General features: G+C 58.9%; 68 protein-coding genes (2 of these 68 only partly in view). 47 read left to right on the top strand and 21 right to left on the bottom strand.

What is annotated here, in order from left to right; genetic code table 11:
• The 6 genes from I6F35_RS02830 to I6F35_RS02805 all read left to right on the top strand — a co-directional run.
• On the top strand, positions 1 to 2417 hold the 3' portion of the coding sequence (locus tag I6F35_RS02830) for a hypothetical protein (protein ID WP_225116128.1). 1009 nt of this gene lie to the left of the window's left edge; only the last 2417 of its 3426 coding nucleotides appear in the window; its start codon lies off the left edge, out of view; the stop codon is at positions 2415 to 2417.
• Positions 2418 to 2419: 2 nt separating this feature from the next.
• Positions 2420 to 2641: a hypothetical protein gene (locus I6F35_RS02825; RefSeq protein WP_225116127.1), complete on the top strand. Its 222-nt coding sequence runs from the start codon at positions 2420 to 2422 to the stop codon at positions 2639 to 2641.
• 64 nt (positions 2642 to 2705) lie between these two features.
• Entirely contained in the window at positions 2706 to 4955 is a 2250-nt protein-coding gene (locus I6F35_RS02820) for a phage major capsid protein (protein WP_225116126.1), read from the top strand.
• Between the two features lie 55 nt (positions 4956 to 5010).
• Positions 5011 to 5511, top strand: coding sequence for an IPT/TIG domain-containing protein (locus tag I6F35_RS02815; RefSeq protein ID WP_225116125.1), 501 nt, complete (start codon positions 5011 to 5013; stop codon positions 5509 to 5511).
• Positions 5508 to 5813, top strand: a complete 306-nt coding sequence (locus tag I6F35_RS02810; protein ID WP_225116124.1) for a hypothetical protein — start codon at positions 5508 to 5510, stop codon at positions 5811 to 5813. Before I6F35_RS02815 ends, I6F35_RS02810 begins: the two co-directional genes overlap by 4 nt.
• Positions 5810 to 7225 (top strand): phage portal protein, encoded by a 1416-nt coding sequence (locus tag I6F35_RS02805; RefSeq protein ID WP_225116123.1) that lies wholly within the window; start codon positions 5810 to 5812, stop codon positions 7223 to 7225. The genes I6F35_RS02810 and I6F35_RS02805 overlap by 4 nt, the downstream gene beginning before the upstream one ends.
• Before the next feature lie 337 nt (positions 7226 to 7562).
• On the opposite strand, the gene I6F35_RS02800 is transcribed toward I6F35_RS02805, so the two are convergent.
• Positions 7563 to 8171, bottom strand: a complete 609-nt coding sequence (locus I6F35_RS02800) for a hypothetical protein (protein WP_225116122.1) — start codon at positions 8169 to 8171, stop codon at positions 7563 to 7565.
• Positions 8172 to 8336: 165 nt separating this feature from the next.
• Between I6F35_RS02800 and I6F35_RS02795 the strand changes: the two genes are divergently transcribed.
• From I6F35_RS02795 to I6F35_RS02685, 24 genes are all read left to right on the top strand, one after another.
• Positions 8337 to 8837, top strand: coding sequence for a collagen-like protein (locus I6F35_RS02795; RefSeq protein ID WP_225116121.1), 501 nt, complete (start codon positions 8337 to 8339; stop codon positions 8835 to 8837).
• On the top strand, positions 8837 to 9490 hold the full coding sequence (locus I6F35_RS02790) for a hypothetical protein (RefSeq protein WP_225116120.1): 654 nt from the start codon (positions 8837 to 8839) through the stop codon (positions 9488 to 9490). Before I6F35_RS02795 ends, I6F35_RS02790 begins: the two co-directional genes overlap by 1 nt.
• Positions 9483 to 9863: a hypothetical protein gene (locus tag I6F35_RS02785; RefSeq protein WP_225116119.1), complete on the top strand. Its 381-nt coding sequence runs from the start codon at positions 9483 to 9485 to the stop codon at positions 9861 to 9863. The genes I6F35_RS02790 and I6F35_RS02785 overlap by 8 nt, the downstream gene beginning before the upstream one ends.
• A complete protein-coding gene (locus I6F35_RS02780) occupies positions 9854 to 10213 on the top strand; it encodes a hypothetical protein (RefSeq protein WP_225116118.1) in 360 nt (119 codons plus the stop codon). Before I6F35_RS02785 ends, I6F35_RS02780 begins: the two co-directional genes overlap by 10 nt.
• A 2-nt stretch (positions 10214 to 10215) precedes the next feature.
• Complete coding sequence (locus tag I6F35_RS02775; protein WP_225116117.1) at positions 10216 to 10878, top strand: hypothetical protein; 663 nt, start codon at positions 10216 to 10218, stop codon at positions 10876 to 10878.
• On the top strand, positions 10875 to 11177 hold the full coding sequence (locus I6F35_RS02770) for a hypothetical protein (RefSeq protein ID WP_225116116.1): 303 nt from the start codon (positions 10875 to 10877) through the stop codon (positions 11175 to 11177). The genes I6F35_RS02775 and I6F35_RS02770 overlap by 4 nt, the downstream gene beginning before the upstream one ends.
• A 33-nt stretch (positions 11178 to 11210) precedes the next feature.
• Complete coding sequence (locus tag I6F35_RS02765; RefSeq protein WP_225116115.1) at positions 11211 to 12776, top strand: phage tail sheath C-terminal domain-containing protein; 1566 nt, start codon at positions 11211 to 11213, stop codon at positions 12774 to 12776.
• A gap of 15 nt (positions 12777 to 12791) precedes the next feature.
• Positions 12792 to 13157: a phage tail tube protein gene (locus I6F35_RS02760; protein ID WP_225116114.1), complete on the top strand. Its 366-nt coding sequence runs from the start codon at positions 12792 to 12794 to the stop codon at positions 13155 to 13157.
• The gene (locus tag I6F35_RS02755) at positions 13154 to 13621 is read left to right on the top strand and encodes a phage tail assembly protein (protein ID WP_225116113.1); all 468 of its coding nucleotides are present in this window, start codon (positions 13154 to 13156) and stop codon (positions 13619 to 13621) included. Before I6F35_RS02760 ends, I6F35_RS02755 begins: the two co-directional genes overlap by 4 nt.
• 35 nt (positions 13622 to 13656) lie before the next feature.
• A complete protein-coding gene (locus tag I6F35_RS40100; RefSeq protein WP_275945430.1) occupies positions 13657 to 13785 on the top strand; it encodes a hypothetical protein in 129 nt (42 codons plus the stop codon).
• Positions 13785 to 16547 carry a hypothetical protein gene (locus tag I6F35_RS02750; RefSeq protein ID WP_225116112.1) on the top strand — a complete coding sequence of 921 codons (2763 nt, stop codon included), beginning with the start codon at positions 13785 to 13787 and terminating at the stop codon, positions 16545 to 16547. Before I6F35_RS40100 ends, I6F35_RS02750 begins: the two co-directional genes overlap by 1 nt.
• Positions 16548 to 16557: 10 nt before the next feature.
• Complete coding sequence (locus I6F35_RS02745; RefSeq protein ID WP_225116111.1) at positions 16558 to 17103, top strand: DNA circularization N-terminal domain-containing protein; 546 nt, start codon at positions 16558 to 16560, stop codon at positions 17101 to 17103.
• Positions 17100 to 17768, top strand: a complete 669-nt coding sequence (locus I6F35_RS02740) for a hypothetical protein (protein ID WP_225116110.1) — start codon at positions 17100 to 17102, stop codon at positions 17766 to 17768. The genes I6F35_RS02745 and I6F35_RS02740 overlap by 4 nt, the downstream gene beginning before the upstream one ends.
• A 20-nt stretch (positions 17769 to 17788) precedes the next feature.
• Complete coding sequence (locus I6F35_RS02735) at positions 17789 to 18928, top strand: phage baseplate assembly protein (protein WP_225116109.1); 1140 nt, start codon at positions 17789 to 17791, stop codon at positions 18926 to 18928.
• A 10-nt stretch (positions 18929 to 18938) separates the two neighbouring features.
• Complete coding sequence (locus I6F35_RS02730) at positions 18939 to 19748, top strand: phage baseplate assembly protein (RefSeq protein ID WP_225116108.1); 810 nt, start codon at positions 18939 to 18941, stop codon at positions 19746 to 19748.
• Between the two features lie 3 nt (positions 19749 to 19751).
• Positions 19752 to 20273: a phage GP46 family protein gene (locus I6F35_RS02725; protein WP_225116107.1), complete on the top strand. Its 522-nt coding sequence runs from the start codon at positions 19752 to 19754 to the stop codon at positions 20271 to 20273.
• Positions 20274 to 21386 (top strand): baseplate J/gp47 family protein, encoded by a 1113-nt coding sequence (locus I6F35_RS02720; protein ID WP_225116106.1) that lies wholly within the window; start codon positions 20274 to 20276, stop codon positions 21384 to 21386. It begins immediately after the preceding gene.
• A gap of 10 nt (positions 21387 to 21396) precedes the next feature.
• Positions 21397 to 22179, top strand: coding sequence for a putative phage tail protein (locus tag I6F35_RS02715; RefSeq protein ID WP_225116105.1), 783 nt, complete (start codon positions 21397 to 21399; stop codon positions 22177 to 22179).
• A gap of 66 nt (positions 22180 to 22245) precedes the next feature.
• On the top strand, positions 22246 to 23283 hold the full coding sequence (locus I6F35_RS02710; RefSeq protein WP_225116104.1) for a hypothetical protein: 1038 nt from the start codon (positions 22246 to 22248) through the stop codon (positions 23281 to 23283).
• Positions 23280 to 23873 carry a DUF4376 domain-containing protein gene (locus I6F35_RS02705; RefSeq protein ID WP_225116103.1) on the top strand — a complete coding sequence of 198 codons (594 nt, stop codon included), beginning with the start codon at positions 23280 to 23282 and terminating at the stop codon, positions 23871 to 23873. The genes I6F35_RS02710 and I6F35_RS02705 overlap by 4 nt, the downstream gene beginning before the upstream one ends.
• Positions 23874 to 23875: 2 nt before the next feature.
• Positions 23876 to 24229: a hypothetical protein gene (locus I6F35_RS02700; protein ID WP_225116102.1), complete on the top strand. Its 354-nt coding sequence runs from the start codon at positions 23876 to 23878 to the stop codon at positions 24227 to 24229.
• A 72-nt stretch (positions 24230 to 24301) separates the two neighbouring features.
• Positions 24302 to 26365: a hypothetical protein gene (locus I6F35_RS02695; protein ID WP_225116101.1), complete on the top strand. Its 2064-nt coding sequence runs from the start codon at positions 24302 to 24304 to the stop codon at positions 26363 to 26365.
• Between the two features lie 10 nt (positions 26366 to 26375).
• A complete protein-coding gene (locus I6F35_RS02690) occupies positions 26376 to 26585 on the top strand; it encodes a hypothetical protein (RefSeq protein ID WP_225116100.1) in 210 nt (69 codons plus the stop codon).
• On the top strand, positions 26585 to 26914 hold the full coding sequence (locus I6F35_RS02685; protein WP_225116099.1) for a hypothetical protein: 330 nt from the start codon (positions 26585 to 26587) through the stop codon (positions 26912 to 26914). Before I6F35_RS02690 ends, I6F35_RS02685 begins: the two co-directional genes overlap by 1 nt.
• Before the next feature lie 504 nt (positions 26915 to 27418).
• On the opposite strand, the gene I6F35_RS02675 is transcribed toward I6F35_RS02685, so the two are convergent.
• From I6F35_RS02675 to I6F35_RS02625, 11 genes are all read right to left on the bottom strand, one after another.
• Positions 27419 to 27616, bottom strand: a complete 198-nt coding sequence (locus I6F35_RS02675; protein ID WP_225116097.1) for a hypothetical protein — start codon at positions 27614 to 27616, stop codon at positions 27419 to 27421.
• A 181-nt stretch (positions 27617 to 27797) separates the two neighbouring features.
• Positions 27798 to 28034, bottom strand: coding sequence for a hypothetical protein (locus I6F35_RS02670; protein WP_225116096.1), 237 nt, complete (start codon positions 28032 to 28034; stop codon positions 27798 to 27800).
• A gap of 57 nt (positions 28035 to 28091) precedes the next feature.
• Positions 28092 to 28313 (bottom strand): hypothetical protein, encoded by a 222-nt coding sequence (locus I6F35_RS02665; RefSeq protein ID WP_225116095.1) that lies wholly within the window; start codon positions 28311 to 28313, stop codon positions 28092 to 28094.
• Between the two features lie 29 nt (positions 28314 to 28342).
• Complete coding sequence (locus I6F35_RS02660) at positions 28343 to 28564, bottom strand: hypothetical protein (RefSeq protein ID WP_225116094.1); 222 nt, start codon at positions 28562 to 28564, stop codon at positions 28343 to 28345.
• Positions 28561 to 28734, bottom strand: a complete 174-nt coding sequence (locus I6F35_RS02655) for a hypothetical protein (RefSeq protein ID WP_225116093.1) — start codon at positions 28732 to 28734, stop codon at positions 28561 to 28563. The genes I6F35_RS02660 and I6F35_RS02655 overlap by 4 nt, the downstream gene beginning before the upstream one ends.
• 2 nt (positions 28735 to 28736) lie before the next feature.
• Entirely contained in the window at positions 28737 to 28955 is a 219-nt protein-coding gene (locus tag I6F35_RS02650) for a hypothetical protein (protein WP_225116092.1), read from the bottom strand.
• Positions 28955 to 29170 carry a hypothetical protein gene (locus I6F35_RS02645; RefSeq protein WP_225116091.1) on the bottom strand — a complete coding sequence of 72 codons (216 nt, stop codon included), beginning with the start codon at positions 29168 to 29170 and terminating at the stop codon, positions 28955 to 28957. The genes I6F35_RS02650 and I6F35_RS02645 overlap by 1 nt, the downstream gene beginning before the upstream one ends.
• Positions 29171 to 29185: 15 nt before the next feature.
• Positions 29186 to 29665, bottom strand: a complete 480-nt coding sequence (locus I6F35_RS02640; RefSeq protein ID WP_225116090.1) for a hypothetical protein — start codon at positions 29663 to 29665, stop codon at positions 29186 to 29188.
• 21 nt (positions 29666 to 29686) lie between these two features.
• Entirely contained in the window at positions 29687 to 29971 is a 285-nt protein-coding gene (locus I6F35_RS02635) for a hypothetical protein (protein ID WP_225116089.1), read from the bottom strand.
• Positions 29968 to 30330, bottom strand: a complete 363-nt coding sequence (locus tag I6F35_RS02630) for a hypothetical protein (protein ID WP_225116088.1) — start codon at positions 30328 to 30330, stop codon at positions 29968 to 29970. Before I6F35_RS02630 ends, I6F35_RS02635 begins: the two co-directional genes overlap by 4 nt.
• A 3-nt stretch (positions 30331 to 30333) precedes the next feature.
• The gene (locus tag I6F35_RS02625; RefSeq protein ID WP_225116087.1) at positions 30334 to 31173 is read right to left on the bottom strand and encodes a hypothetical protein; all 840 of its coding nucleotides are present in this window, start codon (positions 31171 to 31173) and stop codon (positions 30334 to 30336) included.
• A 197-nt stretch (positions 31174 to 31370) separates the two neighbouring features.
• On the opposite strand from I6F35_RS02625, the gene I6F35_RS39895 reads away from it, so the two are divergent.
• The 7 genes from I6F35_RS39895 (at position 31371) to I6F35_RS02590 (ending at position 34776) form a co-directional block, all read left to right on the top strand.
• The gene (locus I6F35_RS39895; RefSeq protein WP_249792361.1) at positions 31371 to 31616 is read left to right on the top strand and encodes a hypothetical protein; all 246 of its coding nucleotides are present in this window, start codon (positions 31371 to 31373) and stop codon (positions 31614 to 31616) included.
• 463 nt (positions 31617 to 32079) lie between these two features.
• Positions 32080 to 32547: a hypothetical protein gene (locus I6F35_RS02615; RefSeq protein ID WP_225116085.1), complete on the top strand. Its 468-nt coding sequence runs from the start codon at positions 32080 to 32082 to the stop codon at positions 32545 to 32547.
• A 158-nt stretch (positions 32548 to 32705) separates the two neighbouring features.
• Positions 32706 to 33242, top strand: a complete 537-nt coding sequence (locus I6F35_RS02610; protein ID WP_225116084.1) for a hypothetical protein — start codon at positions 32706 to 32708, stop codon at positions 33240 to 33242.
• Between the two features lie 67 nt (positions 33243 to 33309).
• A complete protein-coding gene (locus I6F35_RS02605; RefSeq protein ID WP_225116083.1) occupies positions 33310 to 33549 on the top strand; it encodes a hypothetical protein in 240 nt (79 codons plus the stop codon).
• The gene (locus I6F35_RS02600) at positions 33549 to 34175 is read left to right on the top strand and encodes a response regulator transcription factor (RefSeq protein ID WP_225116082.1); all 627 of its coding nucleotides are present in this window, start codon (positions 33549 to 33551) and stop codon (positions 34173 to 34175) included. Before I6F35_RS02605 ends, I6F35_RS02600 begins: the two co-directional genes overlap by 1 nt.
• 75 nt (positions 34176 to 34250) lie before the next feature.
• Complete coding sequence (locus tag I6F35_RS02595) at positions 34251 to 34493, top strand: hypothetical protein (protein ID WP_225116081.1); 243 nt, start codon at positions 34251 to 34253, stop codon at positions 34491 to 34493.
• Between the two features lie 19 nt (positions 34494 to 34512).
• Complete coding sequence (locus tag I6F35_RS02590) at positions 34513 to 34776, top strand: hypothetical protein (protein ID WP_225116080.1); 264 nt, start codon at positions 34513 to 34515, stop codon at positions 34774 to 34776.
• An 85-nt stretch (positions 34777 to 34861) separates the two neighbouring features.
• Here the strand turns inward: I6F35_RS02590 and I6F35_RS02585 are convergent, their stop codons facing one another.
• A complete protein-coding gene (locus I6F35_RS02585) occupies positions 34862 to 35209 on the bottom strand; it encodes a hypothetical protein (protein ID WP_225116079.1) in 348 nt (115 codons plus the stop codon).
• 324 nt (positions 35210 to 35533) lie between these two features.
• Here I6F35_RS02585 and I6F35_RS02580 point away from each other — a divergent pair, with 324 nt between their 5' ends.
• The 4 genes from I6F35_RS02580 (at position 35534) to I6F35_RS02570 (ending at position 36749) form a co-directional block, all read left to right on the top strand.
• Positions 35534 to 35719, top strand: coding sequence for a hypothetical protein (locus I6F35_RS02580; RefSeq protein WP_225116078.1), 186 nt, complete (start codon positions 35534 to 35536; stop codon positions 35717 to 35719).
• Positions 35720 to 35891: 172 nt separating this feature from the next.
• The gene (locus I6F35_RS40425) at positions 35892 to 36074 is read left to right on the top strand and encodes a hypothetical protein (protein ID WP_346283134.1); all 183 of its coding nucleotides are present in this window, start codon (positions 35892 to 35894) and stop codon (positions 36072 to 36074) included.
• A gap of 12 nt (positions 36075 to 36086) precedes the next feature.
• A complete protein-coding gene (locus I6F35_RS02575; RefSeq protein WP_346283137.1) occupies positions 36087 to 36491 on the top strand; it encodes a hypothetical protein in 405 nt (134 codons plus the stop codon).
• A gap of 21 nt (positions 36492 to 36512) precedes the next feature.
• Positions 36513 to 36749: a hypothetical protein gene (locus tag I6F35_RS02570; RefSeq protein ID WP_346283133.1), complete on the top strand. Its 237-nt coding sequence runs from the start codon at positions 36513 to 36515 to the stop codon at positions 36747 to 36749.
• A 745-nt stretch (positions 36750 to 37494) separates the two neighbouring features.
• Here I6F35_RS02570 and I6F35_RS02560 read toward each other — a convergent pair.
• The 7 genes from I6F35_RS02560 to I6F35_RS02530 all read right to left on the bottom strand — a co-directional run bounded on the left by I6F35_RS02560 (position 37495) and on the right by I6F35_RS02530 (position 46417).
• Positions 37495 to 37800: a hypothetical protein gene (locus I6F35_RS02560; protein ID WP_225116076.1), complete on the bottom strand. Its 306-nt coding sequence runs from the start codon at positions 37798 to 37800 to the stop codon at positions 37495 to 37497.
• A gap of 4 nt (positions 37801 to 37804) precedes the next feature.
• Positions 37805 to 37996, bottom strand: coding sequence for a hypothetical protein (locus I6F35_RS02555; RefSeq protein WP_225116075.1), 192 nt, complete (start codon positions 37994 to 37996; stop codon positions 37805 to 37807).
• Between the two features lie 397 nt (positions 37997 to 38393).
• The gene (locus I6F35_RS02550; protein ID WP_225116074.1) at positions 38394 to 39329 is read right to left on the bottom strand and encodes a glycosyltransferase; all 936 of its coding nucleotides are present in this window, start codon (positions 39327 to 39329) and stop codon (positions 38394 to 38396) included.
• Positions 39330 to 39942: 613 nt separating this feature from the next.
• The gene (locus tag I6F35_RS02545) at positions 39943 to 41361 is read right to left on the bottom strand and encodes an ABC transporter ATP-binding protein (protein ID WP_225116073.1); all 1419 of its coding nucleotides are present in this window, start codon (positions 41359 to 41361) and stop codon (positions 39943 to 39945) included.
• Positions 41351 to 42169 carry an ABC transporter permease gene (locus tag I6F35_RS02540; RefSeq protein WP_225116072.1) on the bottom strand — a complete coding sequence of 273 codons (819 nt, stop codon included), beginning with the start codon at positions 42167 to 42169 and terminating at the stop codon, positions 41351 to 41353. The genes I6F35_RS02545 and I6F35_RS02540 overlap by 11 nt, the downstream gene beginning before the upstream one ends.
• On the bottom strand, positions 42162 to 45518 hold the full coding sequence (locus tag I6F35_RS02535) for a TylF/MycF/NovP-related O-methyltransferase (RefSeq protein WP_225116071.1): 3357 nt from the start codon (positions 45516 to 45518) through the stop codon (positions 42162 to 42164). Before I6F35_RS02535 ends, I6F35_RS02540 begins: the two co-directional genes overlap by 8 nt.
• The gene (locus tag I6F35_RS02530) at positions 45515 to 46417 is read right to left on the bottom strand and encodes a hypothetical protein (protein WP_225116070.1); all 903 of its coding nucleotides are present in this window, start codon (positions 46415 to 46417) and stop codon (positions 45515 to 45517) included. Before I6F35_RS02530 ends, I6F35_RS02535 begins: the two co-directional genes overlap by 4 nt.
• Before the next feature lie 581 nt (positions 46418 to 46998).
• Here I6F35_RS02530 and I6F35_RS02525 point away from each other — a divergent pair.
• From I6F35_RS02525 to wecB, 5 genes are read left to right on the top strand one after another with little or no spacing between them, the layout of a single operon-like run.
• On the top strand, positions 46999 to 48057 hold the full coding sequence (locus tag I6F35_RS02525; RefSeq protein WP_225116069.1) for a glycosyltransferase: 1059 nt from the start codon (positions 46999 to 47001) through the stop codon (positions 48055 to 48057).
• A complete protein-coding gene (locus I6F35_RS02520) occupies positions 48057 to 49280 on the top strand; it encodes a glycosyltransferase family 4 protein (RefSeq protein WP_225116068.1) in 1224 nt (407 codons plus the stop codon). The genes I6F35_RS02525 and I6F35_RS02520 overlap by 1 nt, the downstream gene beginning before the upstream one ends.
• A complete protein-coding gene (locus I6F35_RS02515; RefSeq protein WP_225116067.1) occupies positions 49273 to 50160 on the top strand; it encodes an SDR family oxidoreductase in 888 nt (295 codons plus the stop codon). Before I6F35_RS02520 ends, I6F35_RS02515 begins: the two co-directional genes overlap by 8 nt.
• On the top strand, positions 50153 to 51157 hold the full coding sequence (locus tag I6F35_RS02510) for a polysaccharide biosynthesis protein (RefSeq protein WP_225116066.1): 1005 nt from the start codon (positions 50153 to 50155) through the stop codon (positions 51155 to 51157). The genes I6F35_RS02515 and I6F35_RS02510 overlap by 8 nt, the downstream gene beginning before the upstream one ends.
• A 28-nt stretch (positions 51158 to 51185) precedes the next feature.
• Positions 51186 to 52316 (top strand): UDP-N-acetylglucosamine 2-epimerase (non-hydrolyzing), encoded by a 1131-nt coding sequence (wecB, locus tag I6F35_RS02505; protein ID WP_225116065.1) that lies wholly within the window; start codon positions 51186 to 51188, stop codon positions 52314 to 52316.
• A gap of 165 nt (positions 52317 to 52481) precedes the next feature.
• Here the strand turns inward: wecB and I6F35_RS02500 are convergent, their stop codons facing one another.
• Entirely contained in the window at positions 52482 to 53459 is a 978-nt protein-coding gene (locus tag I6F35_RS02500; protein WP_225116064.1) for a class I SAM-dependent methyltransferase, read from the bottom strand.
• A gap of 515 nt (positions 53460 to 53974) precedes the next feature.
• Here I6F35_RS02500 and I6F35_RS02495 point away from each other — a divergent pair.
• Positions 53975 to 54694, top strand: partial view of an O-antigen ligase family protein gene (locus tag I6F35_RS02495; protein WP_225116063.1) — the 5' portion only. It continues 540 nt past the right edge of the window; only the first 720 of its 1260 coding nucleotides appear in the window; it begins with the start codon at positions 53975 to 53977; the stop codon falls past the right edge of the window.

Here is a 54694-nt window from a genome sequence, read left to right as displayed (position 1 = left end):
CGGCGGCGATGGGGACTGCGCACAAGGTGCGGTCGTTCTACAACAACATTCTGGATCCGCATTCCGCCAACGGTGACGTCACCATCGACACCCACGCGGTCGGCGCCGCACTGCTGCGCTCGCTCAGCAACAAGACGGTGCCGGTGCTGCACAATTTCGGCCTCGCGCCCGACAAGGCCGACAAACCGGACGGCTGGGAAGCCGCCGGTGCCTCGGTCAAGACCGGTTTAAGCGGGCTCTATCCGGTCTATGCGGAGGCCTACCGCGAGGCTGCCAAGGAGCTTGGGATTCAGCCGCGTCAATTGCAATCGGCGGTGTGGGTGGTAAAACGCGAGGCCTTCGGCAATCTTTCCAAGAAGCAGATTGGTGCCATCGAGGACGCCTGGCGGACCTATCACGGCAACCCGAAGCAGACTCTCGAGGCGACGCAGCAAACCATTGCAGAGCTAGCTGGACTTAAGAAGCATGAACGACATTATCGACATGATGAAGAAGGCCGGCGTCTCGGTGACGCGGGAGAGCTACATCGAGATGGCCTGGGGCAAGCCGCTGCCGGAATGGACGGCGGAGCTGGAAATGGAATTGCCGAAAGAATTGCAAGACTGGACGCTGTTCGAGATGCGCGACGGCGAGCTGCAGCTGAAGAAGTAGCGCGGGCCGAGCGCGCCAGCCGCTGGCAACAGCTGCGGCAGAAGTGGGACGAAAGCCAGCACCCGCGCGATCCCGCCGGCACTCCGACCGGCGGTCAGTTCACCTCAAGCGGTGGTGGCGGTAGCAGCGGCAGTGGCGGTGAAGCCGCCGCGGTCCAGGCCGACCCCGAAGTCGTCAACGTCGGCGGCGACAAATGGAATCAGGAGATCGCCAAGGAGCTGGAGCGCGAATACCAGGCGGCACGGCCCGAGCTGGAAGCGCTGGCGACCGACGCGGTTGGCGAATCCACCGTCACCGAGCCGGATGAAGACGAGGAAGAAGCGCCCTACGTCCCGGAAGAATGGGACTCGCTTTCCGGTGACGACCAAACGGAAGCCGAGAGCGAATACAAGAACAAAAATCATGACGACTATCTGCAGAGCGAAACCGACAATTGGTACAGCGAAAGCGCGCCCGACGATGCCAGGGTGATGGTCGCGGCCGATTTCAACGACGGCACCACCACCGACTGGGTCAGCGAAACGCTCGACGATCTGCGCAACGACCGCAAGGCCGATGGCTTGCCGGATTTTCCGTTCACCGATCAGCAGATCATGGACGCGCTGACGATCGATTACGAAGCCTATGGCGGTGGCGGTACCAACGATCCGGAATTTTCCTGGGACGACGACAAGCTGACGGCGCCGGCCGGCTACGATCCGAACCAGCCGACCCTGCCTGGCATCGAGCCACAGGAGCCAGCCGACTATTTGACCGCAGGTATGCGCGAGGAGATCGAGAAGGCGCTCGAGGACGCCTTCAACAAGCAGGGCGACGATCAGGCTGGCAAGATGGATCCGCCGGATTACCTCGGCGAGAGCGTTGACGAGTACCTCGGCGAATCCTGGAGCATGATGAGCGATTCGGAAAAGTTCGCCTGGCTCGAGAGCAACACCAACATCCTCGAAAAATACCAGGAAGCGGCCGACACCGCAGCGGCGCCGCAGGAGCTGGTGGTCGAGGCGCTGCCGAGCAAGTTCGATCCGCTGCAGCAGAACGCCAGCGCCGAGCAATATCAGCGCACCCAGGCCCTGGCGCGTTATCTCTCCGCCGAGCGTGCCGTGCAGGTGCTGGAGGATCGCAAGCTGCCGGTGCCGAGCCGCCAGGCGCTCGCCAATATCGACAGTCAACTGTGGGGCGCCTGGAAGAGCAGCTCCACCTCCAAAAACGGCATGCTGCTGCAGGTCGCGACCGCCGAAGAATTGGAGGGCCGGCTCAATGCCAAGACCGCGACCGAGATCAACCCCGATGCGATGAAGCGCTACGCCGATCAGTACTATCCGAACATCGGCGGCTATGCCGGCGTCAAGGCCTATGTGCGCGCGAAATGGGAAGTGACGCAATACTTGCTTGATAAGGGCGGCATCAAAACCCTGCAGCTCTATCGTGGCATCAGGTTGCCACCCGAGGTGATCGCGAAGCGGTTCAAGCATCTGCCGGCCGGCCGCAAGATCGAGGGCCACACCTTGATGCCGACGCTGGAGGTGGTGCGCAACGGGGCCGCCTCGACCTCGCTCAATGCCGGCGTCTCCAACGGTTGGGGCGCCGACGCCAACCGGATCGTGCTGCGGATTGAAGTGCCGCGTACCGCGGCGCTGTCGGTGCCGGCCTATGGCATCAACGTCCATAGCGAGCGCGAGGTGGTGGTTGCCGGCACCGCCTGGAAGGGCTGGGATGCCTGGCGAGGCACGGCACCAGACTTCCACAAAGTACCGCTGGCAGCATAGCGATGGCCAACAAGCCCGAGTCCTACAAGATCGACATCGTGCTGATGGAGCTGCAGCAGCACCTGCCGCATTGGCTCGATCCCAAGGAACGCTACCCGGAACGGTTCGACAAAATCCGCGACAAGCACCACGCGCGCTGGGCCGCGGAGCATCAGGCTAGGGGCAAGAAGGCGAAGCGCGCCAAGCGCTTCAAAGACCTCAAGCGAAAATTTCTCGCGCGCTGACTGTCTGAAATTTTAGCGGAATTTCCAACGTCCGGAGTCTCTGGCTCCGGCGGGAGGCGGAGCTATGCCGATTTCACCGCACCAGGGCGAAAGCCAGAGCGAGTTCATGTCCAGGTGCGTTCCCGAGATGATCGGCGAGGGCGCCGACAAGCGACCGCAGGAGCAGGCCGTCGCCGCCTGCCTGAACATTTGGCGCGAGAACAAGACCGCCAAGCAGGTCGACCCCGAGGACTACGACAATCGGAGCGAGTTCATGTCCGATTGTCTCGAAGAAATTGGCGATCAAGAAGAATGCCAGCTCCTCTGGGAGAACCGCGCGGCGAAAGGCGTCGTGCACAAGACCCACGCCGAGACCGTCAACGGCATGGACTTCGTGCTGTCTGATGAAACGCCGGACCGCATGGACGACATCATCCTGTCGGACGGCTGGGATCTTGAGAACTTCAAGCGCAATCCGATCGCGCTGTTCAACCACAAAAGCGATTTTCCGATCGGCAAATGGAAGAACCTGCGCGTCGAGGGCAAGGCGCTGCGCGGCCACCTTGAGCTGGCGCCGGAAGGTACCTCGCCCAGGATCGATGAAATCATCAGGTTGGTCCGTGCGGGCATCCTCTGCGCGGTCAGCGTCGGCTTCCGGCCGATGCAGCGTCGATCGCGCAACGAAAAAGACGAACAAGGATTCGGCGGCAGCATCTTCACCAAGAGCGAACTGGTGGAGACCTCGCTGGTCGCCGTGCCGGCCAACCCCAACGCATTGGCGGTGGCCAAGTCACTGAAAATTTCTCCCGCAACCATCGATCTCGTTTTCGCCGGGCAAGGCACCAGAGACGGCATCGAGCGGCGCGGGCTCAACGGCGGGCAAGCCAATCGGTCATACGGGAGTGATGGAAAGGGCACGACGATGTCCCTTGCTCAACAGTTTAGCCAACGCATTACCGCTGCGGAAAGTCGCCTGGTCGATCTCCGCGACAAGCTGACGGAGCATTTCGCCAGCGTCGACGATGAAAACGTCAGCGACGAGCAGCTCGAGATCGCCAGGGATCTCAACGCCAGGATCACGCAGGAAGAGCGCAGCCTTGAACAGCTGCGGGCGTCCGAACGGAATCTGGCCCTGACCAGCAATGATGGTGGCCGCACCGTCATCCATAATAACGTGACGCGCAGCAATGGCGAAGATCGGTCGCAGCAGCGGCCGTTCAACATGCCGAAAAAGAAACTGGATCCGCTCGATCTGTTGGTTCGTGCGGGTACCGTGCAGTTGTTCTCGCATTTGCGCCATGAACCGCTCGAGCAAGTTCGCCGCTCGATCTATGGCGAAGACGAGATGACCAGGGCGGTGCTGGAATGGGCGACCAGGGCTGCCACCGCGCCGGCCAAGACCACGGTCACCGGCTGGGCGGCGGAGCTGGTGGGGCAGATCAACGCCGACTTCATGGAGCTGCTGCAGGCCAAGGCGATCTATCCGCGGTTGGCGGGCATGGGGCTCGGCCTGACGTTCGGTCGTAATGGCCGGATCATCATTCCGACCCGGAGCCGGACGCCGACGGTTGCCGGCTCCTTCGTCGGTGAAGGCCTGCCGATTCCGGTGCGCCAGGCGGCGTTCACGGCGGCGACCCTGACGCCGAAGAAGATGGCGGTGATCACCACCTGGACCCGGGAGATCGATGAGCACAGCGTGCCTGCGATCGAAGGGCTGCTGCGCAACGCGATCCAGGAAGACACCGCGGTCTCGCTCGACAGCGTGTTGCTCGACACCAACCCGGCGACCACGATCCGGCCGGCGGGAATCCTCAACGGTGTGGCGGCTTTGCCGGCGACCGCTGGCGGCGGCTTCAATGCGCTGGTTGGCGACATCAAGCAGGTCAGCGGCGCCTTGCTCAGTGCGACGATGGGCAATGTGCGTAAGCCGGCCTGGTTGATGAACCCGCAGCAGGTGATGAGCGCCGGTCTTACTGCGGCTCCGGGCGTCGGCGCCTTCCCGTTCCAGGCCCAGATCGCGGCCGGCAACCTACAGGGTTGGCCGATCATCGATTCCGGCACGGTGCCGCTTGGCACGGTGATCGCGGTCGATGCGGCGGACTTCTGCTCGGTCGGCGGTGAAGGCCCGCGGTTCGAGATCTCGGATCAGGCGACCTTGCACATGGAGGACACCACGCCGGCCGATATCGGCACGGCTGGCACGCCTCCAGTGGTGGCCGCTCCAGTCAAGTCGATGTGGCAGACCGACAGCCTCGCACTGCGGCTGATCCTGCCGATCAACTGGACGCTGCGCCGGAGCGGTGTTGTGGCCTGGGTGCAGGGCGTGACCTGGTAGACGACACAAGGGGCCGCAACGTGTGCGGCCCTTTTGTTTTTGAGGGATGTGAACAATGGACCGCATTGAAGAAGAAGCGCGGCAGCAACTGGCCGAGGACCGAAAGCTGAGGCGCCTGATGCTCGAAGCTGCCCTTGATGCATCGGACGTTCAACCGACTCCGACGCAGTTCGAAAACGACATGGCTGTCGTGATCCGTATCCCTTTGGAAAAAACTTATGACGGCAGCCCGATCGACCCCAGCTCTCCGGATCCGACCGAGCCGAGTCCGCCTGAGCTTCCACCGCCGACGTTGGCAAGCATCAATCCAACCACAGCCGTGGCGCCGGCAACGCTAACCTTGACGGCGACCGGCGCGAATTTTGGGCCGGACTGCAAGATCGTCTTCAACGGCAGCGAGTGCGCGACGACGGTGGTGTCCTCGAGCGAAGCGACGTGCTCGGTTACTGGCGATGTTGCCGCGACTTACGATGTGCTGGTGCGCGGCCTGAAAGGCGACAGCACCACTCAGAAATTCACGTTTACGGCCGTGCAACCAGAGGAGACCAAACGATGACCGATCAAGCCAACGAGCAGAGGGAAGCGGCCAAGAAGAAACTCGCCGAAGCGCGCGAGGCCCGCGACAAGGAGAGTGAGCGCAAGGCCAAAGCCAAGCCGACACCGACCCAGGAGGAGAACGACCTGGTGCGGCTCGGCGTCTATGTCGGCGAGCACGAGGATGATGGAAGCGGCCCTGATCCACATCAGCCTGGTGCGGCGCGCAAATCCGCGGACCATCAGAAGCGTCAGGTGGAGGCGGACAGATCGGCGCAGCGCAGCAGCTATAGCACCAGGGCCTCCTCGCCAAGTCACGAATGACGGTGCGTGGTTGGCTGTCACGGGCAGCTGGTCGCCTGATTGGCAAGGCCGAGGGCGAGTATCGCCCCGGACCCTGGTATTTGCCGGTGACCGGCGGGTGGTTGCCTGCCGGCGTCGGCGATAGCATCAACTGGTGGCAGAATGGCTACAATGTCGTCGGGCCATCGACCCAATCAGCGATGGTCGAGGCGTGCGTCTCGGCCTACTCGCAAACGGTGGCGATGTGCCCCGGCGATCACTGGCGGCTGAATAGCAAGGGCGGACGGGAGCGGGTGAAAAACTCGGCTGTCTCCCGCCTGTTGCGCCATCCCAACGAATACCAATCGATTTCCGACTTCCTGCTGAACGCGACCCGTTCGCTGTATCTCGACGGCAATACCTATGCGCTCGGATTGCGCAACGACCGTTACGAGATCGACGAGCTGCATTTGATGAATTCGACGCTGTCGCATCCGCGATTGGCGGACAACGGCGAAATCTTTTATCAGCTCTACGGCAACGACGTGATCCAGCAAAAGCTCGGCGAGACCGCGCTGCTGGTGCCGGCGCGCGACGTGCTGCACATCCGGCTGCACACGGTGCACCATCGGTTTCCGGTGCCGCTGGTCGGCGAATCACCGGTCGTCGCCGCCTATGACGACATCGGTGTCGGTGCCGCCATCGCCAAGCAACAGATGGCGTTCTACTTGAACGAAGCGCGGCCAAGCGCAGTGTTGTCGACGGATCTGAAGCTCGACAAGGACCAGGTGCAGGCGCTGCGCGACCGCTGGAACGACCAGGCCAGGCAGCTGCATCAGGGCGGCACGCCAATCCTCACCGCAGGCCTCAAGGTGCAGCCGTGGTCGGTCGGCGGCAAAGACGCCGCCACCGCCGAGATCCTCAAGCTGTCGAATGAGCACATCGCGCTGGCGTTCCGGATCCCGTTGCAGATCCTCGGCCTCGGCGGCACCAATTACTCGTCGACCGAGCTTTTGATGCAGAGCTGGATCGCCTCCGGTCTCGGCTTCGCGCTCAATCACATCGAGGAAGCCTTCGGCGTGCTGTTCGCGCTGAAGGGCCAGCCGGACGAATACATCGAATTCGATACTCAAGCGCTGCTCCGGTCGGCGCTGAAGGATCGGATCGAGGCGCTCGCGCGCGGCGTACAGGGCGGCATCTATGCACCCAACGAGGCCCGTCAGAGCGAGGGCCTCGATGCCGTTCCTTACGGCGATGAGCCACGCGTCCAGCAACAAGTCGTGCCGCTGTCGGCGGCGGCTGCGATCCCCGCGGCGCCGTCGCCAAACGCGCCGCCGTCGGCTGAACCAATGCCGCCGCCGTCTCCCGAGAAGGGCAATCGCGATGCAATCCAACGGGAAGTCCGAAACCTATTTAGAGCCGCCGACCGCGCCGGCCGCCGAGTGTCTTCTTGATGCATGGCGCGAGGTGCTCGGTGATGCGCTCGACATCGAGCGGCGGCAATGGCAGCGCGAGCGCGCGCTGATTGAAGCGCAGGCGCAGACCGCGATCTCGAAAGCCGAGACTGTCATCGCGGAGCTGCGCGCCGAGTTCACCGCCTTCCGCACTGAGATGGCTGAGCTGGTCAGGACACGACTGGCCGAACTGAAGGACGGCGCGCCGGGCGAGCGTGGGCCGATCGGGCCCGTCGGCGAAAAAGGCGATCCTGGTCCCGCAGGAATCCCAGGGGAGCAGGGTTTGCCCGGACCGGCAGGCCCGCCAGGCGCGGTTGGGGAATCCGGGGAGCAGGGTTTACCGGGGCCGGCGGGTGAGACCGGGCCGGAGGGAAAATCCGGCCCAGCGGGCCCCCGCGGCGAGCCGGGGCCGGCAGGACAACAGGGTGAGCCCGGCGAGCCAGGCGAAGCTGGCGAGCGCGGAGAACAGGGCCCGCAGGGTGAACGCGGAGAACGGGGCGAACAAGGAGAGCGAGGCGAAGATGGCGAAAAAGGCGAACAAGGTGAAAGCGGCGAGCAAGGGCCGCAAGGTGAGCCGGGCGAGCAGGGCGCTCGCGGCGCCCAAGGTGTCCCCGGTGAAAAAGGCGAGCGCGGCGAAAAGGGCGAACCCGGTGCGGCGGGCCAGCCGGGGCCGGTAGGTCCGCGAGGTGAACCAGGTCTCCAAGGCGAGCGCGGCGAAAAGGGCGAACCCGGTGCGGCGGGCCAGTCGGGGCCGGTAGGTCCGCGAGGTGAACCAGGTCCCCAAGGCGAGCGCGGCGAAAAGGGCGAACCCGGTGCGGCGGGCCAGCCGGGGCCGGTAGGTCCGCGAGGCGAACCAGGTCCCCAAGGCGAGCGCGGCGAAAAGGGCGAACCCGGTGCGGCGGGCGAGCCGGGGCCGGTAGGTCCGCGAGGCGAACCAGGTCCCCAAGGCGAGCGCGGCGAAAAGGGCGAACCCGGTGCGGCGGGCGAGCCGGGGCCGATAGGTCCGCGAGGCGAACTAGGTCCCCAAGGCGAGCGCGGTGAAGACGGGCGCGACGGCGTCCAAGGCGAGCGCGGCGAGAAGGGTGACAAGGGCGAGACCGGTGAATTGCCGATGGTCCGTGCCTGGGCCGAAGATGGCGTCTCCTATGCAGGCGACGTCGTTTTCTGCGATGGCGGCACCTGGCAAGCGAAGAAAGACACGGCGCAGAAGCCGCCGCACAAGGATTGGATCTGTCTGGCTGCCGCCGGCCGCGATGGCCGCGATGCCGTGATGCCGACAATCGTCGGCACTTACCGCGATGGCGGGATTTATTGCGCCTTCAACATCGTCGCGTTGAACGGCTCCAGCTTCATCGCCCGCAAAGACAATCCCGGGCCATGCCCCGGCGATGGCTGGCAGCTGATCGCCTCCGCCGGCAAGCCTGGCAAGCCGGGACAGAAGGGCGATCAGGGGGCGCCAGGTCCGCGTGGCGAGCGCGGGCCGTCCGTCAGCGTGCTGGGCTGGAAGGTCGATCCCGCAGATTACTCGGTCACGCTGGTGTTGTCCGACGGCGAGATCGAGCCGCTGCGGCTGCGCAGCCTGTTCGAGCAATTTCACATCGAGACACGCTGATGGCCGACATCACGATCAAGGTGCTGGCGCCGGCCGATAGCTACGATCTGGTGACGCTCGACGAACTCAAGACCATGCTCGGCATCAGCCTGACTAACACGGCTGACGACCCGCAGCTTTCGATGTGGATCACGCAGTATTCCGACGTAATCGCCACGATGTGCAATCGGGTGTTTGCTAAGGAGAAGGTCGAGGAGACCTGGCGCGGTGACCTGCCGCCTTATGACACGCAAAATGGTCGGGTCTTTCTGACGCATTATCCGGTCGCGGACGAGGACATCGAGTCGGTCACCGGGTTGGATGGCGCATTGCTCGATCCGCTGAGCTATGAACTCGAGAACCGCTCCGGCAAATTGCAGTTCTTCGGCGGCTGGTCGGAGCCGCTCCGGATCACCTATTCCGGCGGTTACAATTTGCCCGAGGAAACGCCGCCGGGCCTGAAGCAGGCTTTGGCGATCATGGTCGGCTCGGCGCGCACACAAGCCGCGCAACAGCTCACTAGCGGTATCCGCTCGATCTCGCACCGGGAAAGTCGCGTGCAATTCTTCGACGTGAACGCCGCGATGGCCAAGATGGGCGGCAGCGGTCCGATCGGCATGGCCGGCGATACCGTCAACGCGCTGCTCTACAAGTATATGAGGATCTATGTTTAGCGTCGTGCTCGACGACGTCATCAACCTGGTGACGAAGTTCGGCACGCTCGCCGAACAAGTCAGCAATCTGCATCAGGCCGTGCCGCAAGAGCTGACCGGCTGGCAGCGCGAGGACATGCGCCGCAAATATCCGAACATGACCGTCACGGCGACGGGCAACCAGACCGCGGCGACAACCCTGATCTGGCCGCGCGGCCGATACGAGCGACCGCAGCCGGGCCACCAGGCGCCGGGACCGAAGGTCTATCGGCCGCGGACGCCGCAGCCCGGCCGGCAGCCGGTGTCGAACCGTCCGATCCTGCGCGAGGTGCTGAAGGATCAGCTCGACCAGCGCATGCTCAACCTGACGCAAGAGGCAATGAAGTGGCCGTAAACCTCGACGTGCTGCTGCAGTCGCCGATCTTCGATGTCTGGGCAGTGCCGGTGACGTTCGTGCCATTCGCCTCGCAGCCCGGCGCCGGCAGCTATCAAGGGCGCGGCATCCTCAACACCTACGGCGCTGACGTGATGGGGATGGACAGCCACATCTATTCCGATCAGCGCACGATCCTCGACATCCGCGAGAGCGAGTTCAGTGTGCTGCCGCAGCAGAACGATCACGTCATCATCCCGCTCGACTGCAACGGCGTGCCGAAGGGCGAATACCAGATCACGGACACCACCAGCGACGGTGGCGGCCAGACCATGCTGGAGATTCGCAAGGTGGAGACGAGGACGGGCTAACGATGGGCATTACGGACACGCAGAGCTATTCGCTCGTGATCCGTGACGTATTTTTTGATGCGCTGGCGGCCGATCCTTATTTCGCCAACTACACCAAGCGCAAAAACAAGATGCTGCAGGTGCAGAGCGAGCTGATCCCCTATCTCGGCGTCTACATCATCGACGAGACCATGCTGCCCGATGGCGACGCCAATGCCGGCTGCATCCGCTTCAATCATACCCTCCGCATCGGCTTCTCGGCGATCATCGCGCACAACGATCCGGTGATCGCGGAGCAGACCATCGACGCTGCGTTCTGGCACATCATGCAGCGGCTGTGGCGCGACCAGTACATCATGAACATGCTCGACACCTACAATCCGCATACCGGTGCCATGAATGCCGACAATACGCGGATCGAAAGCATCACCCGCGGCACCCGCCGCCATGTGTTCGGCACCGCGCAGTTCAACAACGAAATCCCGGTCGCCGAGCTGCAGTACGACGTGAGCTGCTTTTATCGCACCGACTGGTGGCCTGAGATCACCGACACGCTCGACGAGATCGACGTCAGGACCGGAATCAAGATCGGCGACACCGAAGAAGAGATGGCGCAGCGGCAACAGCTGCACGCCAAGTACGTCTTCGCCCCTGCACCCGAAAAAGGAAAAGGAGAAAGCAGATGACTGAGAAAGAAATTTCGCTGCGCAAGCAGCGTCAGAATGAACGCCTCGCCAAGCTGCGGGCCTTCAAGCCGAAGGGCGTGCGGGTGGTGCCAGCCAGCGATGAGCTGCGCAAGGTCTTGAAGCATCCGAACGGCATGGGCTTCCGGCCCGAGGGCTCGAGCGAATGGCCGAACGATCGTTTCACCAAGCGGCGGATCGCCGACGGCTCCGTCACGCTCGAGCAGAGCGGAATGAAGAGCGAAGAGAAGCCACCCCCGAGACGTTACAGCCAACGATCCGAACCCAACAGCGCCGCCTAACCAGCGGCGCTTTTCATTTGAGAGGAGGCGTCAATGCCGATTAGCTTTGCCAACATCCCGGCCAACATCAAGGTGCCCCTCTACTGGGTCGAGGTCGACCCGTCGATGGCGGGCCTGCCCTCGATAAATCTGCGTGCGCTGATGGTCGGCATCATGACCGCCGATGGCGACGCTGAGCCTGACGTGCCGATTCCGATCGGCAGCCAGGCGCAGGCCGATATGCGGTTCGGCCAGGGCAGCGAACTGTCGCGGATGTTTCAGGCCTATTATGCCAACAACTTCGCCAACGAGGTCTGGGGTCTTCCGCTGGCAGAGCCGGTGGGCGCGGCGGCGGCGACCGGGAACATCACCGTGGTCAGTGCGCCGGACGAAGCCGGCACCATTCATCTCTACATCGCCGGCACCCACGTTCCGGTCAACATCACACCGACCGATACGATCGACGTCATCGGCGGTGCGATTGCAGCCGCGATCAACGCAGACGATACTTTGCCGGTGACGGCCGCGGCGGTGACCGGCACGGTCACCTTGACCGCGATGTGGAAGGGCGTTCTCACCAACGACATCACGGTGTCGTTGAACTATTACGGCGCCCGCGGTGGCGAGAAGCTGCCGCCTGGTCTTGCGCTGACTTTGCCGGCAACCGGTCTGTTGACCGGCGGCTCCGGCACGCCCGTTTTCGACCAAGCCATCAACAACATGTCCGAGGAGCCGTTCGAATACGTGGCGATGCCCTACACCGACAGCACCTCGCTGTTCGATTGGGACCAGGAGTTCGGTTTTACCGACGACGGTCGCTGGGGCTGGCAGCGTCAGCTGTTCGGTCATGTGTTCTCGGCCATGCGCGGCACCTATGCCGACCTGTTGTTGTTCGGACAGCTGCACAACTCCGGCGTCGAATCGATCATGGCTTTCGAAGTCGCGTCGCCATCGCCGTGCTTTGAATGGGCTGCCGCCTACGCCGCCAAGGCCCAGCGCGCCCTGGTCAACGATCCGGCCCGCCCGCTGCAAGCGCTGTCGTTCAACAAGGTCAAGGCCGCCGGCATCCATGAGCGGTTCAATTTTGCCGAGCTGAATTCGTTGGCCTCGAACGGTCTCGCCATCCAGAAGATCGGCGCCGACAAGCAGCCGATGATCGCCCGAGAGCAGACCACCTATCAGTGGAATCTCTACGGCCAGACCGACGATGCCTACGAGCTGGTGACCACCTTGGCCACCTTGGCCAAGCTGCTGCGCAATCAGCGCCACGCCATCACCTCGAAATTCCCAAGGCACAAGCTCGCCAACGATGGCACCAAGTTCGGACCCGGTCAGGCGGTCGTCACGCCAGGCATCATCAAAGGCGAGCTGATCGCGCAGTATCAGCAGGACATGTGGAGCGGCCTTGTCGAAGACCTGCGCAACTTCAAGCGTTACCTGATCGTCGAGCGCGATCCGGACAATCCCAATCGCGTCAACGTCCTGTACCCGCCGGACCTCATCAACCAGCTGCGCGTCTTTGCGGTGCTGGCGCAATTCCGGCTGCAGTACGACCGCGGCATCGACAACGTCATCATCGGGCAGAACCAGCCGCCCTACAACGTCGCGTCCAACGCATAACCATTAGGAGGGAACATGGCACAGAGAATTGCGGGCATCGCCTTCCTGACGGTGGATGGCGTGCAAATGGCGCTGCGCGGCAACTTCACGGTATCGCCGTCGCCGGTCGAGCGCACCATGCTGGCCGGCCAGGACGGCGTGCACGGCTACCAGGAATTGCCGCGCGTGCCCTACATCGAAGCCGATCTCTCGACCATGCCGGGCTTCTATTTGGAAGACCTGATGGACGAGACCGATGTCACCGTGGTGGCGCAGCTTGCCAACCACATGCAGTACACGCTGATCGCGGCCACCTGCAAAGGCGGGTTCGAGAACAACACCCGCGATGGCCAGGTGCGCGTGCGCTGGGAGGGCGTCACCTGTGAGGAGGTCAGCATATGAACGTCAGCCCGAAGCGCGAAGGCTTTATCAGCGACGAGGTCGACGGTCGGATCGCGCGCCCGATGGTCGACGTCACGCCGGAGAAGCCGGCGCCCGAAAGGAAGTCGCGGCCAACCCCGGAGCCGGCGATCGAGCCGTCACCGGCCGAGCAGTCGGAAAGGCTGGAGCAGGAATGGCCGATCACCGTCAAGCTGCTGCACAAGCCGATCCGCAACAACAAGGGTGAGAAGATCAGCGAGATCACTCTGCGGGAGCCGCGGGCCAGCGACATCAACCGCTATGGCAATCCGGTGCGGATCGACCAGGAGGGCGAGGTGCGGATTGAGGAGCGCAAGATGACCTTCATCATTGCCGCACTGTCCGACATCCTGCCGCCGTTCATCGAGGACATGCATCCGCGGGACTGGAATAGCGTGGCGTTTCGCCTGCAACGTTTTTTTCTTCCCGATCCAGCGGCCTGGTAGGCAGCGAGAACGACATCATTCTCGACTGCTACCGATTGGCGCGCTGGTACCACGTCAACCCCGACATTTTCCTGTCCATGCCCCTGACTGAGGTCGCGATGCATCTGCATCGCACGGCGCAGCTTGATCGCGAACAGCAGCAGGCCAAGGGTGAAGACGACTAATGCCCACGGAAGAGGAAGAGCTACGCTTAACCGTTAGCCTCGTCGACAATGCGTCGGCAGGAATCGCGAAGCTGCGCGAGGAAATGCAGAGCCTCGGCAGTGGCTCGACCGCGCAGGGTCTGGAGAAGTTTAAGCGTGAACAGGCCAGCCTGAAGGAGTCGGCCAAGGGACTTGAAGGCACCATCACTGAGCTGGTCGGCGGTTTCGGCACGCTCGGCAAGACCATGGTCGGCGCGGTCGGCTACACCGCGGCCTTTGGTCTCGAGGTTGCGCGGCAGATTAGCGGGCTGAAGGAGTGGGCCGCCGGATTGCGCGAGATCAGCCTGGTCAGTCAAGCTCTCGGCGTCGGTGGCGGCCACCTCAGGAACGTCATCGAGCAATTCAAGATCGCCGGGATCAGCGCCGAGACCACGGTAGCCAACGTTGGCAAGATGTCGGCGGCGATTGCTGATCTGCAGCGGGAAGGCAGCAAGCTCAAATTCGATATTCTCAAGGATGCCGGTGCCGCTGGTGGCGGCGCGGCGCGGGCCATGGAGAGCTTACTCGACAAGCTGTCGAAAGCCAAGGACATCGAGGAGCAATACAACATCGTTCGCCAGGCCGGCGACCAGATCTATAGAAATCGTATCGCATTGGGCGACAGCGAACAGAAAGCGGCGGCGGTCAGAAACGAGTTTTACAAGAATTTCTGGGATCACAGCATCAACGCCGTCGATCAGCTGACAACGAAATCCAAGGAATGGTACGAAGCCGAGGAGCGGCGCCTTCGGCTTGGCAAGGAATTTGACAAGCAGCTCAACACATTTGAGGGCACGTGGAGTCGCATCGGCGACATCATCAGCACGTTGAAGGTGGGGCCGCTCACCAACGTGATGGAGAACATCAATAGTATTTCGACGTCCATTCTCAGGACTTTTGAATCGCTCGAGCAGCTGCTGATCCGGATCGGCAATACCGAGGTCTGGAAGCGGCTCGGTGTGCCCGGCACGCTGGAAGGCAAGATGGAGCCGCTGCCGCGGAAGCCGAGCGACACGGAGAGCTGGCTGGACAAGTGGAATGAATACTGGGCACCGCGCAAGCAACAGATGTCGTTTAGCGGCGGTGGTGTCGGTGCCGACAACCCGCTGGTGCAGCAGGCGGCGTTCCAGAGCATCGTGCAGCAGGCGGCATTCACGCCGGGCGGTGGCTTGGGGAGAACGCCAGGCGGTGCGCCGATGTTCGGCGGCGGTGGTGACGCCTGGGGCGGCGGTGCAGTTCCTGGCGGTGGTGCCGCCGACTACAGCGGCGCTGGCGGCGTCGTCGGTGGCGGCGCCTTCGGCTATAGCGGCGGCGCGCAGGGTGGCGCTGGTGCGTTTCCGTCCGTGGCCAGCCGTCCGGATGCTAGCGGCGCCACGCCGAACGGCAGCACTGTCGGCCCCGGCCAATCTGCCGCGGGCAATGTAGCCTCGGGCAATGGTGAGGTCGGTCCGGCGGCGGCGCTGGCTTTCGCGCGGCAGCATCTCAACGAAGACGAGATTCGCGACCAGACCAAGCTGAGCGGGTTCTTCCGCGAGCAGGGTATCAAGATCAATCCGGCGACGACAGCCTGGTGCGCCGCCTTCGTCAACGCCAACTTGGCCAAGGCCGGTATCAAGGGCACCAGCTCGCTAGCCGCGGGATCGTTCACCAACTACGGCAAGGGGATCACCGCCGACGAGGTGCAGGCCGGAGACATCGGCGTGGTGCGCGGCAGGTCGCCGCGAACCGGCGTCGAGGGCTCGCATGTTGGTTTCCTGACCGGCAACCGGCGCGTCAATCCGAAGACCGGTGCCGTCGAATTGGAGATGCTTGGCGGCAATCAGGGTGGCACCGCTTCGGGCAAGGGCGGGGTCTCGACCCACTGGCGGAGTGCGTCCTCGCTGCATCTGCGCCGCGCTCCGATGCCGAACGGCCAGACCGCCGGTCCCGGCAGTGGCAAGGGCGCGGGCGACACGCCGGCCCATGCAGACGGCGCACAGGCGGGAGGCGGCGGCGGATTGACGCCGAACCCCTATGATCCGAGCAACAAGAGCATCCCGGCTTCGATTCGTAATGCCAACGTTGGTGCATCATGGCCACGTGCTGCCGATCTGAAGTATGGCGGTAGCGTCGGCGTGCTCGGCGATCCCAGTAACAAAATCGGAAAGTTTACGACGGTCGAAGGCGGCATGGCCGCCAATATGGAATTGCTCTCGCAAAAATATCAGGGAATGACGGTCTCCTCGGCGATCTCTAAATGGAGCGGAAGCCATCGGTCTAGCGTACCCGGATTTGCATCGGGAGAGATAGTCACAGCCGATATTCTCAACAATCCGGAAAAACGTCGCGCATGGTTTCATGTGCTGGCGAAGGCGGAAGCTGGCAAAGATTGGGTCACCGACGAGCAGATCGATCGGGCCTACGAGATGTATCAAGCCGGCGGGATGAAGCAATATTTGGCTCAAAGGGGCGGTGTAGCCCCGACCGCCGCCGACGCCGGGGTTGCCGGCGCGAAGACCGCATTCCGCAGCGGCGGTGGCTATAGCGTTCTCGCTGAAGACCGCCAGCAGATCGACAAATCGCAGGCCGCGACAACCACGGTCAATGGCACCGGCAAGATCACGGTCGACGTCAACGCCCCGAAGGGCACCAAGGTCGGCGCCGAAGGCGGCGGCTTGTTCAAGGACGTCGAGGTCAATCGGCAGACCCAGATGGAGCCGGCAAGACGTTCGGCGCAAGTCGCCGACGAGCCGATGAACATTTAGGAGAAGCGGCATGGCAACGGTGTTCGACCTGCCAACGGCGTGGCGGGATCGATTGATGCCGGCCTCGTTCCGGAACGCACGCTTTCACTGCGAGGTCAACAGCCAGGAGAGCGGCCGGCGCATTGTCGAGCACGAATTTCCGAAGAAGGAATTACCGTACGCCGAGGACATGGGCCGCGTGGCGCGCGCGTTCACGCTGCGCGGCTACTGCATCGTCTATCCCTATGACGACGAGGCCAATGACATTCTGTACCGCCGCAACTACCAGCTGGCGCGCAATCGGCTGATCCTCGCGCTCGAGGAGGAGGGCCCCGGCCGGCTGCGGCTGCCGACCCTGGGCGACAAGATCGTGGTCTGTCCGCGCTACCGGGTCACCGAGGAGGAGCGCTTCGGCGGCTTTTGCGTGTTCGACATGACCTTCCAGGAACAGGGGCTCGATCCGCAGACGTGGACGCCGATCATCGACACCGCAGGGGCGTTGATGAAGGAAAGCCGGAATACGCGCAACGAGGCGCAGCGTGTCCTCGCCAATCCGCCAGCCGAGATCAATGCATGAAGCGCCTTGATGCGACCGAGGCCGCCGGCATCGTTGATCGCATGCTGGCCAATTTGATTTCGACCGTGCCGCCGAAGGGCCGCGCTGGCTCGCAGGCCCGCACCACGATCGGCGACACCCGCGCCAATGCGTTCAAGCTTCTGATCGCGGACGCGATCGGGCCGCCGCTTGACGCCTGCTTCGATGAGGCCCGGCTGGCTGGCACGACATTGCAGCAGATCGAGAGCGTGCGGCGGCAGCTCGATGCCGAGACGCCGACGACCCAGGGCGGCATTTTGGTCAGGAACGCCAGCGTGCGGTTCTGCCTTGCCACCTCCGGCGCGCTCATTGCGACGATGGACTTCGCTAGCCGGCAGGACGTCGCCCAGCTGAAGAACCAGATGGCGCAACCATTCGCCGAGGCCGAGGAGATCGCCGCCGACGACATGGATTCGATGACCTACCAGGCGTTGATCCGGCTGCATGCGGCGATCACCAATCACCTGGTCGAGACCGCGCGGCCGTTGCCGCGAATGCTGCGCTACGAGTTCGCCGCCGTGCTGCCGTCCCTCGTGCTGGGCTACAAGCTCTATGACGACGCCTCGCGCTGTGACGAGATTCGCGACGAGAACAAGATCGTGCATCCGGCGTTCTGTCCGATCGAGGGCCAGGCGCTGTCGCAATGACCCCCCGCGAGCAATGATCCATGCCGAGGCCGCAGGAGATCGCCCAGCTCGCCGTTGGCGGCCAGATCTTCGAAGACTGGGAAACCGTGGAGGTGTGGAGCGATTGGGCCGAATCCTACAGCCATTTTCGCTTCACTGCGGCCGAGCGCGACACCCTGGTGACGATCGCGCGCGGCAAGGTGCCGCTCTGGACCAAGCTACAGTTCAAGCCGGATGATGCCTGCACCATCCTGCTCGCGGGGCAGCTCGCGATCACCGGCTTCATCGAGGTGCGGCAGGTCGCCTACGACGCCTACCAGCACGGCGTGATGCTGATCGGCAAGAGCCTGACCGCGAATGCGGCGAAGTCGAGTGTCGACACCAAGACCGGCAATTTCGACAAGAAGAATATCGTCCAGGTCGCGCAGGAGGTGGTTGCGCCCTATGGCGTCGGCATCAAGGTGATCGGGATGCCGGACATGACGCCGTTCGACAAGCTGCAGAACAACCCCGGCGAACTGGTGTGGGATTTCCTCGAGCGCATCGCGCGCCCGCGCGGCGTGGTGATGGGGTCGGACGCCCATGGCAACTTCCTTTTGATCGGCGAGCATACCGGCACCATCGTCACCGAGCTGGTTGAGGGCATCAACATCAAGTCGTGCCAATGCGTCATCAGTCACGAGCATATCTACACCGAGCATGACGTCAGAGCACAGCATGCCGCCAGCGACGACAATTCCGGCACCGCGGCCAGCGAGCTGAAATGCGTTGTCCAGGGCATGTCGACGGCGATGTTCTCCAAGCTGATCACGCCAGGCGAGCAGCCGGTGAAGAGCCAGGGTGAAGTCTGCTCTCGCGCCAAATACGAGGCGATCTGGCACAACGGCACCAACGTCACCGCGACCATCGTGGTGTACGGCTGGTTGCGCGACGGCAAGTCGCTGTGGCAACCCGGCGATGATGTCCACGTCTACTCGCCGATGGCGATGCTGGACATGCCGATGAAGATTCAGCGCGTCACCTTCACCCAGGACCGCAACAGCGGCACGCTGACCAAGCTCGACGTCGTCGCGCCCTGGGGCCTGCGCGACAATCTCGGCTGGGATGTGCGCCACCCCAACCAGCCTGGCGGTCAGGTCATCGGCGAAGCCACGCTATCGGCGACACAGACATCAGCATAGGGAGAGGATCATGCACCGCGCGACACCGCTCAATTCATCGTTCGTCGGCTACGTCTCCGGCGGCGCCCGCAGCGTCGTCGAAAAGGTCGATGACACCAAGCTGATGCAGGAGATGGGGGGCAACTTCATGGCCAATGAGAGCCGCAAGGAAATCGAGGCCGCGCAGAATTACGGCTTCTCGTCGGTGGTGTTCGACGCCGAGAAAGACAAGATGGGCAAGATCATCGGCAGCGCCGAAACCTTCATCAACTTCAACGGTGGCAATCGGTCGTTTCCGTCCGCCGGCTGCATGGATGATCGTCGCCACCGCATGTTCAAATTGGAGAAGGGCGACACCGCGATGTTCCGCGGGCGCGGCGACAAGCAGCAATTCCACATGACCAAGGACGGCGGCTTCTGGACTGCACCGCAGGACAAGACGGTGCGCATGCATCTGCTCGAAAAGGACAGCGAGAGCAATGACAGCGTGCAGCAGCAGAGTGATCAAGAGATCGCCGAGTTGGCCAAACGTGGCATCATCGTCAGGCCGCTCGCCGAGGGCGGCCAGGAATCCACCACAGCGGATGGCAAGAAGCAGAAGCGCGGTCAGGAAGCGCTGTACAAGGAAGGTCAGAAATCCAAGCGCTTCGTCGAGGTCACCAAGGACAAGACCCGGATGGGCGGCGCGCAGTGCCATATGTGTCTCGAGGACGGCAACACGTATGTTCACGCCCATTCCGACAAGAACGTCTATCTCGGCGCCGAGGCCGGCAAGGGCACGTTCTCGACCTTGGTCACGCTCGACGGCGCGTGCGTCAACAGCAAGGGCAAGATCGGCTGAGCCATGGCGGGGGAGATCAACGTCCCTGACATCCGGCTGGTTCAGAACAACGTCTTTCCGAAATACTCCGTCACGGTCGACTGGTCCCTGCTGCCGAATGGCACGCTTGACGACACTCAGGCGTTGGCGACCGCCGTCATTGTCGCGCTCGGCACCGACGCGCTCGCCGACAAGGACGACATCCTGCCGGATCCGGATTCCACCAATCGCTGCGGCTGGTGGGGCGATCTCGATGCCGAGCTGATCTGGAAGGGCTGGCCGATCGGTTCGAAGCTCTGGCTGTTGCGGCGGGCCAAGATCAACTCTGCCGCCTCGCGCGAAGGGGCGACGCTGGTGCTGGTCGAGGAATACATCCGCGACGCCATCCAGCCGTTCGTCGATCGCAAGATCTGCTCCGGCTTCGACGTCTGGGTGAGCCGGGTCGACAAGCAGCGCATCGACGCGCTGATCCGGATCTATCGCGGCCCGGAGCGCGAGATCGAGCTGCGTTACGCCGTGCTGTGGGATGCATTAGCGGGATTATAAATGCCTTGGGAAACACCGGCCCTGCGCGAGGTGCGAAGCCTCGTGCGGGACAGCATCCGCGCGTCGCTGCCTGGCGCCGACGCCAACGTGCCCAACAGCGTGCTGCGGGTGCTGTCGGATAACCAGGGCGCGCTCTGCCATCTGACCCTGCAGTACATCGACTGGCTGGCGCTGCAGCTCCTGCCCGATACCGCCGAGACCGAGTGGCTCGATCGCCACGGCCAGATCTGGCTGGTCAACGCCGATGGCTCCAAGGGCCGCAAACTGGCAACCCTGGCCCATGGCACCGCGCGCTTTGTCGGCGACGGCGCCGTCATCCCGGCCCACACCCAAATGCAAAGCGGCGTCGCCATGCCGGCCGGGTCGGACTCGCCTTACAACGTGGTGACGTTCGAGACGTTGGAGGACATCGAGACCTCGATCGGCGGCGTCAACGGCAGCATCCGGGCGCTCGATCCTGGCTCCTTCGGTAATTTGCCGGCCGACAGCCCGCTGTCGATCTATCCGCCAGTCCCCGGCGTCGAGACCATCGCCACCGTCGTCGCGATGACCGGCGGCACCGACACCGAAACCGACGAGCAGTTGCGCGACCGGATCCTGCGCCGGATTCAGAAGCCGCCGATGGGCGGGGCGGTGCACGATTACGAGGCTTGGGCGCTGGCCGTGCCGGGCGTGACGCGGGCATGGGCCGGGGTCGAGATGGGCATCGGCACCATGACGGTGCGCTTCTTGATGGACGATCTGCGCGCCGCCGATGACGGCTGGCCGCAGCAAGAGGATATCATCGCGGTGGCCGACTACATCGACAAGATGCGACCGGTCACGGTCAAGGATTGCTTCGTGCTCGCGCCGGTCAAGCAGTTCCTGGACATCACGATCGCCGAACTGGTGCCGGACACCGAGGAAGCCAAGGCTGAGATCGAGGCCAGCGTCGGCGAGATGCTGAAAGTGCAGGCCGCCCCAGGCCAGACCATCTACGCCGCCTGGATCAGCTACGCCATTATGAATGCGCCGAGCGTGCAGTCGTTCAGACTGGTGACCGACGACGATGTCGTCATGCAATCGGTGGGGCACATGGCGGTGCTGGAGAGCATCATGTACGAGCTGCCATGAGAGTGTGCCCATGAGTGATCGCCATATTCGCCGCTCCGGTGACGAATACCGCGATGCTTTCCTCGAGCTGTTGCCGCAGGGCCAGGCCTGGCCGAAGCACACGATAGACAGTGTGCTCTGGCAAGTGTGCGATGGCCTCTGTCATTATTGGGGCACCGTCGACGGCCGCGCCGCGGATCTCTTGGAGCGCGAGAGCGATCCGCGCGTCACCATGGAGCTGCTGCCGGACTGGGAGCGCAACTGGGGGATGCCCGATCCGTGCTACGCCGAGCCGCAGACCATCGGTGAACGGCAGCGCGCGCTGGTGCAGCGGATGACGTTGTGGGGCGCGCAGTCGCGCCAATTCTACATCGATTTCGCGGCACAGCTTGGCTACGGGATCACGATCTCCGAATTTCGCACCTTCGAATGCGGACTCGATCGCTGCGGTGATAGCCGCGTCTATGGCGACGGCTCCAACCCGATGTTTCACGACAATTTCGTGCGCGGCTATCTGCCGGTCTACAACCCGAACGGCGAGCGCATCGCCGATGGCGAATTGTCGGAATGGCCGAACTACGGCTTGGGGCCGCCGGAGAACCGCTACTACTGGACGGTGCACGTTCACACCACCAGCCTGGTCTGGTTTCGCGTTGGCGCTGGTGGCGGCCAGGCCGGTGTCGATCCGCACTTACGCATCCGTCGCGCTGAGGATTTGGAGTGCGTGCTGGAGCGCTGGAAGCCGGGCCACACGCAAATCATCTGGGATTATTCCGGCCTGCAGCCCAGCGATCCGATGGCGGGCACGCCGTAGGAATTCCCAAACGAAGTCTTCAACCCAACCCGGCCTGACCGCCGGGTTTTTTGTTGCGAGCACGCGATGAAATATAACCAGCCCTACGGTATGCCCGAAGAGGACGTGCTCTACAGCGTTCCCTTCGTGAACGGCGATCCCTCGATCGGGCGCGCGGGCTCGATCCCGCCGGCCGAGTCCATCGAGTACGACCAGCGTGAAATCATCGCCGTGATCCAGTGGGCCTACGATCATGGCTACCGCGACTATGCCGCCCAGCTCTGTCAGGCGCCGACCAACGCCGACCTGACGCAGCTGCTTAAGGCGATCTTCGGCATCTTCAATTCGCGCTTGTTGACCACGCCGCGCGAATATTGGGTCGATGGGGTTGCTGGCAACGACGCCAACGACGGACTGTCCGCCGCCAAGCCGTTCAAGACGCTTCAGAAGGCGCAGGATACGCTCGTGCGCTTCAACCTGAATGGCTTCGACGTCACCGTGCACGTGGCTCCAGCGACCTACGCGAAGCTAACGGTCGGCTCGATCAGCGGCTCCGGTAATGTCACCTACATTGGCGACACCACGACGCCCTCCAACTGCACGATTTCGTCGCCACTCGGTGCCTGCATCATCGGTACGGGCACCGGCAAATATTGGTTCTATGGATTTAAGGTGACAGCGCTCGACGGTCAGTTGGGCAACTACGGCATCGGTGTCGTCACCTATGGCACCGCGACTATCGGGCTGGGACCGATGGAGTTCGGCTACTGCAAGGATGGTCACTTGTGGGCATCGAATGGCAGTTACATCGGAGTCTATGGCCCAGTTCGCATCACAGGAAACGCGGCTGCGCACATGCTCACGGATAGCGGCGGCCGTGTTCTGTATGACGTCGTCAACAAGCCCATGATCAATATCGTAAATCCGATCACGGTTAGCCAGTGGGCCAATGTCGGTTCCGGCATCATCGGCGCGGCCTACGGCACCATCACCGGCTTCGGCAACGTCACTGGCAAAAAATACGACGTCTCGCGAAACGGCATCCTCGATACCTTGGGTGGTGGTGTGAACTATCTGCCGGGCACGGTCGCGGGCACCACGTCGACCGGAGGACAATACCTATGATGTACGATCCTTATGACTGGTACTGGCTCGCGGATGATGGGCGGCTGTATTCCAGCGCGGAGACGACGTTGGTGCAAAGTGACGACGCCGACTATGTCGCCTGGACAGAAGCGGGCAATGTCGCGACGACTTGGCCGCGCGACGATCAAGGCAACCAGACAGCGGCCGAGCTGCAGCGTGTGCTGTTTCCCTACAAGCTGGCGGTCGACCTCAAGGCCTACGCCTTCTATGTCGGGGAGCAGAAGGAGGCGGATGGTTGCGCGATCACCGGCGTTGCGGGACTGACCGAGATTCGCTCCGACGCCAACGCCCAGCTGTTGATTTCCCGCTATCACCAGGCGGTCGCCAGCGACCCGTCGTTCACCGTGCCGTGGATATTGCCGGATCGCAGCACCGTCACTTTGACCGCGACCGAGATCAATTCGATCTACGACCAGTTGACCGCTTTCATCGTCCGCAACTACCGCACCTACAGCGACGTGATCGCCGGGGTCGATGGCGGCTCCATCACGACAACCGATCAAATTGATACGGCGTTTGGCACGACGCTCAGACGAAGCACGCCGGTCGACATCGGGTGGAAGACCTGACGATGGCGACGGTCGACATCAAGACCATCAACGACGCCGACTTCTATCGGAGCTTCATCTACAAGACCATCGCCGATGTGCCGATCGATCTGACCGGCGCGCACCTGCGGATGATGCTGCGCAAGCATGCCGCTGACGTCACGGTGTGGCTGCATCTGACATCTGATCCGGGCGGCGGCATCTCAATCATCGATCCGGCCGGCGGCGGCTTTACCGTGCTGATCACACAGAAGCAGCTGGAGCGGCTGCCGGTCGACAGCTACGACCATTCGCTGATCATGACCGCAGCAGCCGGCACCCAGCAAACCAAAATCTGGAGCGGCACGCTGACCAATTCCGCCGGACCATCGCGCTGAGATCGCCGTATCGCCATCCAAAACCGAAGCCCCGCCGGTCCGGGGCTTTTTTATTGCCCAAGGGTCATCGCAATGGCTGACATGGACGTCGTGGCCGACGCCACATTCTCCGTCGAAGTCATCAATGACAGCGACGTTGATGTCATTCTGGTTTCCGAACAAGGCCCGCCTGGCCAACAAGGACCACCCGGTCCGCAGGGGGTACAGGGGCCAGCTGGGGCGAAGGGGGATCGCGGGCCGCAGGGCGTGCAGGGGCCGCCGGGGCCAACGGGCGCAGCCGGCAACACCGTGCTCTACGGCAGCGCCGACCCCACGGCCGGCGTCGGCGTGGATGGCGACTTCTACATCAACACCACCACGCATTTCATCTTCGGCCCGAAGGCGAGCGGCGCATGGCCAACGGGCACATCGCTTGTTGGGCCGCAGGGGCCTCAAGGCATTCAGGGCATTCAGGGCGTGCCCGGAGCCGATGGCAACACCGTGCTCTATGGCGCCATCGATCCGGCGGCGGGCGTCGGCGTCAACGGAAATTTCTACATCAACACGACCACGCATTTCATGTTCGGGCCGAAGGCCGCAGGTGCGTGGCCCGCCGGCACGTCGTTGATCGGCCCGCAGGGGCCGCAAGGCATTCAGGGCAACATCGGCAACACCGGGCCGCAGGGCGCGACCGGACAGCGTGGCAGCCTGTTCTACACCGGCTCTGGACCGCCCGGCACGATCTCGGGCCAACTGAACGGCGACAACTACCTCAACACAACGAACGGCGATGTCTACACGCTCACCGCAGGATCGTGGGGCTCGCCGGTCGGCAACATCCGAGGGCCGCAGGGCGTCCAGGGGCCTCCGGGTCCGGTGCCGGAAGCGCCAGCCGATGGCGGGTTCTACAGCAGGCAAAACTCAGCGTGGGCCGATACCGCGACGCGGTTCATTCGCCATGACGCCGCGCAGGGCCTGACTGCCGCGCAACAAGTGCAGGCGCGCCAGAACATCTACGCCGCGCCGGTTGAGGCCGTGGCGGACGGCGGGCTGCAGCTCAACGGCGACATGGCGATCTGCCAGTATTACGGCACGCTCAACCAGACAGGGATTACGCCGACCGGCGGGGTTATCACTCGCGTCGTCGATAATTGGGTGATCTCCTCCAGCGGCAGTTTCACCTTCACGGCGAAGCAAGGCACCAGCGCGGACATGCCAGCGGGCTATCAAGGTTCGTTGCATGCGGTTGTTACAACCGGATTGCCGGCGCTTGCGGCTAACAACGAGTTGCGAATCGGCACGGCGATCGAAGGTAGCCGGGCACAGCGGCTGGCGTGGGGGACGGCGGGCGCGCAGCCACTGGCCATCGGCTTCATGGTGAGGGCGCACCGGCCGGGCCAGTACAGCGGCACGGTCTACAACCTGTCGCCCGGTCGCTATCTGACTTTTCCGTTCACCATCAATGCCGCCGACACATGGGAGTGGAAGACCGCCATCATCCCCCCGGATACAACTGCCAACGCATGGCCGGGGTTTTGGGACAACACGGCAGGGATGTACGTCAGCTTCAACGTCGCGGTTGACGCGGCCCGCTGCACGAGCACCCCCAATGTGTGGTCATCGACGCAGACGTTCGGCCTCACCGGTCAAGTCAACGGCATTGCCGCGAACACCGACACCTTCGGCCTGACCGGCGTCGTCATGCTGCCCGGCAATGAGCTGCCGGATGCGGCCCGCGCGCCGTTTCTAATGCGGCACTTTGCGACCGAGCTGCCGCTGCTGCAGCGTTACTACCAGAAGAGCTATCCGGCGGCAGTCAGGCCCGCTGACGGTGCCAACAATCCCATGCGGCGTCTCGGCGCCTGTTTCGGCACCAGCGTCTTGACTGAGTTCGTGTCGTTCATGACGCGGATGCGGGACACCCCGACCCTCACGCTGCTGGCCGCGCCTACTGCCGGAGGCAGCAATGACGCCCCGGTCGCTGGTCTCTGGCAATGGTTCAATTCGACGAGTGGGCTGTGGAAGAACGCAAGCTCGAACACGACGGATGAAATTTACGACACAGGTTTCATCTCAACCTTGACCATGAGCGGCGGCACCGCCAACGCCGCGACGATGGTGCGTGGCGGCTGGGTGGCCGGCTCATATTTGTGGTGAGGCAACAGCGATGGCGGACTATCAGTTGACGGCCACCGACGTCGTGATCCGCACGGCCGACAAGGCCCACATCCCGAATGCAGCGGGCAACATCGATCGGCAGCAGTACGAACGATGGCTCGCTGACGGCGGCGTGCCCGATCCCGCGCCGCCGAAAATCTCACCCGCGCTCGATCGCCGCTGGTACGACACCGCCGCGCAAATTCTCGGAGCCACCTGATGTCCGCGCTCGACCATATCGCCACCGCTTCTGATGCCACCTTCTCCGGTCGCGTGATGATGATCATGTTCAAGGTCGCGCAGAACGTTGCCAGCGAAGACCCCGCGACCCCGAACCATGCCGAGCGCATCGACTATGCGTCTCTCGTGATCCGGGGCGAGGAAAAGCCGCAATTGGTGTCGGCGCACGTCATCTCATCGAACGCGACCATATCCGCCGCCATCGAGAGCGATCCTGCCGCGCTGGGCTCCAACGTCCCAGACGGCGACATCGAGTTCGCGTTGGCCTCGATCTGGGACGCGCGCTCGTTGGCGTTTGCGGCGGCGTGATGAGCTTGAACTGAATTGACCAATCGGACGGCGCTGTCATTCCGGCAGCGTTGGGACCGTGTCCTAGAGCGAAAGGCAAGCTTAACTGCTTCTCTGTTCAACTGCCCCACAATACGCGACGACTTTAGCCCTCGCTTTGGCGAGGGCTTTTTTGTTGCGCAGGGGTGGCGGTTGACCAACGCCCCCTACAAACCAGCGCCAGCTGCAATCGCATGCTGCGGCGATCCTTTTTAGATTCGCTTTACTCGGTTTATATGTATCCTTGACCCAGTCGCTGACGACCTGCTGCGAAACACCAATTCGTTCGGCGAATTGTTTGTGACTAACACCAAGCGCGTTTCTGCAATGGCTGATCCGTTGACCGAGTGACATTTTGCGATTCCCTTCTTTTTCCCTGAAAAATGAGATCGCAAAAGTGCAGCTTGAGCAACTTTAGAATTTCGGTGGCAATTCGTGGCCGGTAGATCCCAGGGCAATTCCTTTCTGGAATTGCGCCCTGGGGCGCTAGGAGCGAGCCGCGATCTTGGCAGAGGCTTTTTCTTCTTTTTGATTTTTCCGCTCTGCTTCCAAAACCGCCAAACGCGTCGCCTCCCGCGACTTCTTAAAGTCAGCCAACGTGACGAGTGATCGATTGATGATTTCTAGTTTTGCATTAACGCGCGAGAGCGCGCGCGAAAGTTCGTAGCGTTCTTTCGCACTCATTCTAATTGCTCATTTCCAAAAGTGCTTCAAAAAACGCGGGGCAGGGTCCGGCTCGTCATGGCAACTTACCGTTCCCGCCCCGCGCCTCAACAGCAACTGACTGGGGTCTGGGGGCAGAGGTCAGTCGCCGTCGATTTCTTCAATCATTTCTCGCATCTGAAACTTTGATCAACAGTTCCGGCTAGATGTCACCATCGTCCAGTCCATGGAGGCCGCGGTCGTGCAGCCACCGCTTGGACTTTCGCCGGTATTCGAGATCGAGGGATGGTGTTGCGGTGATTAGTTTGTGCATCACCCTTTGGGCCTGTAGTTCATTGCGAAACACTAGGCCCTTGCCAATGGCCCACTCTGTGAAGCGCTTTAGATCGCCAGACATCAGGACTGCGTCGCGCTCCCAGCGGTCGATTTCATCCGTCATCTCATTGCTTCTCCTAGCCCGACGGCTTGCTGCCGCAGCGGCGCAAACAGTGTCTTCTCACCATTCGCGATCCTTGACACGCTCGTTTAGCGTCCATCGGTGACTGGCCGGATGCCATTCCGCATTGAAAAACGCCTTCACGTCGTTGCCCATCAGCTTCAGGATTCCGTAGTCGAGTTTCTGCTGGGTGACGTGCTTCTGATGGCGGTCATAGATCAGGGCAGGGGCCTTCGGGTCATTGCTCGCCAACGGCACCTGGACTTTGACAATTTCCGTCATGACAAATCTCCTGATGCGATCTACCAACGTCATTGCGTCCCCTTCTTCAGCATAAAGTCGTGCGCCCAATTCTGGGTGTAGTCGCAGAACGGATAACTCCAGCCGCGCACGGTCGGAAACAGGGCGCCGAGATCGCCACCGACAGCGCGATGCGCACCGTCGTTGCGATGAGGGCAGGTGAACGGATGAAAATTGCCATGGCGCTGGTAGAAGTCGAGATTGACGACTTCATCGGGTGTGAAGGCGCTCATTGCTCGCCCCGCAATCTGGCTTTCAGGTCGTCGGGCATGTCGGGCATCATCTCACGGATGACGCGGCAGACGCCGCACACCTCGATGCCGTCGTGATGGCCGAAGTTGATGATGGTGCGGCAGCACTCTTCGCAGATGAATTCGACGCAGGTTTCTCTTTGTGTGCTCATGACTAAAACCAGCTTTCAACGATCGGCGGTTCATCCGCGAAATCGCGCGGCAAGCGCATCAATCCACGATAGAGGAGGGACCGACGCAAATCAGCCAGATCGGATGATTGGATCGAGCACTGGGTGGCGTGATCACCGTCACCACTCACCAGAAATTTTCGAGCGATGTACCCAACCGGGTAATCGGCTGGGTGATCGAAGATGACCCAAATCGTAAGCATCACGCCGATCCTTTCCGTCGTGTTCGCCGCAGTGATGGGTAATACGGCACGTCGATAGGTATTCGATGCCGATCAGCAGCAAAACAATGGTCGCAAATATAGAATCGGCGATTGTCGGGATCGCGCCAGATGCCCTTATCCGCGCGGCACAGGACGCAATCCTGTTTGTGAGCAGCGCGCGCGACGAAACGGCGGGTGCTGGTGGTGTCGGTCATTCCTCGCCCCGGTCATTAGGATTGCAATTTCCGTCGCGGCAGCAGGCCCACCAAACGGCCCTCTGTTGTGCCCTGGAGGAGAGAAAGGAATTCCAGCGGCCCAAGGCGCGGCCTCGCGGTGTCCTTGCGGACAATCTTTCGGGTCGCCATCACAAGACCCTCATGTTCATCTTCACCCGAGAACATCACCACCTCGATCCGCCGCGGATGATTTCGGGCGCCGTAGCGACGAAGAAGTTCGTCATCTTCGATATTCACCGCACCATCGACCATCCAGCCTTCATCGATAAACACGACGCGCGTCGCTGCGGCCCCCTTTAGGACCGCGCGAACTAGGCCCATAACGAGGTCTTTGTCGTTGTCGGGCGGGGCCAGCATGACGACGTCATCGCCGTCGCCGTTGATGAAATGAAACATCGGCCTGATCGACCCGGCTTCTTCGAACCGTTCGCCGATCAGCTCCGACGCCCTCTTGATGAATTCGTGCAGGTTCATTGGACGCGTCCCCCTCATGCCTCATCGTTGAGGCACATCGTTAGACTGGCACAGTCGTATTCCCTTGCTGGTCAGTTGATAGATGTCGCAGTCGATCCGGTACTCACTCACATCGGTGCGGGTGATCCAGACGAGATAATCGTAGCGCACCAGCCACGAGATGGCGGGCAGCACATCGTGGTGGAGGAGCGCGCCAGAGCGCGGGACAGCGACCTTGTCGAGGGCGCTGCGGCGTTCGAGCACACGGCGGACTTGCGGTGTGATCGGCGGTTCTGACTGATTTGGCTCGTCTGGTTGCACCGTCATGTTTTGGATTTTCCCTTGCCGTTTGGCTTGGCCTTCTCCCGAGCGCGCACCCGCTGTTCACGCCATTTCGCGGCGGCTTCCAGCTCTTTTTCGAAATCGAGCTTCTCGGTTTTGACGAATTTCTCTTCGTAACCGAGCGCCGTCAGCGTTGCCATAATCGTGGTGTGCTTGGGATCCTTGGTGTCACCCTCGAACCATCCCTCGTAAGTTGCGACGGCCACACCGGACAGCTCATGCAACAGTTTGCGCTTGTTCTTGGCGTACAGGCCTTCGTCCTGGAGAATGGTGCGGACCTTGTCGATGATCGGATTTTTGTTTTTCCAGTTGTAGGTTCGATACGACATGATGAAGCGTGCCATCATTTACGCCTCGACGCCGAGTTGCAGTTGCGATGATTGGGATGCGGAGGACGCGCCTTTTGCCGTCAGCTCAAAATCCCCGTTGGAAGTTTTCTTGAGCAGGCCATCGCGTCGTGCGCGGTCGACGATGCCTCTGGTGCTCTTTTCCTTGACGCCGCGCTGGCTCAGCTCGGTCCTAATGTCGGTGAACTTCATCGCGCCGTTTTGCGACAGCAGTTCCCGCAGCGCTGTCAGACCGGCGCCGCGTTCGGCACGCCCGCCCTTCTTTGCCTTGGCCTTGGCGACGACGTGGCCGTTTTTCTTGGCGGGCGGGTGGGATTGCGGTTTCGGCAAAGCGGGCGCCGCGGTGGGATTGGCGGGTGCGTTGTTGGACATCATCTGCATCGCCTTGGCGCTGAATTTGTACGTGCTTTTGCCGATCTGTTGCAGCACGCCCTTCTTCTTTAGTCCGCCAATCGCGCTATAGGAGCGCGTGCGCGTGCCGCCGAGTTCGGCCTGGACTTCATCGACGGTCATCGGGCCGCCGTTGCGGTTAGCGAACATCGCGACGACGGTCTGCTCGGTGTTCATGCCGCCAGGACGCGCCGCCGGCACCGGCTTCTCATCGAGCAGCGCCAGATGCAGCTTGATGATGCCCGGCATCTTCTTCAGGGCAATCAGCACCGGGCCAACCGCGACGTCTTCGACTTCCAGATAGATGGGTAGTGTTGCCATGACGATTTCCTTACTCACTTGCCTCGCTTGCACGTAACTCTGTACGGTAACTGCCTGTACGGGATTGCTTTGCCGCCGGCTTGGGCCTTCAGGTGCTCTTGCCAGTCCAGGAAGTCGGCTTTGCGCCACATCCGTAGTGCGGATTCTGGGAAGTAACCGGCTGCTTCCATTTCATATAGTTTTGCACGGTCAATCGGGAGGTAGTGTCTGATTTCCTCTTCGGTCATCAACTCGTCGTCGGAATCTCGCTTAGACTTTCTCATATCGTTCTTTCTCCGTCTCTAGTTAACGCGAGATCGGCAGCATCAACCATCAACGCGTAACGCGTGCAGAATCCTTTTGAGACGCGCGGCTGGAATGCTGCACTCCCCACTTTCATATGCGGCTATCGCCTGTCGGGAACAGCCCACGGCGCGCGCAAGTTTGGCTTGGCTCCAATGCAACGCATGTCGGCGCGCCGCAATCTTCAGGCCGATGCCATGGGCTATATAGAGTTCAAGCAGTCTGGTTGTGGCGAGCATTGTGAGGCACTCCCCATTCACGAAGCCACTTTATTTATGATCCGCTTCTGAAGCGCGTTTTCGATTCATGGCAAAATGCATTCCCGCAAGAGCAACGCTCCCGAAGATCGGCAGGTTTTGTAAAGGCGTGAAGAGAAATTCTGACGCTGCCCTCGAACGTATCGTCGGGTTGTTAGTCCTGCGTCGGCGTTTCCTTGACGGAGTTTGATCACCGTCTTTTCAACATTATTGACCGCGCGAGAGAAAAGTCAAACTGTGTCGGTGGCGTGACAGCGGCGAAAATCATCCTCAGTCTAATATTTCACTCACGAGGATCGAATTTCGATTCCGAGATATAAATTTATTTTAATCGCCCTCTCTGCCAGGAATGCGAAGCCGAGTAGTAGCCGATCAATATTGGTGGTCGTGCGACGCAGCGCGATGCGTCCTGCTGGCACAAACTGCACTTGTCTGTCGCTTCGATCCCGGCAATCCAGTCACTCTCGTTCAGCGCGAACAGAAGAAAGTGCCGCGGATGCCCAAGCGGACGACCAAGCGAACGACCAAGCGGACGACCAAGCAGATTCCGCTCGCAATTGCCGAACAACGACGCGCCTTTGCGCGCCTTGTTATCGATCTGCATCTGGCTCTCCAGGAGAGTATCGCCTTCCCGAATCCCGCTGCAGTCGAAGAGAACGACGCCAATCTGAACGTGATCGCAGCCGCGGTGATGCTGGGCCACGCCGAAGGCCGGCCGATGGTGGCGTCAGAGATCGCGACCAGGGTCAACATGAAACGCACGACAGTGATCGGCCGGCTGGACAGACTGGTCGAGCGGGGTCTCATTGTCGAATTCGACAAGCGCTACTACCTCGAACCATATCGCGCCGCACACGTTCCGCTGCGCAATCGTGTCGTGGATATCCTGGCTACAGGCTATGCCCTGCTCGGTCCCCATCTGGACCAGCTGTCGAAATCTGACAGAAAGCGCCGTCGCGCATGACCGCAATCTGTTTTTGGGGGAGCATTATCCATCTTCTGACAGTTTGCGGTGCGTTCGAAAGAAAACCCCCAATGCCGGACGAAGTGTTGCCACAATAAGTTGATGTCTCCGGCACGTGCGGCTCCGATCAGTCAAATTTTAGACAGAGGGGCGGGCATATGGCCACCGCACTCACGAGGAAGAAAACAAGCGTGACGAAAAAGGAAGAAGAAAGGGACGCGGCGCTCAATCACCTCCTGCTCCAGGTGCTTCGCTTCTACGGCGAGCTGTCGATTGATTTCGATCCGCTCATCATTGCGGAGTATTTCCCGGAAGGCCTGGGTAGGCCCGAACGAGGTGAAGGTGGCGAAGGCCGTAAGGCGTCGGTTGCTGAATACGGGCTGTTGCTGACCCTGTTCAGCTGGCTCGGTAGACCGTTTACACAAGCCCAGCTCAAAGAAGCGCAGCAGTATGTCCCAACAAATCTGGACAAGGTGCTGAGGCGGATGGCGGGAAGGGGGTTCCTGGATAAGAAGGGGCCTAATTATTTCTTCCAACCACGAAGCACTCACAACTATGAGCGGGCGGCCAAGGAGATCATGAGGGCGCGCGCGGTGTTGCAGCAACTTGACGTAGCAATGGTTGCCTATTTGCAGGCCGAAGAGGAGCGCAACAAGCCGGGCGACACCGACAATGGCGATCGCCGCAAAAAGTAAGCCGGTGCGGAAACAATGATGGCGATGACGCCGCGCGAGGAAACGAACGAGCCGAAGGAGAACCGAGATGACGCGAGACCATCCTCCCGCTGATCCGAGCCAGCCTATTACTTGGAAGCTGAATGAACTTGCGCGCCAAGCCGACGAACTGTTCAACGGCGGCATGGCGCTGGATGAGCGTGAGGTCGGATTTTTGCTGTTGGCGTTTCCCATCGATAAATACGCAGCCGCTTGTTACGCGACCAACTTGAACCGCAAAGCGGTTGTTGACCTATTGAGGGAATATCTCGCAGCGATGGAGCAGTGATGCTCACAAGAATATTGATTGTCGATGATCACCCAGTGGTGCTGTTCGGGTGGCGCTCGCTATTCGCTTCCGATAGCTCGGTGAAGATTGTGGAAGCCACCGACGCCAAGTCAGGTCACCGGGCGTATGTCAGCAAGAGGCCCGATGTCACCGTCATCGACATCAACCTTCCGGATGTTTCTGGATTCGAGTTGATGCGCTGGATTCGCAAGGACGATCCGGAGGCCATGATCATCATGTGCGGCATGAACGACGATCCGGCCTTCGTGGTCCGTGCGGTGGAAGCCGGCGCCCAAGGTTATGTTTCGAAGACGGAGGACACCAAGGTACTTGTGAAAGCGGTCCGCAAGGTTGCGGCAGGGGACAAGTTCATATCGCCGCGCCTTACCAAGGCTGTGACCCTTTCGGGCGCCGCCATCAAGGCCAACCCGGCCTCGCTGATGTCGTGGCGCGAACTGGAAGTCGTGCGGCTGCTTGGCCGAGGTGACAGGATCGACGAGGTCGCTGCGGCTCTCGGCATCTCCTACAAGACCGTCGCCAACGTCACCTCGCTTCTGAGGCAGAAGCTCGGCGCCAAGAATCATTCCGACCTGATCCGCATTGCCGTCGAAATGGAGCTAGGTTGATTTTTAACAAAAGCGTTCGTGGAAGAGCAGCTATTGCGACGGCTGCGGATGTGAGCGGCGATCAGAGAGGGGCAGATGATCGAACTGATCGTGATGAGGTTGGCGGACATGATCCGAGTTCACCCGGACCAGATCACCGGGCGGTGCTCCAAATGCGGCGAGGAGGTCGGGATCTACCCGTCAGGGCAGAGGGTCATGCAAGAGCTGCCCGACGTCGAGCTGGTCTGCCAAGTCTGCAGACCGCCGGAGCCCGATGCGATGCTCGCCCCTGGCGCAGAGCTTGAACCATTCGCGTCGCGCAAGCGAGACAAGTCATAGGGAAAGGGAATCAATCATCATGAGCCAACCGAAGTTCACCTCCGATTATGCCGCCCTGAAAGACGCAGTGCTCGGTGCGATCACTGACCTGCTCAACCATGTCGGCTGGGGCGCCGACGACGAAAGCGAACGCCGTGACATCATCAGTCTGTGCACCACGCATATTATCGAGAACATCGACAAGATCGCAACCACGCGCGAACAGGCCTTCGCCATGATCGACGAAATCGCGGAAAAGCTGAGGGCGGACTGGGACGAAATGCACGAGGAAGGCCAAAACTGAGGCTAGGCTCAAGTGAGATCCCTAGACACTCGTATGAAAGAACAAAGCTTTTCGCTCAATCGGTGAAAGCTTCTTCTAAAGTTGCCTAGTTAGAGCTTCGCTTGCCGTTTGCATTCACTGCTTTCAAACGCACTATTGGAATGCCGAGAGCAATGGATAATTCGGGCAGACGCTTTTCGATAATGTAAGCACGACGTTCCCATTGAAAAACGCATGCGCGAGTGACGTTGCATAGTATCGCAACGTCATCAGCCCTTTTGTTCTGTTTCTTGCGGGCTAGTTTGATGAATTCTCCAATCGTCAGTTGTTTGCTCTTCTTAGCTTTTGATGAAGCTTGATCTTCTCTAATCATTTTCCATTTGTGTAGTTTCTTCTTCGCTTTCGGCAAAGCTCCATCTTTTCTGATCGCTTTCCGTTTAGCTTGCTTCGTCATTCGTCTCCGCCCCAAACTTTCTTATCTCAATTATGAAGTGTGAGATTTACGCGAACTTTCCGAAAAGGAAGAGCTTTTCAAGTTTCGCGGAAAGCGCTCGCATAACAGCATCTCGAGGTTGGAGTCGTTCGGAAGTTGTCTTCGGAGAATACGACATTTCAGCGTATACCAAAGATTTTGGCCTATCAAAAATTTCACAATTCCGAGGTGTGAGATACACAATCGATAGCTGTCAATCACTCTAAAAGAAGTTTGGATGTATTCTTAGTAAGCACACCGGGAAAATGTAGCAAGAGAAGGCAGCAGCTTGAAATGGTCCTTACCTTGGTCCGCATCGTCGCGCCTCATTTCGTTGCCGGTTTTGAGAGTGATGGCAAGGTGGTTCGCGCGGCGCCGATCCTCAGAGACATGATTGGCATGTCGGATGCCAAAGCCCGCGCCCGCATCAAAGCCAACGGGTGGACCGCGCACATCGTGGTCGACGAGGTGCAGCTCATAAGAAAGTTTTGAAGTACGTACCCCCGACGAAGCGGACGTTTTTCTACTTCGATGATAATCCGAGTCGCCGCGCTATCAATGGGTGAATGACGAAGGCGCAGGCGCTGAAGGGCCCCGGGAATTTGCCGGACAAAAACTGCCCCAAAAATTTGATGCGCGGCGGGCTGATACATAGCTCAGCGCCATGACCAAGAACCTTGAATTTGCCCTGCCGAAGAAGGGCACCACGGTGCCGGCCCACGGCGAGTGGTTCCACGAAGTCAAGCACGATGGCTACCGGTTGATGGTGATCCGCGACGGCGCCACCGTGCGGCTGCGATCCAAAGGCGGGCATGACTGCACCAAACGCTTTCCCTCGATCGCCTAGACCGCGCGCCAGATCCGCACCAAACAATTTGTGCTGGACGGCGAGGCGGTGCTGCTCGGGGTCAACGGGATCAGCGATTACGACGGCCTGCACTCCGGCAAATACAACGATGAGGTGCAGCTCTACGCCTTCGACATCCTGGCCGATAATGGTGAGGACGTGCGCAAGCTGCCGCTATCGATGCGCAAGCTGAACCTGGAACGGCTCCTGGTGCGGCGCGCCAGCGGCATCTTCGTGGCGCCGTTCGAGACCGGCGAGATCGGGCCAGACCTGTTCCGCGCCGCCTGCAACATGGGGCTGGAGGGGCTGGTGTCCAAGCATGGCGGGCGCTGGTATGGTGCCGGCCCGTGCAGTCACTGGATCAAAGTCAAGAACCCGCAGCATCCGGCCTATCGAAGGGTGCAGGATCAGTTCTGACAGTCGCGTGGAGTATGCGCAATGCGTTTCTCGCCTTCGATTGTGCCGCCCTCTGACGACATCGACATCTATCTGGTCCTGGACGAATTTGGCCACCGGCTGGGCCGCGCCTGGCGCGAGACTAACGAGGAAGACACCGACCGCGCTACCTTGCTGCGCCATCTGATGGAGGGCCAGTACAGCAACCCTGTGCGTATCGTCAGCTTCAACACCGCCGAAGGCCGCGCGACGCCTCGGAGGAGATCGCGGCCGAGCTGAGCGAGCGCTGCGCCGAGTGCGGCGAAATCCCGGAGTCACTGGAGACATTCCTCGGGCGCTATGGTGCTCCGCCCGCTATCCAGCTGGTGTTGCCGATCCAGCTATAAGCGATCGAGTTGGAACGGACCTGTTCTAGCGAGGTTCTATTGTCGCACGCACGTTGGCTTACAAGCGTGTGTGTACGGTGACGAACTTGGCAGCTCCGGCCGATGCGACGGCTGGGCTGCTTTTTTTGGTGAAGGACCCACGTAATTGTCCGGTGCGCCACGGGCTGGGCTGGGTCTGCGAAAATCACCCCGAGCGTCCCTGGTCAGAGGACGCCCTGAGCGCGGCGGCAGCAGGTGCCCGCTTTCGCCGCTCCGCCTAAAAAATCTACCGCGGCGGCTGGAGGCCGGGGGATGTTAGCCATTCCCGGATATGCGATCCAATTTCGGCTTGACGGGCCCTGCGGATGAGTTGTTCGCGTTCGATGTCTGAGCGAGTGTCTTGGACCTGTCTGCGCAGGCGTGCAGCTTCTTCGGCTAGTCGCTGTTCGAGTATCTCAAAGATTATGAAACGACGCCTGTGAAACATGGCGCTGCTCAAAGTGTGAGTGAGGCGGGAGCGCGTCTTTGCGTTCTCACCACCGATAGATACCAAGGACGGTGCGGTGGTGTAGAGGCAACAGAGGATATCAGGCTTCGTTCCTAATCGAAGGATTTGGGTGGTCCGTGGTGTTCTGTCGCATACGACGTAACATGGGTTATTAAACCGGCGCGCCGCACGCATCGTGCGGGGGTTTTTCGTAAGGCCGAGGTTCCCGGCAAAGCGGGCAGGTGATTGCTTCGTCCTGAGCCAGATAAACCCAATCGTTCGATGCGTCTTTGCCGCAAAGCGTCCAGTACACTCGGGCATCGGGATGAATGTCGGCGCCCTCGCAGACGTGCACAACGCCGCGGTCGTCGCACCAGTACATCGGCATGCCATCGATGGTCCGAAAGCTCGTGGCGGGCTCGGGCTCCGACCACGTGCGTTTGTCGGGGTCGTATGGCTCGACTTCGATAATTTTCATGGCTCTAGCTCGCTTCGTCCGCTTTCGGCACCCCGTATTGATCGGCCGACCCGGCGGGCCGCCGCTCGCTTATTTGTTGCTCGATGACGATGCCCTCCGGATCATTCTCCTTGAGCCATGATTGCGCCTCATCTTCGCTAACGAACATTTTGAACGTGTCGCGTCCTTCGTAAATCCAGACCTTTCTTGCTGCCATTTGCTTTGCCTCTGTGGGCGGCGCTTCATTACATCATTCGGATCGGGAGACCCAATTCGCGGGCCTTGCGCTCGACTTCCTCAACTTCGCCGGAGCGGCACAGGAACCCCGCGGCTTCTTTTATCGTGCTGCCGTTCGTGAGCGATGCCTTCAGATCGAGTCCACTCTGCGCCGTCGTAAATATCGGCCTTGTGCCCGGCGTAGCGCTCCTGCCACCTGCTCGCTCACAGCCTCGTTGACCAAGCGCGTCGAGAAGCGATTGGCGAAGAGAAGACAAACGCGAACAGCTTGGCCTTGAGAATAGTTGTTTACCCGCTCAAAGCTGGGTGCTTCCGGTTCTTCACCCACGTTCTGTCTTATGAGTCTCGTGAAAAGGGCTGCCAGATGGCGTCGTCTTTTATGGACCACGCTGTGAAAACAGCTTCGAGCATCGAGTCATGAGTGAAATAAAGTAACCGATAGGTACATTTCGAGTAAAAGAACGAATCATATAAGCCGTAAAGGGTCGTGAAAAGATGACACTCGGGCTACGGCGAATGGCTCGCGAAAAACATCGTACTGCAATCAAGATACGGCCTCTTGCTGCATGGAGAAACCCGGACAAAAGCAAGGCATTCGCCAGCGACTTCGCTTCCCATCGACGAATGTTGTGCGGCAAGTCAGGACGCGAGAAGAAGTCGCTGACCAGTCGCATCGGCTCATTCGCCATTTCGTACGTGCCCGCCTTAAAAGTGGTAGAAGCCGCATGAACTCGAAAATCTGCAAGACACTCGGAAACGTGGCAAAACGGACCAATTAAGGATAGGCGGAAATAGAAGTCCATATCGGGAATCTGCCGGAAAACTGCAGACCAGCCGCCACTGGTAAGCCAAGCATCCTTCCGAACGAGGGCGCCTGGTCCTGGTAGACAATGAAAACCCGCTATCAATCGTTGTTGATCATAGTCCGGAGCATAGATCCGGCGAACTATTCTACTATTCTCGTTGATTAAGTTGAAATCAGGATACGCCAAACATGCGTTATCTTCGCGCGCCAGCCGATCTACCAGTATCTCAACGGCACAAGGGTGCAGGCGATCGTCAGCCCCCAGATACGCGACCATTTCGCCAGTCGCAATAGAGAGCCCTCTGTTGAGAGCAACGCTCTGTCCTGAGTTAGGCTGAGATAGCGCCTTGATCGAGCGACCATAAGATCGAATCACCTTGTCTGTTTTGTCGGTCGAGCCGTCGTCAACCACCACAACTTCGACGGATGAGTAGGATTGTGCGAGCGCACTCCCAATCGACTCCGGAAGATAGCGGGCCGCATTGTAGGCTGGGATAATAATCGACACTAGGGGCCGCGATTTCATGAGAATTCGCTCTGATTGGCGCAGATCGCCGCCGGCGTTTCGATCACCGTGCAATCCACCGGTAATACTGACGCGCCGACTTGCCGTCCTTTAGAAGGTAAGGACAGCCTAGCTGCATCCATCAGATCTGACCGATGTTTCGGCTATCTCGAGGAGGCTATCTGCATCGCGCAGAACAAAAGTGGTACCTGCTCTAACCCAGGCCGCCGTCCTGGCCGTCCCCGTCGCGCCACCGGTTGTGAATAGGACTTCTTCTTGGTCTCTCGTATGTCGCACCAGTATTTTCACCGATCGAACGCCAGCCGCCGAAGCGTCCCATGAGAGTATTGATCCTCGTGGAGGATCGCATTCGCGCAGCGAAGCAGGATCGACGATCAAGTTAGCCGTTTGGATCGACTCGGTAGGGCGCTGCCTTGGGGTACGGGAAAACAGATCGCTGGCGTTTCGTCGTGCAGCATGATCAATGAAAGTTAGTGTGCAGAAGAAAGACAGAGCGAGGACACCAACGGCCCCGATTGTTTTATATACAACTGTCCCCGCTCTCATGCTCAGTATGTCTTCCGCGGTCGCCGCCAGAACACGAATTGAACGCTCTCTAATTGGCCATTGTGCTTATACTGTCGGAATTGCGCGTTGTGGTCCCCAAACTGAGTTGCGTGACAGGATCTATCGTGATCGAGCGCATAGGTATCGCCACCATCACACCGTTGCGGTAAGGTGAGTTCACCGTGAATACTAGCGCGTCGTGCAGCCAGTGGTGTTGCACGTGATTTTCTAGAGTTCCGGATGCTATCGCTGCAGTGATTGCGTATTCACCGGACTGTAGACAAGGCAGATCAAACACAAACTTGACGTCTACGATCTCGCCCTGTTTGATCTCGAACTTCTTTTCTCGGAACGCAAGATAAGTATTATCGCCGAACAAAGGCTGTCCAAGGCGATCCTTAACGTGAAAGCCCACAATGGGATGAGTGATGGAAACCTCTGCCCGAACGGTGATGGTTACGCAGACCTCTTCGCCGCCTTCAATCCAGTTTAGGTCACTGCCGTCTGGCCGACTCAGACGCACGTCTAGAACCGTACCATCTCCACTCCCAAATGAGGCGCACTTATCGTTGAATTCGAACACGGTGATCGACTGAGCAGGGCGCTGCAAAGCGCTTTGCTCCTTTGCAATGAAAGACTTCCGGCGGCTTGAACGTATTGCCGCCGCTGGAAGCCCCGTGGACTGTGCGTAGACTGCGGAGGTATACGCCTCGCAGACCTCTTTGGAATCGCCTACTGCTTTGATCGCACCGGCATCCAGCCAAATGGCTTTATTGCAAAAACTCATAACTGCACTAATGTCGTGTCCGCAGAACAGCAGAGTGCCTCGCTCACAAAAACCGCGCAGCCAGCGCATGCACTTCTGCTGGAAGTAGGCGTCGCCTACCGACAGAGCTTCATCGACAATCAATACGTCAGCATCGACGTGCGCGATTACCGCGAAGGCTAGGCGCATTGCCATGCCACTCGAGTAGGTCTTGACCGGCTGGTGAATGAAATCGCCGATATCCGCGAAGGTAATGATGTCTGAAAGTTTGGCGTCAATCTCGGAGCTAGAAAGACCGAGCACACTTGCGTTAAGGTGAATGTTCTCGACGCCTGTGAATTCAGGGTTGAAACCGGAGCCGAGCTCAAGCAGCGCAGCCACGCGTCCCTTCACGACGACAGAACCGGAAGTTGGTGTTAGCGTCCCGCAGACAAGCTGAAGCAGTGTAGATTTTCCGGCCCCATTGCGGCCAATCACCCCCACGGCTTCACCCCGTCCGACCGAAAAACTCACGTCCCGCAGAGCCCAGAACTCCTGAAAGTACTGGCGTGGCGTGATGGTCTTACCCACGAGGCGTCCAATAGGCGCAGCCACTTTCTGTAAGCGCGGCAGTATCGATTGCTTTAGCCTATCAGGGGGCGAATTGAATACATGATAGCATTTGCTCAACGATTCGATCATCACGCAAGATTCAGAGGACATCGGCAAATCCCTTCCGCGTCTTCTGAAACCAAGCGTATCCAAGCCAGAACGATGTTAGCCCTGCCAAAGCGAAGATGAGAAGCCCTTCCCAATTCGGCGCTTGCCCGTAAAGGGCAACGGCCCGGGCCTGCTCGACTGCAAACGTGAGCGGATTGAGATACAATAACGTGCGATACGGATATGGCACGGCGGAAGTCGGATAAAAAATCGGTGCCATGAACATCGTTGCCATCGTAAGAAGACCGATGATTTGCAGTAAGTCGCGAAAAAAAACGCCGATTGAACTCAGAAAATAGACAATACCCAGCACTGCCATCAGAAAAGGGCAGAGCACGAGGGGTAACAACGGTAGCGTCGGCGAAAGAACTCCGGATAGTGCGAAATGGACCAAGACCACAATAGCTAGCCCGATTAGGGCGCTGATGAGAGCGTTCAAAACTACTACAACCGGCAGTATTTCGAGCGGGAATACCACTTTCTTCACATAGGATGGATTGCCAACGACGACCGTGGGTGAGCGCGAAAGCGCTTCGGCAAAAAGTCCATGCACTACCATACCTACTAGAAGCGTTACGGTGAACGTTGCCTTCTGCGCTTCCTCCACTCCCCAGCGCGCCTGGAACACGATGCCGAAAACAAACACGAATATCGCGACCATAATGAGAGGCGTAAGCACAGCCCACACCACGCCCCCCAATGATCCGCGATACTTGGCAGCAAATTCACGTAGTACCAGCTTGCCAATCAAGCCGCGATACTGAACAAAAGTTCTAATCATGTGATGGGGCGAAATCGAATGATCAATCACACAGTGTCTCCCTGTTCGGTACGGTGGAGGACGGGAGTGGCGCGACGCTTACCTGGGCCGGTGACTTGCGCCAGAACACGGCGGCGCCGTCGATGGGCTCAAGAGGAGCGGTGATTTCGTGCCTCATCCGGAAATCTTCGACTGCTTTGCGGCAAGGTTCAAGTATGTAGTCATCGACGATTACGAAGCCGCCGGCTGAGAGCTTAACGTAAAGTGCGTCTAGAGCTTGGATTGTCGACTCGTACATGTCGCCGTCGAGCCGCATAAGAGCGAGCCGTTCGATCGGGGCCGATGGTAAGGTATCTTTGAACCATCCTTCGAGGAAGCGAACCTGCTCATCAAGCAGCCCGTACCGCTCGAAGTTTTGCCTAACCTCATTCAGTGAGACGGATAGTTCGCCAAACGTATAATGAATATCTCCGAGGTCCGCTGGGAACGCTGCTTCGTTGGGTCGAGGTAGTCCGGAAAACGAGTCCGCCACCCAAACGGTGCGATCAGTGATGTTATGAGCAGCAAGAATCGCGCGCATGTAGATGCAGGCCCCTCCGCGCCAAACGCCTGTTTCAATTAGGTCGCCCGGAATGTTGTCTTGGATGATCTGTTCGAGCAGATGGCGCAGATTCCGCATACGCACAGTACCGATCATTGTCAGCGCTTGCTGGGGCCAATCCCTGCCAATGGCTCGGATATCTGGATCAAACTTTCCTTTAGACCAGGGGCTTATGGCCGGATCGCCGGTCAGGAGACCGACCAACGCACGCTCCATCAAGTCAAGATAGGCGGCGCTAGCGCCGCTTTCGCGCCGACCAGCAGACTTCACAAGCGAGTGGATACTGTAGTCCAAGAGAGACAATCTGCCCGTAATCAAGGCCGACTGATTGTTGTTGGCAACACTATAGGCCGTCACTTGGCCGCGAAGAGCGCTGTTTTCGTTGACCGCGGCCGCAAGTTCCAGTCGGCTCTGCGCCAAATCGTGGGTTCGCTGTGCGATAGCCTCTTCCAACCGAACAATCTGCTCAGAAAGAGTCTTGTGCGTCCTTTGTTGCTCAGCGTTTATCTGCTCAAGCCGAGCGATCTCCTGGATCCGCGCAGCGTGAATGCCCAAGTGCTCAGCTAACCTGCTCTCGAGCCTAACAATGGTGTCACGATGCGCGCTCTCTATGCCTCGGTGCTCCGCCAAAAGCGCTTCTAGCTGACCTAAGCGCTCGTGATCAGTCCTATGCCTATCTTGATGCCCTGCGATCGTCTGCTCCAGCTGAGCGATCTGTGCGAGGCTTGCCGTGTGAACAGCATCGTGCTCGGAGACACTCCGTTCCAGGCGCGCGGTTTCTTCCTGATGCCGATTTCGTTGCTCGACAATCGTTTGCTCTAGCTGAGCCAAGGCAATAGCATGTGCCTCTCGCGCAGCAGTGAATTCTGCGGTGACCTGCTCCAAGCGAGTGATCAAAGCTCTATACTGACTAGAGGCGGCGACGATGCGTCTCTCGATGCTGCTTGGCATCATGGCATGGTAGACGATCGAGCGTAAGCTCCTGCCCGATCCGCGTGACACGCTCCAAAGCGACGGCAGCGACGTCCTCTGGGCCAGACCAGAGCGCGCGCGACGAAGCTGCGCCGCGATCGTCCGAGCTGCCGGTATTCTGCGGGCAAGATGGCGAGCAAACTTTTCGGTGACGTAGTGGCGAGGCACAGCCCGAATGACCCGAGACCAGTTGCGGGCAACAAACTGCAGGTCGCTCAGTTCACCTCGCGAAAGAGCCACGCGGCACAAAGTTAGAAAAAGTTCAGTTTCGAATTCATCTCCCTTTTCGGAAACACCACGTGCGACACACACTGACATCCGAGAGGAGTACGCCTCGGAGACGTTCCACGCGTAGACTGGTTTGGTGTTTACGACACAAAGCTTAAAAGGCAGTTCGAGGAAGAAGCCGTCGCCTATGAGTTTTGAGAAGAAGTCCATATCCTCGCAGATAGTCATGTTCTCGTCGAAGCGTATGGGGGTTGCTCGAAACATGAATGAAGGGGTTGGAAATATTCTATCCAGCGTGAGCAAGTAGTCACGCACCGTGTAATACAGTTTCTGTTTAGGAGCGAAGTCCTCCACGTCGAGATGGTTCAACGAGTACGCGGTAGAAACAGCGCTACAATCAGTACCGATCATAGCGGCTACCTGATACTCGATTTTCTTGGGATGCCAGAAATCGTCTGCATCAAGCAACGCGATCAGTTCACCTTTGGCTGCATCGAGGCCTCGATTTCGAGCATACGAAGCTCCGCGCTTCTCGGAGGCGTCGACTACGATCATCTGGCGACCGCTAGCACGTGCGAGAGAATGAACCTCGCGAAGCGAATCCGCGCCCAATCGAATGTTCGCTGCCGCTACAATCTCAAGATTCGTGTAGGTTTGCTCGACGGCCGACTTGATCGCGCTCAGAAACAAATCGTCCACCCGTACAAAAGGTATCACAATTGAAACGAGCGGTTGATCCTGCTTCGGCCCTTCCTCGAGCGCTCGCCGCAGTTCTTCGAATACCCTCTCTCGCGCCGCCGGGTAGGGCGATTGCCACAAGTGGTTGGCAAGCTTTGCCCAATATTCGAGTGGGGAGCGTTCATACGTGAAGACGCCAATCGATGGTGACTCAGCTATGAAACGCGACCATAGCTCGTCCGACTCATTCATAGCTAAATCGTATTTCGCGATTGTGTCTTGCTGCGGGTGTACACGCGCAGTGACTAGGACATCATCATGATAAACAATGCTGAAACGCTGTAGTAGGCGATAGAAGAGGTCGTAGTCCTGAGTTGTGCGCAGCGACTCATCAAATCGACCTATCTCGTCGAATACGTCCTTCGAAATCAGCAGGCAGTTGCCGTTGATGGCACCGCGAAACAGGCCGTAAAAGGGCTTCGCTGTAAGCTCCCGGACGTCGAAGTAATGCTGCGGAGACAGGCGGCCGGTGCCAGTCTCCAAAACACGATAGGAGCAACATGCTACCTTCGCTTCGTTTTGATTTTCGAACAAGACCTCCAGCTGTCGCTCGATCTTTTTAGGATCATAAAAATCGTCATGGCTCAGCCACGAGAAATAGGCACCTCGCATTCGCTCGATACCGTAGTTAAAAGCGCTCCCGCAGCCGCCATTCTCTTTCTCGAAATATCGAATTCCATCTCCAAAGGAGAGCGCAACTTCTCGTGTCGCTCCGTGGTCGCGCGATCCGTCATTCACGACAACGATTTCAATGTTGGGATAGGTCTGACCTTGTGCGGAGCGGATGGCGTCGGCAAGGAAATTTGCGCCATTGTACACGGGAATAACGATAGATACGAGCGGTCGTTCGTTCGGGATCATGCATGCTCTCCCAACTCGGCCGATGGAGACGCAACATTGCTCCGTAAGGCCGACAACATCCGCCCTATGTTCTCGAGGCGAACCGCCCGCGGAAGCGGCTCCAAGGCTGTTGTGTCTTCAACGCGAGCATATTCTAGGCCGCAATCGTCGAACATCTGCTTGCAGCCAGCGCGATCGCTCAAACAAACAGTGTAGCCGCGCATTACTGCATGCAGCGGGAGCCAGTTTACTGTTGCGCGACCAGGATAAACGACGATGGTGATGTCAGGATCCTCAAGCTCCCACCAAGTCGCAGATGATTGCGAGATTTCGATTTCAGGAGCGATCGTCCGTATTATGGAAGACGATTCGTTCGCACGGAATTTTAGGCTGGGGCCATAGGCTTTGAGGTTGACGTTGTGGCGGCTCACTCGCCTCCTCACTTCGCTCAGCCGATGCGGTTCATGGACTCCATCAAGCGGGCCGACATAGATCAGATTCAGCGCGTCTGTTTGTTGGACTGAGTTCGTCGCCGCAAGCGGCTCAATCCGCGGAGCGGAGGCCAGGCTAGGCAAAAAGAGAAATGGACTGGGTACGGTTACGTCACCGGAGTAGCCGAATTGCTCTTCGAAGCTAGCCTTCTCCGCGAGCGATGCCGCGACGATCTCATCCGCCGAAGCAACTGATGCTACCTCGAGCCTCTGCCATCCTCTGACGTACTCGAACAGGGTGGCATGGTTCTCATATCCAGCTGCGAGCAAATGCGAGTTCATCCCGTGCAGCACGAGTCGTAGTCGGGTGCGCGGCCCCTTCTTGATTAGGTGCGCGAACGGGTAATACGAAGGAACTTCGATCACGTCGAAGTCGTCAAGCGGGACGGAGGAGCGCAAATGTTCGAACCACTCAGCGTACTGCGTCAAGATGGTTCGCTCTACGACGTTTTCTGCAGAAGCCGTGCATCTTGAGCCAGATTGCGTATTTGGGATCCCACGAACTACCCCTTCGAAACCCGAGCCGAAACAGCTATACGTCTGGCCGCTCGGGGTTGCTTGGGCTCGATTTAAGTAGAAGTGTCTCGTAATTTCGGGCGCCACAAAACAATAGTCTGCGATCAATACATGCACTTTCCACAACCTCGAATTCACTCCCGTGGCTAAGTAGCATATGACTCAGCTCAGCGGTGGGGATGTTGGTGATCATCCCGACTTGGTTTGCCACACGGCGAAGTTTCGGCAACGCGGATCAATCTCGTTAGATTCATGCTGATCGAACCATTCGCTCTGGTATTTCGCGATATGGCTTCCCCGGATACCGTCATGCAAACCAACTGAAGGTCATCCATTACAGCCTCCGGATGAGAAGGTAAATTGTCCCGGCAACGGCCATGTAAAAATTGAACTTGCAATTGAACTCGCGCTTGGGTAGGTACTGAGGAGAAATGGGGGGGCTTGCGGGGAGCGTTACAGGTATATTGAGGGATGCAACGAGAACGGGTGGCGGTATGGCTGCCGTGGCGTTGCCCCTTCATCGTGCTTTGCTGGAGCAACAAGCGGCTTCGAGCCTCATATGCGGTTCGCCGCCCGAGCAGAAATATGAAAGCGTCTACGTAGCCGGACAGGGCGGACGTGGCTTCGGCGCTCTTCCAGCTTATCTGTTCTCCGGCCTAGTTCACATCCACGGTCTTTGGACGCCATTTGAGTGGTTCGCTCATCGGCAAGCACAAAAGCACCGAGCGCGGCTCGTTGTTAGCCCGCATGGCGCTTTGGCTCCATGGGCGCTTGCGCAGAAGCGAATCAAAAAGTGTGTGGCTTGGCACGTCTATCAAAGAAGAATGATTGAGTGCGCCGATCTGCTCATTGCTAGTTCTGAACAGGAACATCTGCAGCTCCGTGGGCTGGGGCTGCTGTCCCCGATTGCCATCATCCCTAACGGGGTAGAGGAGGATAGTACCAGGTTAGCAGAATCTGGTCGAGTTGAGCGCGAGAAGATTGTGCTCTTCTTGGCGCGCCTGTCTCCTGCGAAAGGTGTTGCTGACTTGTTGCAAGCTTGGAGCGGTTTAGAAGACCGGCGAGGCTACGAATTGCACATACATGGTTTTGGCGATCCGAGGTATCGGGAATTCTTGAAAACGCAAATTCAAACGTTAGGACTGCTACGAGATGTTAAGCTTTTAGGGCCTCTCTACGGGGACCAGAAGTGGCAAAAGCTTCGCAGTTGCTCTGTGTATGTCCTGCCGTCATACGGCGAGAACTTTGGGATCTCTGTGGCCGAAGCTCTCCGGGCTGGTCTTCCCGTAATCACCTCCCGCGCTACCCCATGGGGCCATCTTGTGGAAAGAAGGCTGGGGTGGGTTGTCGACAACGATGTTGGTCAGTTGCGGCAAGCCTTGCGAGAAGCAATTTCACTGACGCTGACTCAAGCGCAGTCTATCGGAGAACGGGCAAGAGAGTATGCTCTGCAGAACTTCTCATGGCCTGGCATCGCCGAGCAGTATGCGAAAACTTACGCGTGGGTCCGTTGTCCCACTTCGAGAAAGCCTGATTGGATTAGCATACCTTGATGCGCATTTTGCTAGTAACACAGTATTTTTGGCCAGAGTCTTTCATAGTCAATGAGCTGGTTCAAAGGCTGGTCGCACGAGGTCACTCAGTCACGGTCGTAACGGGCAAACCCAACTATCCGACTGGACAGATTCATCCACCATATACTCGGCATGGCATTCAATGCGAACGGTACGAGGGCGCGAGTGTCATAAGGGTGCCTTGTCGGCCTAGACATAAGGCCAGTGCGCTCGACCTAAGTCTTAACTACATGTCCTTCGTCTTTTCCGGGCTTCTGCGGTTTCCTTGGTTGCTTCGCGGTCGCGACGTTGATGTTATTCTTGTATTCACAACTCCCATCACGGCCGCGATTCCAGCAATTCTCCTGCGCAGGCTAAAGCGCTGTCATCTTGCTCTTTGGGTTCAGGATCTCTGGCCAGACGTTGTGAAGTCGACCGGATTTGCCGGAAGCCGCCTTGTTTCGCGGGGGCTCCGGCTTGTCTCGGACTTTGTCTACGGAGCCGGAGATACCGTTTTTGTGCAATCTGAGAAGTTCGTTCGACCAATCTCCGAAACGATTTCGAGTGATAGAATTTTTGTACTCCCAAACTTTGCCGCTTCCTATGTTTCGGAAGAGATCGTGCCTTTGCCCATCCACATCCAGCGCTTATTTTGCGGAAGATTCTCGGTTGTGTTCGCGGGTAATCTCGGCCGTGCCCAAGCGCTAACGACTATCGTCGAAGCGGCGCGCGTTCTTCAGTCGCGACCAGAGATACTGATAATTGTGGCCGGCACAGGAAGCGATGCTGAGTCGCTACGTCGTGCCGCAGCTGATGCTGGAATAAACAACCTCGCAATGGTGGGAATGCTGGACAACCGTATGATGCCGGAACTGTTTAGGTTGGCCGATTGCCTGCTCGTCACGTTGGGCCGAGATGCCGCGTTGAATGCAACCATTCCCAGCAAAGTGCAGGCATATCTCAAAGCTGGACGGCCCATCGTAGGCGCCATAAGTGGGGCGGCGGCCGACTTGATTGAGAAGTCGGGGGCGGGGCTCACTGTCGAGGCTGAAGATGCTGCCGGTCTTGCACGGAGCATTCTCGAACTCACCGACATGCCTTTCAAAAAGCGGCTACAAATGGGAGAGGCGGGCCAGGCCTACTACAAAGAGCACTTCGAGGCCGAGCACGTAATAGGTAGATTATTGAGAGTCTTGGAATCGAGGATGGGAGGCCATGCGTAGAACGAAAGTACTTATTCTCGGCGCAAGCGGGATGTTGGGAGCAGCGGTATTTCGATCTTTTGTGGAGGATGAGAATTGCGAATTGCTGGCGACCATTCGCGACAAGCAAGCGTCGCGCTTTTTTGCACCACAACAAGTGGCGCGGCTCGTAACGCTAGATGTATTGGACGACAACTCTCTCGTTTCGATTCTGGATCGAGAACGTCCGGACGTTGTTGTGAACTGTGTCGGCTTAGTGAAGCAACTGTCGTCCGCATGTGATCCTCTTATCGCCTTGCCGATCAATGCACTGTTTCCTCATCGTCTCGTTCGGCTTTGTTCCCTCGTCGGTGCACGAGTGATTCACATCAGCACCGACTGCGTCTTTTCGGGTGCAAAGGGAAACTATACGGAGGAAGACCCTACGGACGCGCAAGACCTCTATGGTCAGTCCAAACTGCTCGGGGAGCTGAGTAGCTACAAAAATGCGGTGACACTGCGCACCTCTATAATCGGGAGAGAGCTGTCTACATCGCATTCGCTAGTGGAATGGTTTTTTTTACAGAAGCGAACGGCAGTAGGGTACACGAAGGCAATCTTCTCCGGCCTCCCTACATGTGAGCTCGCGGCAATTATTCGTGACGTCGTTATGCCGAGGCCTGAGCTTAGTGGGGTTTACCATGTGTCCGCGCAGCCAATTTCCAAGTTCAATCTGCTCCGCCTCATTGCAAAGGAGTATCGAAAGGAAATTTCCATCTTGGAGGACTCGAGTGTGCAAATCGATCGTTCGTTGATTTCTAAGAAGTTCACAGCCGTGACCGGATATCGAGCTCCGGCCTGGCCCGAACTAATTCGTCGAATGTATGAAGCCGATGTACGTCACGAGGCAGCCCATGTTTAGTGGCAAAACACTAATGATCACCGGTGGAACTGGATCCTTCGGCAATGCCGTGTTGCGTCGGTTTCTCCACACGGAGATCCGCGAAATTCGCATATTTAGTCGCGACGAGAAGAAGCAGGAAGATATGCGAACCGAGCTGAAGAATACGAAGGTTAAGTTCGTCCTGGGCGACATTCGGGATTATGGAAGTGTACGGGACGCCATGACGGGAGTCGACTACGTCTTTCATGCCGCTGCCTTGAAGCAGGTGCCCTCCTGCGAATTCTACCCAATAGAAGCGATGCGCACTAACGTTCTCGGTACTGAAAACGTTCTACAGGCCGCGATCGAAAACGAGGTCAATCGCGTCGTCTTTCTGAGTACGGACAAGGCCGTGTATCCCGTCAACGCAATGGGGATTTCGAAAGCTTTTGCCGAAAAAGTCGTGTTAGCAAAATCAAGGGGCGCCGGCAAAACGATCTTCTGTATCACCCGTTATGGGAACGTGATGGGATCTCGCGGGTCGGTTATTCCATTGTTTATAAGTCAGATCAAGAAGGGCCTTCCCCTCACGGTGACCGATCCTAAAATGACCCGCTTCCTGATGTCGCTAGAAGACTCGGTTGAACTCGTTGTCCACGCCTACTTGCATAGCAGGCCCGGTGATACGTTCGTCCAAAAGGCGCCGGCCGCAACCATCGGTGATCTTGCTCAAGCCCTCAAGGAGCTTTTCGAAGCGCGCAATCCCATTAACATCATCGGAACCAGACACGGAGAAAAGCTGTTCGAAACCTTGATTGCACGAGAAGAAATAATGAGAGCCACGCAGGAGAGCCGATACTACCGGGTGCCAGCTGATAATCGGGACTTGAACTACGATAAGTTCTTTGTGGAAGGTGAGCCAGAGCTGTCGATGGCGGAAGACTACACTTCCCACAATACGGATCGCCTGAGCGTGGCCGGTATTAAGGAGCAATTGCTCGCGTTAGATTTTGTGCGCCGGGAGCTTGGACGCTAAGCAGGGCGAAGAGCAGAGAGACGAATTGATGAAGGTCATGACGTTAGTCGGCACGAGGCCGGAACTGATCAAGATGAGTCGTGTCATCGCCGAACTCGACGCTCAAGTTGATCACGTCCTGGTACATTCAGGACAAAACTATGATTTCGAGCTGAATCAAGTTTTCTTTGACGAGCTTGAAATACGTAAGCCGGACCACTTCTTGGGCATTGATAACCGAGCATCACCCGCGCGGGCAATTGCGGACGTTATAGCTAAATCGGATGACGTATTGAATGCGGAGAGACCGGAGGCATTGCTACTCTACGGTGACACGAACACCTGTCTTGCAGTAATCGCTGCCAAGCGTAGGAAGATTCCTATCTTTCACATGGAGGCGGGGAATCGATGCTTCGACCAGCGGGTGCCAGAAGAGCTGAACCGGAAAGTTCTCGATCATTTGAGCGATATAAACCTCGTTCTGACCGAGCACGCAAGAAGATACCTCCTTGCAGAGGGAATTCGTCCGGAGACAATTATCAAGACCGGTTCGCATATGCGAGAGGTTTTGCAGCACTATATGCCTAAGGTTCGAGCCTCCGATGTGCTTGCTCGCCTTGGTTTGGAGGAACGAAAGTTCTTCCTAGTTAGCATTCATCGCGAGGAGAACGTTGATAGTGCAGAGAACCTTCAGGAGATTCTCGAAACACTGAAAAGGTTGGCCGAAGAGTACGGGCATCAAGTGGTGGTATCGACGCATCCTCGGACACGCAAACGGCTCGACGCGTTGGGGCCGATCAGCCAGCACAGCAAGGTCACATTTGCTCGTCCGTTCGGGTTTATCGACTATGTTCGGCTTCAAACCGCAGCGCTTTGCGTGCTTTCGGACAGCGGTACAATCACGGAGGAGGCGTCACTTCTCAATCTGCCTGCTATCACCATCCGCAATGCTCACGAGAGGCCGGAGGGAATGGATGTCGGCACGTTGATAATGAGCGGATTGAAAGCGCGACGTGTGCTAGAAGCCGTGCAGATCGTTATCAGGCAACATCGATCCACACAGCCAGTTTTCAGAACCGTACCGGACTACGAGGTCGATGCAGTGTCAAAGCAGGTAGTTCGTGTCGTGCTGAGCTATACGGATTACATTAACCGGACTGTCTGGTGTAAGTCGAACTGATCGCAACAACGGATGTTTGGCGGACGCGGGTAGCGTGATCCCCGAACCGAATGTATCAATCATCGCTATCCCCATTCAGGGCACTTGGTCATAGCTACCGCCCAGGCGGCGCTGAGATTGAAGTCTGACATACTTCCGTCTATCTGACGAAAGTCACGGTACGGGCTAGCCTTTTCGGAGCCAGAACGACCCACCATGAGGCAAGATCCCTTCGTGATCTGGATCCTTCCAGAGCCGATCGAGCACTTGTATAAGATCCGGTTGGTTGGAGACATACCCGGCTGGAAATTCAATCGTATCTCCATCTGCGCCGCCGAATAGATAGGATGCCAAGAGGTATTGTTCATTATAGTACCTCGGAGCCCACCCGCCAGGGTAGTCGTCCGGCAGAAAGATGTCGTGAATTCCGTACAAGAGTCCCCTTGGCAGCCGGCCAAGCACTTCCATAAAGAAGACGGTTACGTCCGAATTTGGAAACGAGCGATGGCTATTGTCTACGAAGACGAGGTCAGTGGGCGTCAGTTCATTCAGCACGTTCAAGTCAAGTGCTTCCAATCCAACGCGATGGACCTGATCGCAGATCAAGTCAATTTCGGCACGTGGAGAAGGGTCCACCGAAATGATCCGCGTACTCAATCCGTAATCATTGATAGCTTTCCTGACGAACTTCGTTGAGTTGCCTGAGCCGACTTCAAAGTAGATGCGTGGTCGGGTGGTCGCGACGAAGTAATATAGTAGGACGGCATCTAGTCCTGGAATCCAGCCGTTCGACCAATAGGGCTGGGTTAAAGCCTCATCGGGCTGCTGCAGATTCGGAATTCGCAGAAAGGAATCCATGAAGCGATCACATGCGATCAGCACGTCACGCCAATCGGTATGTCGGTTTTCAAAGTGGAATTTGAGCTTCTGTACGTGAGGGCTTTTGGACCAGTCGCGATATTTCGGGGACACAGGAAAATCGAGCTCTATGATGCGGCTTTCCGCGTGAAGCTTCAGATAATGATTGGAATTGAAGCGGGCCGGCCCTAACTCAAGTAGCGCCTCGTTCAGCTGTTTCGCGTAACTAATTCGCTCTTGATCTGTCTTGCTGAGCAGCGCGTATACCTGCATCAGTTCTTTCTTGATCTCGTCAATGATCTCCACAGCCCATGCTCCTCTTGTGAACTTTCCCGCATCGCGCCGAAGAAGGAAAGTCTGTAGATTGATTGTTGTTAGCTCATGAGTCCTGCGGCCGATACGCCGATAGGTGGCTCAAACTTACATCGACTATAGACTAGGAAACAGAATTGTCCTCTGAAGGTATACCTGCGTAGGCTCGCTCCAGTCCTTCTAGACTGGCGATTCGTCGCGGCCGCCAATCGGAGTGGATGACGATCAGCCGCAGTTCTCGAGCTTCCCATCGCAAATAGCTTCGGCCACTTATCATTACCATTCGCCATCGAGCAAGCCAAAAGTCCGACTCGGAGAAGCGGAGCCTGCAACGTGGTGCCAGAGGCTCAGAAGTTGATTCGACCAAGTTTACGATCCAAGCGGTTTTCCCTAAGATCGTCAGCCAGCAGCATCGCGCTGTTATTACTCCGATCGTTCTTTCGTTAGGAAGTCGATCGTCTGCCAATTCAGCATAGGTCGCCGCGGGCTGACCCATTCGGAGCGGAGTGATGGACCGTGTTTTCAATCGTTGGCTTGTACTATCGATCTACGTCTCAAGCGGTTCGATATTGGTTTTTGCTCACGGCCTAATTGGCGCCGGACCATTGTTCACCGCAGCCTTTATCGCTGGGTCCACGTTAACTCTTTTTCTGTTCAGCCGTTGGAGTGACTTCACGATTGATTTGGCGGACCTTCTGTTCACGATGTTCAGTTGCTCTGTTGTCGTATCCTTTGCTGTCAATAAATTCGGTAGCAGCCCCAAAGAAGTTACCCTGTTGGTGATGTCGTTGGCCGCTTATCCGGCCGCCCGATTGTTCGCTGGAAGCAAGGCGATAGCGCCAAGCTTCGTGCTTGTCACAGGGATGGTGGTCGTGCTTGGCGCTGTTCTGACCCTTGCGGCGTTACCCACGCAGTGGAGCGATAGCTATGGCAGGCCACACCCTGTCGTGTTTGGACGTTTTGGAGCGGCTCCAGCGCAATTCACTTTGACGCTCGGCTTTCTGATAATCGCTTTGGTCTGCATGCGACTCACGGCCATCCGGGCTGCGGCAGCTGGCGTTCTCGTTTTCACCTTGACGGTCGTGTTCGCGGCCTCCTTTGTGCGATTTTCGTTTGTAGCCATCGGTGCCGCTCTCATGTTCGCGTACTTTACTAGCCAAAGTCACGAAAGAAGGTACGCTGCGATGATGATGTGCTTTTTAATCTCTGGCATTGTTGTAGGAAGTCTT

Source organism: Bradyrhizobium sp. BRP22 (assembly GCF_020194175.1).
GTDB lineage: Bacteria > Pseudomonadota > Alphaproteobacteria > Rhizobiales > Xanthobacteraceae > Bradyrhizobium.
Note: the sequence above shows the minus strand (reverse complement) of the source record. Positions and strands in the feature narration are given on the sequence as shown.

Coding starts and splice junctions, on each gene's coding strand:
- I6F35_RS02825 (WP_225116127.1), top strand. CDS start 2,420: ATGGCCAACAAGCCCGAGTCCTACAAGATCGACATCGTGCTGATGGAG.
- I6F35_RS02820 (WP_225116126.1), top strand. CDS start 2,706: ATGCCGATTTCACCGCACCAGGGCGAAAGCCAGAGCGAGTTCATGTCC.
- I6F35_RS02815 (WP_225116125.1), top strand. CDS start 5,011: ATGGACCGCATTGAAGAAGAAGCGCGGCAGCAACTGGCCGAGGACCGA.
- I6F35_RS02810 (WP_225116124.1), top strand. CDS start 5,508: ATGACCGATCAAGCCAACGAGCAGAGGGAAGCGGCCAAGAAGAAACTC.
- I6F35_RS02805 (WP_225116123.1), top strand. CDS start 5,810: ATGACGGTGCGTGGTTGGCTGTCACGGGCAGCTGGTCGCCTGATTGGC.
- I6F35_RS02795 (WP_225116121.1), top strand. CDS start 8,337: ATGGTCCGTGCCTGGGCCGAAGATGGCGTCTCCTATGCAGGCGACGTC.
- I6F35_RS02790 (WP_225116120.1), top strand. CDS start 8,837: ATGGCCGACATCACGATCAAGGTGCTGGCGCCGGCCGATAGCTACGAT.
- I6F35_RS02785 (WP_225116119.1), top strand. CDS start 9,483: ATGTTTAGCGTCGTGCTCGACGACGTCATCAACCTGGTGACGAAGTTC.
- I6F35_RS02775 (WP_225116117.1), top strand. CDS start 10,216: ATGGGCATTACGGACACGCAGAGCTATTCGCTCGTGATCCGTGACGTA.
- I6F35_RS02770 (WP_225116116.1), top strand. CDS start 10,875: ATGACTGAGAAAGAAATTTCGCTGCGCAAGCAGCGTCAGAATGAACGC.
- I6F35_RS02765 (WP_225116115.1), top strand. CDS start 11,211: ATGCCGATTAGCTTTGCCAACATCCCGGCCAACATCAAGGTGCCCCTC.
- I6F35_RS02760 (WP_225116114.1), top strand. CDS start 12,792: ATGGCACAGAGAATTGCGGGCATCGCCTTCCTGACGGTGGATGGCGTG.
- I6F35_RS02755 (WP_225116113.1), top strand. CDS start 13,154: ATGAACGTCAGCCCGAAGCGCGAAGGCTTTATCAGCGACGAGGTCGAC.
- I6F35_RS02750 (WP_225116112.1), top strand. CDS start 13,785: ATGCCCACGGAAGAGGAAGAGCTACGCTTAACCGTTAGCCTCGTCGAC.
- I6F35_RS02745 (WP_225116111.1), top strand. CDS start 16,558: ATGGCAACGGTGTTCGACCTGCCAACGGCGTGGCGGGATCGATTGATG.
- I6F35_RS02740 (WP_225116110.1), top strand. CDS start 17,100: ATGAAGCGCCTTGATGCGACCGAGGCCGCCGGCATCGTTGATCGCATG.
- I6F35_RS02735 (WP_225116109.1), top strand. CDS start 17,789: ATGCCGAGGCCGCAGGAGATCGCCCAGCTCGCCGTTGGCGGCCAGATC.
- I6F35_RS02730 (WP_225116108.1), top strand. CDS start 18,939: ATGCACCGCGCGACACCGCTCAATTCATCGTTCGTCGGCTACGTCTCC.
- I6F35_RS02725 (WP_225116107.1), top strand. CDS start 19,752: ATGGCGGGGGAGATCAACGTCCCTGACATCCGGCTGGTTCAGAACAAC.
- I6F35_RS02720 (WP_225116106.1), top strand. CDS start 20,274: ATGCCTTGGGAAACACCGGCCCTGCGCGAGGTGCGAAGCCTCGTGCGG.
- I6F35_RS02715 (WP_225116105.1), top strand. CDS start 21,397: ATGAGTGATCGCCATATTCGCCGCTCCGGTGACGAATACCGCGATGCT.
- I6F35_RS02710 (WP_225116104.1), top strand. CDS start 22,246: ATGAAATATAACCAGCCCTACGGTATGCCCGAAGAGGACGTGCTCTAC.
- I6F35_RS02705 (WP_225116103.1), top strand. CDS start 23,280: ATGATGTACGATCCTTATGACTGGTACTGGCTCGCGGATGATGGGCGG.
- I6F35_RS02700 (WP_225116102.1), top strand. CDS start 23,876: ATGGCGACGGTCGACATCAAGACCATCAACGACGCCGACTTCTATCGG.
- I6F35_RS02695 (WP_225116101.1), top strand. CDS start 24,302: ATGGCTGACATGGACGTCGTGGCCGACGCCACATTCTCCGTCGAAGTC.
- I6F35_RS02690 (WP_225116100.1), top strand. CDS start 26,376: ATGGCGGACTATCAGTTGACGGCCACCGACGTCGTGATCCGCACGGCC.
- I6F35_RS02685 (WP_225116099.1), top strand. CDS start 26,585: ATGTCCGCGCTCGACCATATCGCCACCGCTTCTGATGCCACCTTCTCC.
- I6F35_RS02675 (WP_225116097.1), bottom strand. CDS start 27,616: ATGAGTGCGAAAGAACGCTACGAACTTTCGCGCGCGCTCTCGCGCGTT.
- I6F35_RS02670 (WP_225116096.1), bottom strand. CDS start 28,034: ATGACGGATGAAATCGACCGCTGGGAGCGCGACGCAGTCCTGATGTCT.
- I6F35_RS02665 (WP_225116095.1), bottom strand. CDS start 28,313: ATGACGGAAATTGTCAAAGTCCAGGTGCCGTTGGCGAGCAATGACCCG.
- I6F35_RS02660 (WP_225116094.1), bottom strand. CDS start 28,564: ATGAGCGCCTTCACACCCGATGAAGTCGTCAATCTCGACTTCTACCAG.
- I6F35_RS02655 (WP_225116093.1), bottom strand. CDS start 28,734: ATGAGCACACAAAGAGAAACCTGCGTCGAATTCATCTGCGAAGAGTGC.
- I6F35_RS02650 (WP_225116092.1), bottom strand. CDS start 28,955: ATGCTTACGATTTGGGTCATCTTCGATCACCCAGCCGATTACCCGGTT.
- I6F35_RS02645 (WP_225116091.1), bottom strand. CDS start 29,170: ATGACCGACACCACCAGCACCCGCCGTTTCGTCGCGCGCGCTGCTCAC.
- I6F35_RS02640 (WP_225116090.1), bottom strand. CDS start 29,665: ATGAACCTGCACGAATTCATCAAGAGGGCGTCGGAGCTGATCGGCGAA.
- I6F35_RS02635 (WP_225116089.1), bottom strand. CDS start 29,971: ATGACGGTGCAACCAGACGAGCCAAATCAGTCAGAACCGCCGATCACA.
- I6F35_RS02630 (WP_225116088.1), bottom strand. CDS start 30,330: ATGGCACGCTTCATCATGTCGTATCGAACCTACAACTGGAAAAACAAA.
- I6F35_RS02615 (WP_225116085.1), top strand. CDS start 32,080: ATGCCCAAGCGGACGACCAAGCGAACGACCAAGCGGACGACCAAGCAG.
- I6F35_RS02610 (WP_225116084.1), top strand. CDS start 32,706: ATGGCCACCGCACTCACGAGGAAGAAAACAAGCGTGACGAAAAAGGAA.
- I6F35_RS02605 (WP_225116083.1), top strand. CDS start 33,310: ATGACGCGAGACCATCCTCCCGCTGATCCGAGCCAGCCTATTACTTGG.
- I6F35_RS02600 (WP_225116082.1), top strand. CDS start 33,549: ATGCTCACAAGAATATTGATTGTCGATGATCACCCAGTGGTGCTGTTC.
- I6F35_RS02595 (WP_225116081.1), top strand. CDS start 34,251: ATGATCGAACTGATCGTGATGAGGTTGGCGGACATGATCCGAGTTCAC.
- I6F35_RS02590 (WP_225116080.1), top strand. CDS start 34,513: ATGAGCCAACCGAAGTTCACCTCCGATTATGCCGCCCTGAAAGACGCA.
- I6F35_RS02585 (WP_225116079.1), bottom strand. CDS start 35,209: ATGACGAAGCAAGCTAAACGGAAAGCGATCAGAAAAGATGGAGCTTTG.
- I6F35_RS40425 (WP_346283134.1), top strand. CDS start 35,892: ATGACCAAGAACCTTGAATTTGCCCTGCCGAAGAAGGGCACCACGGTG.
- I6F35_RS02570 (WP_346283133.1), top strand. CDS start 36,513: ATGCGTTTCTCGCCTTCGATTGTGCCGCCCTCTGACGACATCGACATC.
- I6F35_RS02560 (WP_225116076.1), bottom strand. CDS start 37,800: ATGAAAATTATCGAAGTCGAGCCATACGACCCCGACAAACGCACGTGG.
- I6F35_RS02555 (WP_225116075.1), bottom strand. CDS start 37,996: ATGGCAGCAAGAAAGGTCTGGATTTACGAAGGACGCGACACGTTCAAA.
- I6F35_RS02545 (WP_225116073.1), bottom strand. CDS start 41,361: ATGTCCTCTGAATCTTGCGTGATGATCGAATCGTTGAGCAAATGCTAT.
- I6F35_RS02535 (WP_225116071.1), bottom strand. CDS start 45,518: ATGATCCCGAACGAACGACCGCTCGTATCTATCGTTATTCCCGTGTAC.
- I6F35_RS02525 (WP_225116069.1), top strand. CDS start 46,999: ATGGCTGCCGTGGCGTTGCCCCTTCATCGTGCTTTGCTGGAGCAACAA.
- I6F35_RS02520 (WP_225116068.1), top strand. CDS start 48,057: ATGCGCATTTTGCTAGTAACACAGTATTTTTGGCCAGAGTCTTTCATA.
- I6F35_RS02515 (WP_225116067.1), top strand. CDS start 49,273: ATGCGTAGAACGAAAGTACTTATTCTCGGCGCAAGCGGGATGTTGGGA.
- I6F35_RS02510 (WP_225116066.1), top strand. CDS start 50,153: ATGTTTAGTGGCAAAACACTAATGATCACCGGTGGAACTGGATCCTTC.
- wecB (WP_225116065.1), top strand. CDS start 51,186: ATGAAGGTCATGACGTTAGTCGGCACGAGGCCGGAACTGATCAAGATG.